Source organism: Streptomyces wedmorensis (assembly GCF_000716445.1).
Lineage (GTDB): Bacteria > Actinomycetota > Actinomycetes > Streptomycetales > Streptomycetaceae > Streptomyces > Streptomyces wedmorensis.
Map to the genome: position 1 here is coordinate 1 of NZ_JNWK01000055.1, position 45731 is coordinate 45731.

Annotated in this window: 38 protein-coding genes, 1 tRNA gene and 2 pseudogenes; 30 read left to right on the forward strand and 11 right to left on the reverse strand. The window is 72.1% G+C overall.

Annotated elements, in window-relative coordinates:
- Positions 1–10: 10 nt before the first annotated feature.
- The 4 genes from OO54_RS32355 (at position 11) to OO54_RS32370 (ending at position 5462) form a co-directional block, all read left to right on the forward strand.
- The gene (locus OO54_RS32355; protein WP_033209518.1) at positions 11–559 is read left to right on the forward strand and encodes a GNAT family N-acetyltransferase; all 549 of its coding nucleotides are present in this window, start codon (positions 11–13) and stop codon (positions 557–559) included.
- A 63-nt stretch (positions 560–622) separates the two neighbouring features.
- On the forward strand, positions 623–2953 hold the full coding sequence (locus OO54_RS32360) for a HelD family protein (protein WP_033209521.1): 2331 nt from the start codon (positions 623–625) through the stop codon (positions 2951–2953).
- A 474-nt stretch (positions 2954–3427) separates the two neighbouring features.
- Positions 3428–4858, forward strand: coding sequence for an NAD-dependent malic enzyme (locus tag OO54_RS32365; RefSeq protein ID WP_033209522.1), 1431 nt, complete (start codon positions 3428–3430; stop codon positions 4856–4858).
- Between the two features lie 322 nt (positions 4859–5180).
- On the forward strand, positions 5181–5462 hold the full coding sequence (locus OO54_RS32370) for an HU family DNA-binding protein (RefSeq protein ID WP_017237029.1): 282 nt from the start codon (positions 5181–5183) through the stop codon (positions 5460–5462).
- Between the two features lie 189 nt (positions 5463–5651).
- Here the strand turns inward: OO54_RS32370 and murA are convergent, their stop codons facing one another.
- Positions 5652–6992 carry a UDP-N-acetylglucosamine 1-carboxyvinyltransferase gene (murA, locus tag OO54_RS32375; protein WP_017237030.1) on the reverse strand — a complete coding sequence of 447 codons (1341 nt, stop codon included), beginning with the start codon at positions 6990–6992 and terminating at the stop codon, positions 5652–5654.
- Positions 6993–7282: 290 nt separating this feature from the next.
- On the opposite strand from murA, the gene OO54_RS32380 reads away from it, so the two are divergent.
- From OO54_RS32380 to OO54_RS32445, 14 genes and pseudogenes are all read left to right on the forward strand, one after another.
- Positions 7283–7843: a YqgE/AlgH family protein gene (locus OO54_RS32380; RefSeq protein ID WP_026057814.1), complete on the forward strand. Its 561-nt coding sequence runs from the start codon at positions 7283–7285 to the stop codon at positions 7841–7843.
- A 28-nt stretch (positions 7844–7871) separates the two neighbouring features.
- Positions 7872–8159: a DUF3039 domain-containing protein gene (locus OO54_RS32385; protein ID WP_015033918.1), complete on the forward strand. Its 288-nt coding sequence runs from the start codon at positions 7872–7874 to the stop codon at positions 8157–8159.
- 296 nt (positions 8160–8455) lie between these two features.
- Positions 8456–8980 (forward strand): annotated as a pseudogene (locus tag OO54_RS32390) (extracellular solute-binding protein); the annotation flags it as partial.
- 239 nt (positions 8981–9219) lie between these two features.
- Entirely contained in the window at positions 9220–10494 is a 1275-nt protein-coding gene (locus OO54_RS32395; RefSeq protein WP_234439528.1) for an RNA-guided endonuclease InsQ/TnpB family protein, read from the forward strand.
- 37 nt (positions 10495–10531) lie between these two features.
- Positions 10532–10717: pseudogene (locus OO54_RS32400) on the forward strand (sugar ABC transporter permease); the annotation flags it as partial.
- Entirely contained in the window at positions 10714–11553 is an 840-nt protein-coding gene (locus tag OO54_RS32405) for a carbohydrate ABC transporter permease (RefSeq protein WP_033209533.1), read from the forward strand. The pseudogene OO54_RS32400 and the gene OO54_RS32405, both read left to right, overlap by 4 nt.
- 4 nt (positions 11554–11557) lie before the next feature.
- Positions 11558–13204, forward strand: coding sequence for a beta-N-acetylhexosaminidase (locus tag OO54_RS32410; RefSeq protein WP_033209536.1), 1647 nt, complete (start codon positions 11558–11560; stop codon positions 13202–13204).
- A gap of 340 nt (positions 13205–13544) precedes the next feature.
- On the forward strand, positions 13545–14420 hold the full coding sequence (locus OO54_RS32415) for an FAD binding domain-containing protein (RefSeq protein WP_033209538.1): 876 nt from the start codon (positions 13545–13547) through the stop codon (positions 14418–14420).
- Positions 14417–15994, forward strand: coding sequence for a 2Fe-2S iron-sulfur cluster-binding protein (locus OO54_RS32420; protein ID WP_033209540.1), 1578 nt, complete (start codon positions 14417–14419; stop codon positions 15992–15994). Before OO54_RS32415 ends, OO54_RS32420 begins: the two co-directional genes overlap by 4 nt.
- Positions 15991–18318, forward strand: a complete 2328-nt coding sequence (locus OO54_RS32425; protein WP_033209542.1) for a xanthine dehydrogenase family protein molybdopterin-binding subunit — start codon at positions 15991–15993, stop codon at positions 18316–18318. The genes OO54_RS32420 and OO54_RS32425 overlap by 4 nt, the downstream gene beginning before the upstream one ends.
- Positions 18319–18450: 132 nt before the next feature.
- On the forward strand, positions 18451–18918 hold the full coding sequence (locus OO54_RS32430; protein ID WP_234439529.1) for a hypothetical protein: 468 nt from the start codon (positions 18451–18453) through the stop codon (positions 18916–18918).
- Between the two features lie 51 nt (positions 18919–18969).
- The gene (locus OO54_RS32435) at positions 18970–20484 is read left to right on the forward strand and encodes a hypothetical protein (protein WP_033209547.1); all 1515 of its coding nucleotides are present in this window, start codon (positions 18970–18972) and stop codon (positions 20482–20484) included.
- A gap of 17 nt (positions 20485–20501) precedes the next feature.
- Entirely contained in the window at positions 20502–21752 is a 1251-nt protein-coding gene (mycP, locus tag OO54_RS32440; RefSeq protein WP_033209550.1) for a type VII secretion-associated serine protease mycosin, read from the forward strand.
- A 24-nt stretch (positions 21753–21776) separates the two neighbouring features.
- Positions 21777–22430, forward strand: coding sequence for a hypothetical protein (locus OO54_RS32445; RefSeq protein ID WP_234439530.1), 654 nt, complete (start codon positions 21777–21779; stop codon positions 22428–22430).
- A 41-nt stretch (positions 22431–22471) separates the two neighbouring features.
- Here OO54_RS32445 and OO54_RS32450 read toward each other — a convergent pair whose 3' ends face one another.
- From OO54_RS32450 to OO54_RS32460, 3 genes are all read right to left on the reverse strand, one after another.
- Positions 22472–24571: a protein kinase domain-containing protein gene (locus OO54_RS32450; protein ID WP_033209556.1), complete on the reverse strand. Its 2100-nt coding sequence runs from the start codon at positions 24569–24571 to the stop codon at positions 22472–22474.
- A 51-nt stretch (positions 24572–24622) separates the two neighbouring features.
- Positions 24623–26812 carry a protein kinase domain-containing protein gene (locus OO54_RS32455; protein WP_033209562.1) on the reverse strand — a complete coding sequence of 730 codons (2190 nt, stop codon included), beginning with the start codon at positions 26810–26812 and terminating at the stop codon, positions 24623–24625.
- A 106-nt stretch (positions 26813–26918) separates the two neighbouring features.
- The gene (locus tag OO54_RS32460; protein WP_033209564.1) at positions 26919–27833 is read right to left on the reverse strand and encodes a protein kinase family protein; all 915 of its coding nucleotides are present in this window, start codon (positions 27831–27833) and stop codon (positions 26919–26921) included.
- Between the two features lie 409 nt (positions 27834–28242).
- On the opposite strand from OO54_RS32460, the gene OO54_RS32465 reads away from it, so the two are divergent.
- From OO54_RS32465 to OO54_RS32480, 4 genes are all read left to right on the forward strand, one after another.
- Positions 28243–28671: a hypothetical protein gene (locus OO54_RS32465; protein WP_033209567.1), complete on the forward strand. Its 429-nt coding sequence runs from the start codon at positions 28243–28245 to the stop codon at positions 28669–28671.
- A 14-nt stretch (positions 28672–28685) separates the two neighbouring features.
- A complete protein-coding gene (locus tag OO54_RS32470) occupies positions 28686–31022 on the forward strand; it encodes a hypothetical protein (RefSeq protein WP_033209570.1) in 2337 nt (778 codons plus the stop codon).
- Between the two features lie 62 nt (positions 31023–31084).
- Positions 31085–31744 (forward strand): hypothetical protein, encoded by a 660-nt coding sequence (locus OO54_RS32475; RefSeq protein WP_033209578.1) that lies wholly within the window; start codon positions 31085–31087, stop codon positions 31742–31744.
- 2 nt (positions 31745–31746) lie between these two features.
- A complete protein-coding gene (locus OO54_RS32480) occupies positions 31747–32397 on the forward strand; it encodes a hypothetical protein (RefSeq protein WP_234439531.1) in 651 nt (216 codons plus the stop codon).
- A 9-nt stretch (positions 32398–32406) separates the two neighbouring features.
- Here OO54_RS32480 and OO54_RS46065 read toward each other — a convergent pair whose 3' ends face one another.
- Positions 32407–32790 (reverse strand): phage holin family protein, encoded by a 384-nt coding sequence (locus OO54_RS46065; RefSeq protein ID WP_157856545.1) that lies wholly within the window; start codon positions 32788–32790, stop codon positions 32407–32409.
- A gap of 60 nt (positions 32791–32850) precedes the next feature.
- Positions 32851–32922, reverse strand: a tRNA-Cys gene (locus OO54_RS32490).
- Positions 32923–33102: 180 nt separating this feature from the next.
- Here OO54_RS32490 and OO54_RS32495 point away from each other — a divergent pair.
- The 5 genes from OO54_RS32495 (at position 33103) to OO54_RS32515 (ending at position 38219) form a co-directional block, all read left to right on the forward strand.
- Positions 33103–34617 carry an MFS transporter gene (locus OO54_RS32495; protein WP_033209583.1) on the forward strand — a complete coding sequence of 505 codons (1515 nt, stop codon included), beginning with the start codon at positions 33103–33105 and terminating at the stop codon, positions 34615–34617.
- A 51-nt stretch (positions 34618–34668) separates the two neighbouring features.
- On the forward strand, positions 34669–34866 hold the full coding sequence (locus OO54_RS32500; RefSeq protein ID WP_033209586.1) for an Arc family DNA-binding protein: 198 nt from the start codon (positions 34669–34671) through the stop codon (positions 34864–34866).
- Positions 34867–35250: a type II toxin-antitoxin system death-on-curing family toxin gene (locus OO54_RS32505; protein ID WP_033209589.1), complete on the forward strand. Its 384-nt coding sequence runs from the start codon at positions 34867–34869 to the stop codon at positions 35248–35250. It abuts the gene before it with no gap.
- Positions 35251–35366: 116 nt separating this feature from the next.
- Positions 35367–37160, forward strand: a complete 1794-nt coding sequence (locus OO54_RS32510; RefSeq protein ID WP_033209591.1) for a DEAD/DEAH box helicase — start codon at positions 35367–35369, stop codon at positions 37158–37160.
- A 417-nt stretch (positions 37161–37577) separates the two neighbouring features.
- Positions 37578–38219 (forward strand): IclR family transcriptional regulator, encoded by a 642-nt coding sequence (locus OO54_RS32515; protein WP_017237054.1) that lies wholly within the window; start codon positions 37578–37580, stop codon positions 38217–38219.
- 135 nt (positions 38220–38354) lie between these two features.
- On the opposite strand, the gene OO54_RS32520 is transcribed toward OO54_RS32515, so the two are convergent.
- Positions 38355–39320 (reverse strand): ArsR/SmtB family transcription factor, encoded by a 966-nt coding sequence (locus OO54_RS32520; RefSeq protein WP_033209597.1) that lies wholly within the window; start codon positions 39318–39320, stop codon positions 38355–38357.
- 76 nt (positions 39321–39396) lie between these two features.
- Here OO54_RS32520 and OO54_RS32525 point away from each other — a divergent pair, with 76 nt between their 5' ends.
- Together OO54_RS32525 and OO54_RS32530 are read left to right on the forward strand one after the other, a co-directional pair.
- Complete coding sequence (locus tag OO54_RS32525; protein ID WP_033209601.1) at positions 39397–40533, forward strand: alpha/beta hydrolase family protein; 1137 nt, start codon at positions 39397–39399, stop codon at positions 40531–40533.
- A 9-nt stretch (positions 40534–40542) separates the two neighbouring features.
- Positions 40543–41337 (forward strand): S16 family serine protease, encoded by a 795-nt coding sequence (locus tag OO54_RS32530; RefSeq protein WP_033209604.1) that lies wholly within the window; start codon positions 40543–40545, stop codon positions 41335–41337.
- On the opposite strand, the gene OO54_RS32535 is transcribed toward OO54_RS32530, so the two are convergent.
- From OO54_RS32535 to OO54_RS32550, 4 genes are all read right to left on the reverse strand, one after another.
- Positions 41270–42589 carry an MFS transporter gene (locus OO54_RS32535; RefSeq protein WP_033209607.1) on the reverse strand — a complete coding sequence of 440 codons (1320 nt, stop codon included), beginning with the start codon at positions 42587–42589 and terminating at the stop codon, positions 41270–41272. The genes OO54_RS32530 and OO54_RS32535 overlap by 68 nt on opposite strands.
- Before the next feature lie 29 nt (positions 42590–42618).
- Positions 42619–42849, reverse strand: a complete 231-nt coding sequence (locus OO54_RS32540) for a hypothetical protein (protein WP_033209610.1) — start codon at positions 42847–42849, stop codon at positions 42619–42621.
- 159 nt (positions 42850–43008) lie between these two features.
- Positions 43009–43590 (reverse strand): ArsR/SmtB family transcription factor, encoded by a 582-nt coding sequence (locus tag OO54_RS32545; RefSeq protein WP_033209613.1) that lies wholly within the window; start codon positions 43588–43590, stop codon positions 43009–43011.
- A 116-nt stretch (positions 43591–43706) separates the two neighbouring features.
- A complete protein-coding gene (locus tag OO54_RS32550) occupies positions 43707–44183 on the reverse strand; it encodes an Lrp/AsnC family transcriptional regulator (RefSeq protein ID WP_017237061.1) in 477 nt (158 codons plus the stop codon).
- Between the two features lie 121 nt (positions 44184–44304).
- Here OO54_RS32550 and hppD point away from each other — a divergent pair, with 121 nt between their 5' ends.
- Positions 44305–45450: a 4-hydroxyphenylpyruvate dioxygenase gene (gene hppD / locus OO54_RS32555; protein ID WP_017237062.1), complete on the forward strand. Its 1146-nt coding sequence runs from the start codon at positions 44305–44307 to the stop codon at positions 45448–45450.
- Positions 45451–45731: the final 281 nt, after the last annotated feature.

Here is a 45731-nt window from a genome sequence, read left to right on the forward strand (position 1 = left end):
GCGTGGGGGGATGGGTGGGGTGAGGGTTCGGGTGGCGGGGGCGGGGGACGCGGGGGAGCTCGCGGCGGCGCTGGTGAGGAACCGGCGGTACATGAGGCCGAGGGAGCCGTACCGCGCCGAGGGGTATTACACGGCGGAGGCGCAGGCGGAGCGACTGGCGGACGGCGCGGCGCGGTGGTTCGCCGTGGACGGGGAGCGGATCGTGGGGGCGGCGATCCTGTCGGGCATCGTCCTCGGGCCGCTGTGCAGCGCGTCGTTGGGCTACTGGGTGGCGGAGGCGTACACGGGCCGTGGTGTCGCGTCCGCGCTGGTCGCCGAGGTGTGCCGGGCGGCGCGCGAGGAGCTGGGGCTGCACCGGATCGAGGCGGGGACGATGCTGGACAACTTCGCCTCGCAACGGGTCCTGGAGAAGAGCGGGTTCACGCGGATCGGCACGGCGCCGAAGTTCCTGCACATCGACGGCGAGTGGCGTGACCACCACCTCTTCCAGCTGCTGCTGCACGACGACCCGCCGCCCGGCGTTCCGCGCGATCTTCCCGCGGAGGGTGACCGCGCCTGACACGGTGCCCCCTGGTGGCGTACGCTCGACGGCTGCCCAGTGCACGTGAGAAGGGGGCCTTAGGTGGCCGCGCAGGAAGCCGTGGACACGGTCAGGGACCGTGAGATCGGTGTCGAGCAGGAACATCTGGATCAGGTCTACCGCCGTCTGGAGGAGAAGATCCACGAGGCGGAGTTCCTGATGAACGACGCGGCCCAGCGGGGCCAGGTCGGCACGCCCGGCGCCCTCGCCGAGCGCGACGCGCAGGTGTTCCGCGCCGGCATCCATCTCAACCGGCTCAACAACGAGTTCGAGGACTTCCTCTTCGGCCGGATCGACCTGCTGTACGGCAAGGACGGGAAGAAGGGGCCCGACGGCGCCTACACCTCGGTCGAGCCCGCGGAGGACGCCGTGCGCCCCGACAGCACCGCCGAGATCGGGGAGACCCTCCACATCGGCCGGATCGGCGTCCTCGACTCCGACTACGCCCCCCTGGTGATCGACTGGCGCGCGCCCGCCGCCGCGCCCTTCTACCGGTCGACCCCGGTCGATCCGGGCCGGGTCGTGCGCCGCCGGGTCATCCGCTCCAAGGGCCGTCAGGTCCTCGGCGTCGAGGACGACCTGATGCGCCCGGAGCTGCGGGCCACCCTCGGCGGGAACGAACTGCCCGTCATCGGCGACGGCGCCCTGATGGCCGCCCTCGGCCAGGCCCGCAGCCACACCATGCGGGACATCGTGTCGTCCATCCAGGCGGAGCAGGACCTCGTCATCCGTGCTCCCGCCGCCTCCGTCACGTACGTCGAGGGCGGGCCGGGGACCGGGAAGACGGCGGTCGCGCTGCACCGGGCCGCGTACCTGCTCTACCAGGACCGCCGGCGGTACGCGGGCGGCATCCTGATCGTCTCGCCGACCCCGCTCCTCGTCTCGTACACGGAGGGCGTCCTGCCCTCGCTCGGCGAGGAGGGCCAGGTCGCGATCCGCGCCGTCGGGTCGCTCGTCGACGGGGCCGAGGCCACGGCGTACGACGAGCCGGCCGTCGCCCGGGTCAAGGGTTCCTCCCGCATGGTCCACGTGCTGCGGAAGGCGGCCCGCGGCGCCCTGGAGACCCCGGCGCCGAGGATCCAGCCCGAGCTGGGGGAGGACGAGGCCGCGGTGCCCGCCGGGACGCCCACGCGGCTGCGGGTCGTCGCCTTCGGCCGCCGCATCGAGCTGGAGGCCGAGGACCTGCGGCGCATCCGCCACAACGTCCTGGGCGGCACCGCCCCCGTCAACCTGCTGCGCCCGCGCGCCCGCCGCCTGCTCCTCGACGCGCTGTACGCGAAGTCCGGCGCGTCCGGCCGGCACAGCGACCCCGAGCTCGCCGCCGAACTGCGTTCCTCCTTCGACGAGGACGTCTCCACCGAGGACTCCTTCCTCGGCTTCCTCGACGCCTGGTGGCCGGAGCTCACCCCGCGCCAGGTCCTCGACGCGATGGCCGACGAGCGGCGGCTCGGCCGCTGGGCCCGGCGCATCCTCAACCCCGGCGAGGTGCGGCGGCTCGCCCGTTCGCTGCGCCGCCGGGAGCTGTCCGTGCACGACGTGGCCCTCCTCGACGAGCTGCAGACGCTCGTCGGTGCCCCGGCCCGGCCCCGCAAGAAGCGGGAGTACGACCCGCTGGACCAGCTGACGGGCCTGGAGGAGCTCATGCCCGTACGCGAGGAGACGCAGCGCGAGCGGGCCGAGCGGCTCGCGGCGGAGCGCACCGAGTACGCGCACGTGATCGTCGACGAGGCCCAGGACCTGACGCCCATGCAGTGGCGGATGGTCGGCCGGCGCGGTCGGCACGCCACCTGGACGGTCGTCGGCGACCCGGCGCAGTCCTCCTGGTCGGACCCGGACGAGGCCGCGGAGGCCCGGGACGAGGCGCTCGGTTCGCGGCCGCGGCGCCGGTTCGAGCTGACCGTGAACTACCGCAACCCGGCCGAGATCGCCGAGCTCGCCGCCAAGGTCCTCGCCCTGGCCATGCCGGGCAAGGAGTCGCCGCGCGCGGTCCGCTCGACGGGTGTCGAGCCCCGTTTCGTGGCGGTTCCGGAGAAGGCGGATCTGGCCGAAAGCGTACGGTCCGAGGCGCGGCTGCTCCTGGAGCGGGTGGAGGGCACGGTCGGCGTCGTCGTCGCCATGAACCGGCGCAAGGAGGCGGCCGGCTGGCTCGCCGAGCTGGGCGACCGGGTGGTGGCCCTCGGCTCCCTGGAGGCGAAGGGCCTGGAGTACGACGCGACGGTGGTCGTCTCGCCCGCGGAGATCGCCGACGAGTCCCCGGCCGGTCTGCGGGTCCTGTACGTGGCCCTCACCCGGTCCACGCAGGCCCTCACGGTGCTCTCGGGCGACCGCGACATGCCGGACGAGGCCGGGGTTCCGGACCTGCTGCGGGACTGACCGGGGACGGCGCCGGCCGCGGGGCCGGCGCCCGCCCGGCCCCGCGGGTCCCGCGCCCGCCGAGGCCGAGGCCCGTCCGGCCCGGCGTCCGTCAAGACCGCGGGGCTGATTCAGGTCAACCTGTGGCGCTGGAATCACCGGGCAGGGTGGTTTGTTAGCCTTGTCGTGGCACCGGCTCGATCCAAGCCCCCGGGCCCAACCTTCGTCCCTCAGAGGGACCACTTGCCGCGAGGCGAGCATGGCGGGTCGGTGCCACTCAGATGTAAGTACGAAGTCGAGGTCCCCGCCACCACTCGGTGGCGGGGACCTCTTCTGTTTCCCGAAGACTTCTCGTATGGTGGAAACTACTTTCCGAAAACAAAATGACCGCATTACCTGCTACCGGCAGGTAGGTGCGACCATCGGAGGGCGCCGCCAGGCAACCAGCCGGGGCGGCGTAGCAACGAAGCTCAGGGAAAGCAGAGGAACTCGGCCATGGCAACGGCGCCCAGCGTCTCGTATTCGATGACGGTCCGGCTGGAGGTTCCCGCCAGCGGAACCGCGGTCTCCCAGCTCACCACGGCGGTGGAGTCCCACGGCGGATCCGTCACCGGCCTCGACGTGACCGCCTCCGGCCACGAGAAGCTCCGCATCGACGTCACCATCGCCGCGACCTCCACCGCGCACGCCGACGAGATCGTCGAGCAGCTGCGCACCATCGAGGGCGTCGTCCTCGGCAAGGTCTCCGACCGTACGTTCCTGATGCACCTCGGCGGCAAGATCGAGATGGCGTCCAAGCACCCCATCCGCAACCGTGACGACCTCTCCATGATCTACACCCCTGGCGTCGCCCGCGTGTGCATGGCGATCGCCGAGAACCCCGAGGACGCCCGCCGCCTCACCATCAAGCGCAACACCGTCGCGGTCGTCACCGACGGCTCCGCCGTCCTCGGCCTCGGCAACATCGGCCCGATGGCCGCGATGCCGGTCATGGAGGGCAAGGCGGCCCTGTTCAAGCGCTTCGCCGACATCGACGCCTGGCCGCTCTGCCTGGACACCCAGGACACCGACGAGATCGTCGCGATCGTCAAGGCGATCGCCCCCGGCTTCGCGGGCATCAACCTGGAGGACATCTCCGCGCCCCGCTGCTTCGAGATCGAGGCCCGGCTGCGCGAGGCCCTCGACATCCCCGTCTTCCACGACGACCAGCACGGCACCGCCATCGTCGTCCTCGCCGCCCTCACCAACGCGCTGCGCGTGGTCGGCAAGGGCATCGGCGACGTACGGGTCGTCATGTCCGGTGCCGGCGCGGCCGGTACGGCCATCCTGAAGCTGCTGATCGCGGCGGGCGTCAAGCACGCGGTCGTCGCCGACATCCACGGCGTCGTGCACGCGGACCGCGAGGACCTGGTGGAGGCCCCGGCCGACTCGCCGCTGCGCTGGATCGCCGACAACACGAACCCCGAGGGCGTCACCGGCACCCTCAAGGAGGCCGTCGTCGGCGCGGACGTCTTCATCGGCGTCTCGGCCCCGAACCTGCTCGGTGCGGCGGACGTCGCCGCCATGGCGGAGGGCGCCATCGTGTTCGCGCTCGCGAACCCCGACCCGGAGGTCGACCCGGCCGCCGCGCGCCAGACGGCCGCCGTCGTCGCCACCGGCCGCTCGGACTTCCCGAACCAGATCAACAACGTGCTGGTCTTCCCCGGTGTCTTCCGCGGTCTGCTGGACGCCCAGTCCCGCACGGTCAACACCGAGATGATGCTGGCGGCCGCCTCGGCCCTCGCCGACGTAGTCTCCGAGGACGAGCTCAACCCGAACTACATCATCCCGTCGGTCTTCAACGACAAGGTCGCGGGTGCGGTCGCCGGCGCGGTGCGCAACGCGGCGAAGGCGGCGACCTCCGGCGGTGCGCCGAGCGGGCGCTGACGGCGCGTCGCGATTCGCGGAGCCGTAAACCCGCCTTTAGGGTTGCTTTTCGGCTCCGCGTTCCTTTCGCGGAGTCGGCGGGAGTCGACAGAACGTCACCACGACGGGGCGCTGGCGCTTTTCGTGTGACCCCAGGGGGTGCCGGATTGGCGTTCCCGCCGCTGGTGGGGGCAGGATGCGTGTTTGGGCGCGAGGGTCTGTCATTAGACCCGGGTCCGGGGACTGTCCGAGGGCCCTGGCAGCATCGGCTTCGCTGTACCCAATCGCGCGGCTTCCGCCGCGTGGCACGCCTCACAGGCAAGAAGAACACGGGAGTAACAACATGAACCGCAGTGAGCTGGTGGCCGCCCTGGCCGACCGCGCCGAGGTGACCCGCAAGGACGCCGACGCCGTGCTGGCCGCTCTCGCCGAGACCGTCGGTGAGGTCGTCGCCAAGGGTGACGAGAAGGTCACCATCCCCGGCTTCCTGACCTTCGAGCGCACCCACCGTGCCGCTCGCACCGCTCGTAACCCGCAGACCGGCGACCCGATCAACATCCCGGCCGGCTACAGCGTGAAGGTCTCCGCGGGCTCGAAGCTCAAGGAAGCCGCCAAGGGCAAGTAAGGCAGCCTAGAGGCGCCGAAAGGGCGGCCACCCTGTCAGGGGGTGGCCGCCCTTTCGTTTGCCCTTGTACGGCCCCGTGAGGCCCCTTGACGCCTTACAGCGCCTGCCGGCGAGGCCCGGAGACGCCGCACGGGGCCTCGTGGAGAGGCCCCGTGGCGTCGTACGGGCCCCGCGGGGCCCCGTGAAGGCTCAGACCAGCGCGCTGCCCGGGAGCTCGACCTTGGCGCCGAGCTCGACGAGCTTCTCCATGAAGTTCTCGTAGCCGCGGTTGATGAGGTCGATGCCGTGGACACGCGAGGTGCCCTGGGCGGCGAGGGCCGCGATGAGGTACGAGAAGCCGCCGCGGAGGTCGGGGATGACCAGGTCGGAGCCCTGGAGCCGGGTCGGTCCCGACACGACCGCCGAGTGCAGGAAGTTCCGCTGGCCGAAGCGGCAGTCGGAGCCGCCGAGGCACTCGCGGTACAGCTGGATGTGCGCGCCCATCTGGTTCAGCGCGGAGGTGAAGCCGAGCCGGGACTCGTAGACCGTCTCGTGGACGATGGAGAGGCCCGAGGCCTGGGTCAGGGCCACGACCAGCGGCTGCTGCCAGTCCGTCTGGAAGCCGGGGTGCACGTCCGTCTCCAGGTGGATCGCGTTGAGCGAGCCGCCGGGGTGCCAGAAGCGGATGCCCTCGTCGTCGATCTCGAAGGCGCCGCCGACCTTCCGGTACGTGTTGAGGAAGGTCATCATCGAGCGCTGCTGGGCGCCGCGCACGTAGATGTTGCCCTCGGTCGCGAGCGCGGCCGACGCCCAGGAGGCCGCCTCCAGGCGGTCCGAGAGCGCCCGGTGGGTGTAACCGTCGAGGCGGTCGACACCGGTGATCCGGATGGTCCGGTCGGTGTCCATGGAGATGATCGCGCCCATTTTCTGCAGGACGCAGATCAGGTCCTCGATCTCGGGCTCCACGGCCGCGTTCGACAGCTCGGTGACGCCCTCGGCGAGCACCGCCGTCAGCAGCACCTGCTCGGTCGAGCCGACCGACGGGTACGGCAGCCGGATCTTGCAACCGCGAAGACGCTGCGGCGCCTCCAGGTACTGGCCGCCCTCGCGCTTCTCGATGGTGGCGCCGAACTGGCGCAGCACGTCGAAGTGGAAGTCGATGGGCCGGCCGCCGATGTCGCAGCCGCCCAGACCCGGGATGAAGGCGTGGCCGAGGCGGTGCAGCAGCGGGCCGCAGAAGAGGATCGGGATGCGGGACGAACCGGCGTGGGCGTCGATGTCGGCGACGTTCGCGGACTCGACGTGCGTCGGGTCGAGGACGAGCTCGCCGGGCTCCTCGCCCGGGCGGACCGTCACGCCGTGCAGCTGGAGCAGCCCGCGGACGACGCGGACGTCACGGATGTCGGGCACGTTGCGCAGGCGGCTGGGGCCGCTGCCGAGCAGTGCGGCGACCATCGCCTTGGGCACGAGGTTCTTCGCGCCGCGGACGCGGATCTCGCCCTCCAGCGGGGTTCCGCCGTGGACAAGCAGGACATCGTCTGTGCCGGTCATGAATCTCGCGTTCCGGAGTGAGGTCGGTCGGGTGGCCAGTGAAAAGGGTAAGGGGCCATGAGACCCCGTTCGGGTGCCTCGGGGGGTCTGTCAGATGTAATGAATTCGGCACAACACCCTCTGTCCCCGTGATCTTGCGGAGTGTCACCGTCCGCTTGGCTCGGCGGGGCGGTCCGGAGGCTCCGCCCCCTCCCCTCCCACCTGCGGCGGGGACCGCGACGGTCGCCGCCTTCCCCGCATCCCGTCCGACAACCCCACGCGAAGGCCGAACATGCGGGATCATGTGTCGCATGACCGAGGTGTCCTCGCTCACAGGACGGCTACTCGTGGCCACACCCGCGCTGGCGGACCCGAACTTCGACCGCGCGGTGGTCCTGCTGCTCGACCACGACGACGAGGGCTCGCTCGGCGTGGTCCTCAACCGGCCGACACCGATAACCGTCTCCGACATCCTCGCCCCCTGGGCCGGGCTCGCCGGCGAACCCGGCGTCGTCTTCCAGGGCGGGCCCGTCTCCCTCGACGCGGCGCTCGGCGTCGCCGTCATCCCCGGCGACGAGGGTCCCCTCGGCTGGCGGCGGGTGTACGGGGCGATCGGCCTGGTCGACCTGGAGACCCCGCCCGAACTGCTCGGTCCCGCGCTCGGCTCGCTCCGGATCTTCGCGGGATACGCGGGCTGGGGCCCCGGTCAACTGGAGTCCGAGCTCGACGACGGCGCCTGGTACGTGGTCGAGTCCGAACCCGGCGACGTGTCCTCGCCGCACCCCGAGACCCTCTGGCGCCAGGTGCTGCGCCGCCAGCGGGGCGAGCTCGCGATGATCGCGACGTACCCGGACGACCCGTCCCTCAACTGAGCCCCGGCTTTCAGTACCCTTGGCCTTTATGAGCACTCTCGAGCCCGAGCGCGGGGCAGGTACGGGGACCCTCGTCGAGCCGACGCCGCAGGTGTCCCACGGTGACGGCGACCACGAGCGCTACGCCCATTACGTCCAGAAGGACAAGATCATGGCGAGCGCCCTCGACGGCACCCCCGTCGTGGCGCTGTGCGGCAAGGTCTGGGTACCGGGGCGCGACCCCAAGAAGTACCCGGTCTGTCCCATGTGCAAGGAGATCTACGACTCCATGGGTGCCGGCGGCGGCGACAAGGACAAGGGCGGCAAGGACAAGTAAGCGGGTCCTGACGTCGGGGACGGCCCCCGTCGTGCGTACTTCGGTGCGCACGACGGGGGCCGTCCCGTTTCTCCGGGTCCCGGCGGCCGCGCCGGGGCCGTGCGGCCGCCGAGACCCGGAGACCGCGCCGGGGCCGTGCGGCCGTTGCGCAGGGTGCTTCCGCCGGTCACGGAGTGGTTGAGGTGGTCGAGACCTCTTGTCGGGTCGCCGGGGTCGCACCTAGCCTCACACGTGTTGTGCAGAGCGAAACATCCATTGCACATGTTGCAACGCGCACTTCCGGAGGGGATTCCGACATGAAGCTGCCCGCCCGCCTCGCCACCCCGGCCGCCCTGCTCCTGCTGGCCGCACTCACCGCCACCGCCTGCGCCCCCCAGACGTCCGACGGCACGTCCACGGCGGACGAGAAGACCGGCACCCTGCGCGTCTGGCTCTTCCAGGAGGTGAGCAACAAGCCCAAGGAACAGGTCGTCGAGCAGGCCGTCGCCGCCTTCGAGGAGCGGCACCAGGGCACCGAGGTCGAGGTCGAGTACATCCCCGTCGAGACCCGCGCCCAGCGCGTCAAAGCCGCCTTCAACGACCCCGCGTCGGCCCCCGACCTCATCGAGTACGGCAACACCGACACCGCCGGCTACGTGAAGGACGGCGGACTCGCCGACATCAGCGCCGAGTTCGCCGCCTGGGACGAGACCAAGGACACCGACCCCACCGCGAAGCGGTCCGTCACCGTCGCCGGCAAGGTCTACGGCGCCCCGCTCTTCGTCGGCGTCCGCGCCCTCTACTACCGCACCGACGTCTTCGCGGGCCGCTGGCCGCCCCAAGTCTCCAGGGGGCCGCCATCAATGGCGGGGTCGCGCGCAAGGGTGTGGGCCGGGGTGTCGGTGATCAATCGGCGTCGGAACTGATGGCAGGGACTCGCGTGAACGTGCGAATTATGGCCAGTATACGAGGATTCCTGTCATTTGAGGCCCGGTGTCCGAGGTGACCGCATAGCGTTGTTGTTGTCGGTGACCCGGGTGTTCCCGGCTGTCGCCTCATCGGCAGGGGTCAACGGGCGGGGATGGGGGCGGTGTTGAAGCGTCAGCGCAGTCACAGGGCCCGGATCTGTCTCACGCCTGTTCAGGCGTGGGCGGCTGAGGGGCAGGGGCATGCTGCCCGCGCGTTGTGGAATCTCGTTCATGACTGGTGGACGATGCTCCCCAAGGACAAGCGGACCCTCGGCGCGGCGGACGAGGCGATCCGGCAGGGCCGTAAGGATCTTCCCTGGCTCGGCGTTCTGCCCGCGCAGGCGGCGCAGGCGGTACTGAAGACGTACTTCCAGGCGTGGCGCAACTGCTGGGACGGCCGCGCCCAGGCCCCGGCCTTCAAGGGCCGCTTCCGCTCGCGCATGACCGTCGACATCCCGCAGGGTCGCGATCTCCAGATCGTCAGGTTGAACCGGCGGTGGGGGCGTATGCGGGTGCCGAAGATCGGGCACGTCCGCTTCCGCTGGACGAAGGGTCTCCCAGTCGGTGAGCGCGCCGACAAGGGAAACCGGGTCACGGGGGCGCGGCTGGTGAAGGAAGCGGACGGTTGGCATGTCGTCTTCCGAGTCCAGAGCGAGGTGCCCGAGCCGGCTCCGCACGCCGGGCCGACCGTGGGTATCGACCGGGGTATTGCCAAGCCGCTCGCCCTGTCCGACGGCACATTCCGTGACCACGGCCCCTGGCTCACCAGGGGTGAGGCCGAACGGCTGCGTCGGCTGGAGAAGACCAAGGACCGCAGGTGTCGCGCCCGCAAGCCCGGTGAGAGGAACTCGCGTCGTCTGACCCGTACGTATGGCCAGATCGCCCAGCTCCGCGCGACAGCCAAGCGCCGAGTGGTCGACTGGCAGCACAAGACCACCACTGACATCGCCGAGACGTTCTCGCGCATCGGGTTGGAAGACCTGGCCATCACCCACATGGTCAAGTCCGTCAGAGGGACTGTGGAAGCCCCCGGGCGGAATGTCCGCCAGAAGGCCGGACTGAACCGGGCGATCTCCGGCGAGGCGTGGGGTCGCACGGTGACCATGCTGGAGTACAAGACCGCCGACCGCGGCGGAATCGTGGTCAAGGTCCCCGCCCCGAACACCTCCCGACGCTGCTCCGCCTGCGGCGTCATCGTCCTCGGAAGCCGGGAAACCCAAGCCCGTTTCGTCTGCAAGAACCCCGGCTGCGGGTTCGAGGGCAACGCGGACACCAACGCGGGGCGCAACATCGATCACGCCGCCGGGCAGGCGGTGTCAGGACGTGGAGACCTCGGGGGCACCCGGTCTGCGAAGCGTCAACCACCCACCAGGCCGCACACGGCCTGAGAAGGGACCTCGCCCTGTTCAGGGCGGAGGATGTCAAGTGATGACCAACGGCGGCGGCATCGCCGGCCAGAACCTCGTCCTCAACGTCTACGCCTACCAGAAGGCCTTCGCCTCCTCCCAGTACGGCCTGGGCTCGGCGATCGGCGTCGTCATGCTCCTCATGCTGCTGGCCGTGACCCTCGTCTACCTGCGGCTGCTCCGACGCCAGGGAGAAGAACTGTGAACGCCCTCCGGATCCGGCGTCCCGGGCGGCTCGCCGCCGAGGCCGCCACCCTCCTCGTGGCGGCCGCCGTCGCCTTCCCGCTGTACTGGATGGTCCTCTCGGCGTTCAAACCGGCGGGCGAGATCCAGTCGACGGACCCCAGGCCGTGGACGCTCGCGCCGTCGCTCGACTCGTTCCGAAGGGTCTTCGAACAACAGGAGTTCGGCCGCTACTTCGTCAACTCGCTGATCGTGGCGGGCACGGTCGTCCTCGCCTCCGCGCTGATCGCCTTCCTCGCGGCGACGGCCGTCACCCGGTTCCGCTTCCGGTTCCGGACGACACTCCTGGTCATGTTCCTCGTCGCCCAGATGGTGCCGGTCGAGGCACTGACCATCCCGCTCTTCTTCCTCATGCGGGACCTCGGACAGCTGAACACCCTCGGCTCGCTGATCCTGCCGCACATCGCGTTCTCCCTGCCGTTCGCGATCTGGATGCTCCGCGGCTTCGTCAGGGCCGTCCCCGAAGCCCTGGAGGAACAGGCGCAGATCGACGGCGCGAGCCGCACCCGGTTCCTGTGGCAGATCCTCTTCCCGCTGGTCCTCCCCGGCCTCGTGGCGACCAGCGTCTTCTCGTTCATCTCGACCTGGAACGACTTCCTCTTCGCGAAGTCGTTCCTCATCAGCGACACCTCGCAGTCGACCCTCCCCATGGCGCTGCTCGTCTTCTTCAAACCCGACGAGAACGACTGGGGAGGCATCATGGCCGGCTCGACCGTGATGACGGTTCCGGTGCTCGTCTTCTTCGTACTCGTACAGCGCCGCCTGGTCTCCGGACTGGGCGGGGCGGTGAAGGACTGACGCGATGACCTCCGAAACGGACCTGATCCCGGCACCCCTGACGGTCGAGCACCGGGGCGGCGCCCCCGGCTCCCTCACGCTCGACGAACGGACCACGATCGACGCCGGACCCGGCACCGCATCCACCGCCCGCTGGCTGCGGTCCGCCCTGGGACCCGCCACCGGACTTCCGCTCGCCGACGGCACGGGACCGCACGCGATCCGGCTGCGGATCGGCGAGGAGGTGGAGCGCCGGTACGGCTCCGAGGGCTACCGCCTCACCACCGGGACCCCCGACACGGCCGTCGTCATCGAGGGCGGCGGCCCCGCGGGCGTCTTCTGGGGCGCCCAGACCCTCCGCCAGCTCCTCGGCCCCGACGCGTACCGCAAGGCGCCCGTACGGAAGGACGGGGGCCGGTCCCTCCCGTGCACGACCGTCGAGGACGCCCCCCGCTTCGGCTGGCGCGGCCTCCTCCTCGACGTCTCCCGGCACTTCACGCCCAAGGACGACGTCCTGCGGTACCTCGACCTGCTCGCCGCCCACAAGCTGAACGTCTTCCACTTCCACCTCACCGACGACCAGGGCTGGCGCATCGAGATCAAGCGCCACCCCCGGCTCACCGAGGCCGGCTCCTGGCGCTCCCGCACCAAATGGGGCCACCGGGCCTCGCCGCTCTGGACCGAGACCCCCCACGGCGGCTCCTACACCCAGGACGACATCCGCGAGATCGTCGCGTACGCCGCCGAACGGCACATCACCGTCGTCCCCGAGATCGACCTCCCCGGCCACTCGCAGGCCGCGATCTCCGCGTACCCCGAACTCGGCAACACCGACGTCGTCGACACCGCCGCCCTCACCGTCTGGGACACCTGGGGCGTCAACCCGAACACCCTCGCCCCGACCGACGCCGTCCTGCGCTTCTACGAGGGCGTCTTCGAGGAGGTCCTCGACCTCTTCCCGTCCACCTTCGTCCACGTCGGCGGCGACGAGTGCCCCAAGGACCAGTGGAAGGCCTCCCCGGCCGCCCAGGCCCGCATCAAGGAACTCGGCCTCGCCGACGAGGACGAGCTCCAGTCCTGGTTCATCCGCCACTTCGACCGCTGGCTCGCCGACCGCGGACGCCGCCTCATCGGCTGGGACGAGATCCTGGAGGGCGGCCTCGCGGAAGGCGCGGCCGTGTCCTCCTGGCGGGGCTACGGCGGCGGGATCGCCGCCGCCACCGCCGGGCACGACGTCGTCATGTGCCCCGAACAGCACGTGTACCTGGACCACCGCCAGGCGGCCGGCGAGGACGAGCCGGTGCCCATCGGCTTCGTCCGCACCCTGGAGGACGTCTACCGCTTCGAACCCGTCCCGCCCGGCCTCCCACCGGAGGCCGCCGCCCACATCCTGGGAACCCAGGCCAACGTCTGGACGGAGGTCATGGAGAACCGCGCCCGCGTCGACTACCAGGTCTTCCCCCGCCTCGCCGCGTTCGCCGAGGTCGCCTGGTCCGCGCTGCCCGCGCCGGACGCGCGCGACTACGCCGGATTCGAGCGCCGCATGACCGCCCACTACCGGCGTCTCGACGCCCTCGGCGTCGACTACCGGCCACCCGCGGGCCCCCACCCCCGGCAGCGGCGCCCCGGCATCCTCGGCCGCCCGATCGAGGGGGCGCCCCCGAACGTGTGAGAGACCCGACGGCGACGCCCGAAAGCCCCGACGCCGATCGTGTGAGAGCCGCGCCGTCGACGTCGGGGACCCCCCGGCGCCGACGGTGTGAGGGACCCGACGTCCTCGTGTCACCCAAGAGCGGCGAAAGGGAAGTTACCGTCACTCCCAGGGCGTCCCGGACGGAACAGTCCTTCGCGGACCCTCGCGCCGGACGGCTCGGAAGATGTGCCAGAGTTGCCACGTCCGGCGTGTGAGCACGTACGGTACGCCCACACGCAGGCGCGACAGCAGACGTGACAGCAGGCGCGACGGCCGGGCACAGTCGGGGACCACCGGGACACCGGGAAGGGGCAGCGGGTTGACCACGCACGCACCACAGACGGCGCAGTCCGTGACGCTGCCCGCCTCGCTCGACGAGGCCGTGGCGGCACTCACGGCCATGCCGGCCGCCGTGCCCGTCGCCGGTGGCACCGACCTGATGGCCGCCGTCAACAGAGGTCAGCTCCGCCCCGCCGGACTCGTCGGCCTGAGCCGCATCAACGAGATCCGCGGCTGGCAGTACCAGGACGGCCACGCCCTCCTCGGCGCCGGCCTCACGCACGCCCGCATGGGCCGCCCCGACTTCGCCGCGCTCATCCCGGCCCTCGCCGCTGCCTCCCGCGCCGCCGGACCGCCCCAGATCCGCAACGCCGGCACCCTCGGCGGCAACGTCGTCACCGCGGCGCCCACCGGCGACTCGCTGCCCGTCCTCGCCGCCCTGGAGGCCGACCTCGTCGTCCTCGGGCCGCTCGGCAGCCGCGAGATCCCCGTCTCCCACCTCCTCGCGGGCCGCGACCTCCTCGCCCCCGGCGAGCTCGTCGCCTTCGTCCGCGTACCCCTGCTCCACGCCCCCCAGGTCTTCGTCAAGGCCACCGGCCGCACCGGCCCGGCCCGCGCCACCGCCTCCGTCGCCGTCGTCCTCGACCCGGCCCGCCGCGGCGTGCGCTGCGCGGTCGGCGCCGTCGCGCCGATGCCGCTGCGCCCGCTGGAGGCCGAGCGCTGGATCGCCTCCCTCGTCGACTGGGACAACGACCGCGGCCTCGCCCCCGAGGCGCTCGCCGCCTTCGGCGAGTACGTCGCCGCCGCCTGCATCCCGGACCCGCCGGGCGACGAACAGCTGTCGCCCGGCGTACTGCACCTGCGGCGCACCGTCGCCGCACTCGCCCGACGCGCTCTGGGGAGGGCACTGTCGTGAGCACCGACGACCGGACCACCGGCCAGGGCGGCTACCCGGGCGGCTGGGAGCCGATCCCGCAGAGCGAGGGGTACGACGGCGACGCCACCGCGTTCGTCCAGCTGCCCCCCGACTTCATGCTCGACGGCGTCCCCCTCGAAGCACCCGGCCACGGCTACGTACCGCCGATGATCACCCCGCTCCAGCCGCTCGACCGCGCCGCCACGGACCCCGCGGCGACCGGCTCCTGGACGGTCCACGTCCCGACCGAGGCCGAGCAGACCCAGTACTTCGAGCAGCCGGAGTACCCCGGACACCCGCAGTACGAGGGTCAGCCGGAGTACCCGGGCGCGGACGGCTACGCGGGCCGGCCCGCGTACCCGTCCGAGTACGACGGACAGCCCGGGTACGACGACGGGGTCGGGCAGTCCCCCTACGAGGGGCGGATCGGGCACGCCGACTACGTCCCGCGCGCCGACTACGCCGACCAGGACCCGCACGCGACCGCCGAGTGGCGCTTCGACGAGGCGGCGACGCCCGCCTCCGGCACCACCGGCCAGTGGGAGATCCCGGTCGTGGCGGCGACGCCCGACGCGGCCGGGGAGGACTCCGGCGAGTTCGCCCCGTCGACCGCGGCCTCGTACGCCGAGGCCCCGGCGACCCTGCCCGGCGGCGCTCCGGCGCCCTGGGCGCTCCCGGAGGAGCCGGCGGCGGAGGCCGTGCCCGAGGACGGCGGGGACGCCGAGGACGGCCAGGACGGCCAGGACGGCGACGAGGCCACGGCGGCCCCGGACGCCGACGAGGCCCCCGCCACCTCGGACACGACCTCCGAGCAGGCTCCGGACGGCGGTCCCGACGGCCCGGACGCCCTCGACGAGCCCCACGAGACGAGCGGCCCCGCCGAGTCCGGCGAGCAGCCCGTACGCGACGACGAGCAGTCCGCACCGGACGAGCACGACGGCGACCCGGTGGCCCCCGCGGCCACCGGCGCCACCCCCGCTCCGAACCCGTACGCCTCCACCGACAGCGACGAACACCCCCACACCTCGTACACCCTCCGGGTCAACGGGGCCGACCGGCCCGTCACCGGCTCGTGGATCGGGGAGTCCCTGCTCTACGTGCTGCGCGAGCGGCTCGGCCTCGCCGGGGCGAAGGACGGCTGCTCGCAGGGCGAGTGCGGCGCCTGCAACGTGCAGGTCGACGGCCGGCTCGTCGCCTCGTGCCTGGTCCCGGCGGCGACCGCCGCCGGGAGCGAGGTCCGGACGGTCGAGGGCCTCGCCGCCGACGGCGAGCCGTCCGACGTCCAGCGGGCGATGTCCAAGTGCGGCACGGTCCAGTGCGGCTTCTGCATCCCCGGCATGTGCATGACGGTGCACGACCTCCTGGAGGGCAACCACGCCCCCACGGACCTGGAGACGCGGCAGGCACTCGCCGGCAACCTGTGCCGCTGCTCCGGCTACCGGGGCGTGCTCGAAGCCGTACGGGACGTCGTCGCCGAACGCGAGGCGAGCGCCGCGGCCACCGCGGCCGAGGCCTCCGACGAGATCCGTGTCCCGCACCAGATCCCCCACCCGCACGACGGAGGCATGGCGTGAGCAGCGACGCGACCACCGCCATTCCCACGATCCCGCTCCCGGACGCCCCGGCGGCCCTGGGCCAGGAGCCGGCCGCGCACGGCCTCGGCACCTCGCTCCCGCAGGCCGAGGCACGGGCGAAGACCGAGGGCACGTTCCCGTACGCCTCCGACCTGTGGGCCGAAGGCCTGCTCTGGGCGGCGATCCTGCGCTCCCCGCACCCGCACGCGCGGATCGTCTCCGTCGACACGTCGGCCGCGACCGCCATGCCGGGCGTACGGGCCGTGGTGACGGCCGCCGACGTGCCGGGCGCGGCGACGTACGGCCGACGGGTCGCCGACCGGCCCGTCTTCGCCTCCGACCTGGTCCGCCACCACGGCGAGGCCATCGCCGCCGTCGCCGCCGACCACCCCGACACCGCCCGGCTCGCGGCCGCCGCGATCACCGTCGACTACGAGATCCTCGACCCGGTGACCGACCCCGAGAAGGCCTTCGCGGCGGACGCGCTGCACCCCGACGGCAACCTGATCCGCCACATTCCGCTGCGCTTCGGCGACCCGGACGCGACGGGCGAGATCGTCGTCGAGGGCCTGTACCGGATCGGCCGCCAGGACCCGGCACCGATCGGCGCCGAGGCCGGACTCGCCGTGCCCCGCCCCGACGGAGGCGTCGAGCTCTACACGGCCTCGACCGACCCGCACACCGACCGCGACCTGGCCGCCGCCTGCTTCGGCCTGCCGCCCGAGCAGGTCAGACTGGTCGTCACCGGCGTCCCCGGCGCCACCGGCGACCGCGAGGACCCCGGCTTCCAGATCCCGCTGGGCCTGCTCGCCCTGCGCACCGGCTGCCCCGTCAAGCTCACCGCCACGCGCGAGGAGTCCTTCCTCGGCCACGCCCACCGCCACCCCACCCTGCTGCGCTACCGGCACCACGCGGACGCCGAGGGACGCCTGGTGAAGGTCGAGGCGCAGATCCTGCTCGACGCGGGCGCGTACGCCGACTCGTCGTCCGAGTCGCTCGCGGCGGCCGTCGCCTTCGCCTGCGGCCCGTACGTCGTGCCGCACGCCTTCGTCGAAGGCTGGGCCGTCCGCACCAACAACCCGCCGTCCGGCCACGTCCGGGGCGAGGGCGCGATGCAGGTGTGCGCCGCCTACGAGGCCCAGATGGACAAGCTGGCGGCCAAGCTGGGCGTGGACCCGGCCGAGCTGCGCATGCGGAACGTCATGGCCACCGGCGACATCCTGCCCACCGGCCAGACGGTCACCTGCCCGGCTCCCGTGGCCGAACTCCTCGCCGCCGTACGCGACTTCCCGCTCCCCGCGCTCCCCAAGGACACGCCCGAGGACGACTGGCTGCTGCCCGGCGGCCCCGAGGGCGCCGGCGAACCCGGCGCGGTACGACGCGGCGTGGGCTACGCCCTCGGCATGGTGCACATGCTGGGCGCTGAAGGCACCGACGAGGTCTCCACGGCGACCGTGCGGGTCATGGACGGCGTCGCCACCGTCATCTGCTCGGCCGTCGACACGGGTTCGGGCTTCTCCACCCTCGCCCGCCAGATCGTCCAGGAGACCCTCGGCATCGACGAGGTCCACGTCGCCCCCGTCGACACCGACCAGCCCCCCGCCGGCCCGGCCGCCCACGGCCGCCACACCTGGGTCTCGGGCGGCGCCGTGGAACGGGCCGCCAAGATGGTCCGCACCCAGCTCCTCCAGCCGCTGGCCCACAAGTTCGGCATGTCGACCGAACTCCTCCAGATCACCGACGGCAAGATCACCTCGTACGACGGCGTCCTCTCCACGACGGTCACCGAGGCCATGGACGGCAAGGAACTCTGGGCCACCGCCCAGTGCCGCCCCCACCCCACCGAGCCCCTCGACGACGCCGGCCAGGGCGACGCCTTCGTCGGCCTGGCCTTCTGCGCCATCCGCGCCGTCGTCGACGTCGACATCGAACTCGGCGCCGTACGCGTCGTGGAGATGGCCGTCGCCCAGGACGTCGGCCGCATCCTCAACCCCGCCCAACTCGCCGTCCGCATCGAAGCCGGCGTCACCCAGGGCGTCGGCGCGGCCCTCACCGAGAACCTCCGCACCGCCCGAGGCGTCGTCCGCCACCCCGACTTCACCGGCTACGCACTCCCGACATCCCTGGACGCCCCGGACATTCGCATCGTGAAACTCGTCGAAGAACGCGACGTCGTCGCCCCCTTCGGCGCCAAAGCCGCCAGCGCCGTCCCCGTCGTCACCTCACCCGCCGCAGTCGCCTCAGCCGTACGCGCCGCCACCGGCCGCCCGGTCAACCGCCTCCCCATCCGCCCCCAAGCCGCCGTCGCCGTGCCCAATTCGTAACCATGTGATGTCCGTTGCTTGTGCAACCGAGAGATGCGCACTGTCGTCGTTCCTGACTACAGTGAACTTCTAGACTTGTGCGGTACACAGCATGGTGGTTCACGGGGGAGGGACGCGGGCATGCAAGCTCCGATGGATGGACTGGCGGCCGGGATGCGGACGCAGGCCGTCAAATACAGCGCCGACTCCATCAGCGAATTCAAGACCGAGGTCGACAAGCTCATCGACTCGCTCGACGGCACGATGAAGGTGGCGGCCGATCCGAACGGCACCGTCTCCGCCGTCGACCGGAGCAAGTTCGGCGGCGGTGGCGCCGCTTGGGCCGAGGCGCAGAGCGCCTACGCCTCGTACTCCAAGGTGCGCCAGAGCCTGGTGGACCTGTCCAAGCTCCTCAAGGACTGCCTGGAAGGACTCGGCATCGCCGTCCTCGCCTCCCAGGAAGGCATCGAGACGATGGACGAGGACATCAAGCTGAAGATGCGCGGCATCTACGAACGCACGAAGGACGCGCACGACAAGTCCGAGCAGCAGAAGACGGAACAGGGCAACCCGCCTGCCACCGGCAGCGAGGGCACCTCGGGCGGCGGAACCTTCCAGTAGGCGCGGCCGACACATCGGGACACACGGGGACACGGGGAAGAGGCGAAAGAGATGATTCCGTCAGACGGCGGTGACGGCGGCGGAGGCGTCGGCGGAACCGACTTCCGCGGCATGAGCCACCAGCAGATGCTGACGTGGCTCAACGAGGCCAGCAGCTTCTACGTCGGCGACGCGGCCGGCGTGCTGAGCTCGACCGGTAGGAAGCTCACCGAGATCGCCGATCGACTCGTCGACCGCATGAAGGACATGGACTGGGAGGGCGAGGCGGAGAAGGCGTTCTCCGAGTGGACCCTCGCGGTGGCCAAGTCCACCTCGGACCTCGGCACTTACAGCAGCGACGGCGCGTACTGGATGGAGGGCAACGCCTCGGCCATCGCCGCGGCCGCCAGCGCCATCCCCCGGTACGTCTCCTACGAGAGCGCCAAGGCCAACCTGGAAGCCGCGCTCAAGTACCGCAACGACCCGGACTCGCAGACCATCGCCCGCGAGGCGCGGACGGCCAGCGAGGAACTCGCCACCATCGAAGGCAAGGAGCGCGCCAACCAGCAGGCCGCCGCCGCTGAGATGGAACGCCTCTCCGCCACCTACCAGTGGTCCAGCACCCAGATGTCCGGCATGCAGCCGCCGACGTTCCCGCCTCCGCCGGGGACGTTCGTGCCGAAGGGTGACGACAGCCGAGACGACAGCCAGTACATCGGTTCCTACCCTCAAAGCAGCGATCGCTACAGGGGCTCGGACTCGGGCACGACGCAGAACAACCGGTCGCAGCCCGACACCCGCACCACCCCCGACACCAACGTCGTCCCGCCGTCCGGTGACCCGACCGGGCCGACGCACGTCATCCGGCCGGAGGTGCGGCCCGAGGTCCCGGTGGACCTCGGCATCGACAGCGTGGGGACCCTGCCGCCGCCGACCACGACCGGGCCGCAGACGCCTAACCCGGGCGGCCCGCCGCCGATCACCAGGCCGGACGGCGGTACGCCGCCGATCGTTCCACCCCTCGGCGCACCCCCGATCACGGGGAAGGGCGGCCCGGGGCCGTTGGGTCCCACCGGTCCCGTCACCGGCGGCACGCGCAACCAGCTGCCCAACAGCCTGCGTGGTATGCCCGGTCCGCTGGGTGGCACCCGCGAGGGCATCAGCGGCGGCAAGCCCGTACCCCACACGCAGGGACGCCCCCAGACGGGCATTCCGCGCAGCACCGTCATCGGCAACGAGCCCGGCGGGCGCAACGGAACCGGCATGGGCCGCGGCCCCATGGGCGGCGGTCACGGCATGGGCGGCCCGATGGGCGGCGCGGCCGGCCAGAACGGCATCAGCGGCGGACGTCGCCTCGCCGGCGAGACCGGCGGCGTCGTCGGCGGCAAGGCCCAGCGAGCCGGTACGGCCGGTGGCGCCGGTGCCGCGCGTCCCTTCACGCCCGGCGGCTCCGGCCTCGTCCGCGGAGGCACCCCGCAGTCGCGTGAGCGCGAGGAGCAGAACGGAGAGCGTCCCGACTACCTGGTCGAGGACGAAGAGACCTGGCAGCAGGGCAACCGCCGCGTGGCCCCGCCCGTCATCGACTGATCAGCGCGAGGAAGCAGATGCGTACCAGCAGTATTCGTCGGAGCCGTGCCCGAGTCACCGCCTCGGCCGCCTTGGGGATGCTGCTGGTGGGCATCGCATCCGTGCCCGCTCACGCGGAGGGCATCCGGTCCCAGCAGTGGCACCTGGATGCCTTCGGCGCCGAGGAGATCTGGCAGCACAGCACGGGCGAGGGTGTCACTGTCGCGGTGATCGACTCCGGAGTGGACAAGAACAACCCGGATCTCCGCGGCCGGGTGCTCCAGGGCAAGGACTTCGCCCCCGATGAGTCGGGCGATCAGTTCACCGACTACGACGGCCACGGCACGGGGATGGCCGGACTGATCGCCGGCACCGGGGCGAGGGACGGCGGGAACGGGGCTTTCGGCCTGGCGCCGGACGCCAAGATCCTGCCGCTCCGAGTTCCCGGGCTTGAAGCGGGCGACGGCAGCGTGGCCGAGGGCGACGAGAGGTTCAACCGCATCGTTCCTCAGGCCATCAGGTACGCAGCCGATTCCGGCGCCCAGATCATCAACATCTCTCTGGGATCCGAAGCGGGCTCGCAGGCACTCACCGACTCGGTGAAGTACGCGTTGGGCAAGGGTTCCCTCGTCTTCGCCTCCGTCGGGAACAGCGGTGACAAGAGCAATCCGATCGAGTACCCGGGCGCGACCCCCGGTGTAGTCGGTGTCGGCGCCGTCGACAACAAGGGCAAGCGCATCCCCATGTCCCAGCACGGCGACCAGGTCGACGTCGTCGCCCCCGGCAAGGACACCGTCCACGCCTGCGGTGGCGGCACCGGTCTCTGCAAGTCGAGCGGTACCAGTGACGCCACCGCCCTCGCCTCCGCGTCCGCCGCGCTCCTCTGGTCGAAGCACCCCGACTGGACCAACAACCAGGTCCTGAAGGTCATGCTCAACACCATCGCCGCGCCCTCCGGCGGCGAGAAGCGCAGCGACTACGTCGGCTACGGCGCCCTGCGCCCCCTCCGTACGCTGAAGACGCCCGGCGATCCCGGCCCGGCCGATGTCCGGCCGATCGACGACCTGACCGAGGCGGCGCCGACGGCGACGGCCACGCCGTCCAGTGGCGACGACCTGCCGTCGGCGGACCCGGCGCCCGAGGAGTCGTCGGCGACCCCGGCCCCCGCGGCGCAGGCGTCCGCGGCCGAGGGGGGGAACACCGCTCTGTGGATCGGCCTCGGGATCGGCGCGGCCGTGCTGGTCGGTGCCGCCGTCGCCGTACCGGTTCTCCGTTCACGGCGGGGCTGAGCGGACTCGTCTGCCGTGACGGACATGCGCTCAGCGCCGGCACGCATCGGTGCGGCCATCGCCGTCGCCGTGGTTCTCACGGGCTGCGGTGGTGGCGACGGCGGGGACGGTGCGAAGGAGCCGGAGGGTCTGCGGGCGGCCGAGGTCTGCGGGGGTTTCGCCAAGGACGCCGACGCCACGGCGGCGCTCAAGGCCGTCCTGGGCGGCGCGCGTTTCGAGGACGACCTGTCGAAGCGCGACAGGGCTCTCGCCAGGCTGCGTGACGACGCCGCCGCGCCCTGGGCCGACTCGTACCGGCCGCAGCCGGTGAAGTACTGCGGCCTGCGGCCCGCCGAGGGCGGTCAGAAGGACCTCAAGGTGGAGGTGGGCGCGGTGGGCAAGGGGCCTTACCTGGGCCCGGAGCTCGCCGAGTCGGTGACCTCCTACGCCTCGGGGCTCGAAGCCTTCTCCTCCGCCGGCATCGGCCGCGTCTACTTCTCCTGCCGTCCCGAGGCGACCGCCCACACCATCGTCGTCGGGACGACCGCCTGGGGCCCGGCGGGCGTTCCGGACACGGACCTGGACCAGCGGACGCGGCTGGTCACCCTCGCCAACGCGGCGGCCCGGGACGTCGCCGCCGAGCTGGGGTGCACCGACACGGGGCTCGTCGAGGGCGTGCCCGCGAAGACGCGGCCGTGAGTACGCCGTGCCGCCGGCCGTGAGGTCGCCGTGCCGGTGGACTACACCCCGAACACCGGCATCGCGGCGATCCGGCCGCCCCGGGCGATGAAGACGCGGTTGCCGCCGCTCGCCAGCTGGTAGGTGCCCTCGCGTTTCATCGACGCGGTGAAGAGGTGGTCGTGGGTCGCCTTGTGGACCACGACGACGGAGCTGTTGTCGGGGGAGTGGAGCCAGACCGTCGCGCCGGCGACGGCCGGGGGGTTGACGGTGCCGGGGCCCGTGCCGTCCATGACCTGGTACCAGTCGGAGACGGGGAAGCGGACGTCGCGCATGGTCTTGTAGCGGTAGGCGTTGTAGCTGTTCATCGCGAAGACGAGGTCGCCGGAGGCGACGGGCGTGCCCCAGGGCACCGTGTCGCTGTTGGCGTCCTCCTCCCACAGGAAGTCGCCGCGGTCGAGGCGGCGGGCCGTCAGCTTGCGGCCGCCGAAGTAGGCGGCGTTGTTGGGGCCGAGGGCCGGGGCCTGGCCGTCCGTGCCCTGGTTGTCGAACTCCCAGTCCGTCTCGCCCGTCTCGGTGTAGAGGGCGGCGACGTGGCCGTCCCTGCCGTGGATCACGAGCCGCTTCCGGCCCACGGCCGCCTTGGCGGCGCCGTTGTGGGAGCGCGGGGAGGTCATCGGGCGGGTCCAGGTGGTGGCGAGCGTCCAGGCGTCGAGGGCCCGCAGCTCGTTGTCCTTCGTGACCAGGTAGACGTGGGTGTCGTCGGCCGCGAGGACGTCGTCGACGTCGGACTGGGACTGCCAGACGGGCTTGCCGGTGGAGGCGACGAAGGCGTTGAGGACGCCGTTCTCGTCGACGGCGACGACGAGCCGGTCGGCGACGGAGACGTAACCGGCGTCGGCGTCGATGTCCTTGGCCCGCCACCGCTCCTTGCCGTTCGTGACGGAAAGGGCGAGCAGGCCGCCCGTCTTCGCCTGGGTGATCAGCACGTCCCGTACCGGCAGCGGAAGTTCGCCCTCGGCCGCAACCACGTCGAGCGGGCCCCACAGGGGCTTCGGGACCTCGCCCGGCTTCGTGTCGACGGCCGAGACGAACGCGGCCTCCGGGGTCGCGACGGCGGGCGGCACGTCGGCCGTCGGCGACTTCGCCTCGCCGCGGCTCATCCACCAGGCACCCGTGCCGCCGCCGACGCCGAGGACGGCCACGCCCGCCGCGGCGCCGGTGAGGAACCGGCGGCGGGTCGGCGACGAGGAGGGCACGGCGGTGTCCTCGGGCGCCGCCAGGCGCTTCGTGGCCGTCTCACGCCGCTTGATGTCGTCGGCGAGCGGGCCCTTGCGCCAGGCACGGTCGGCGCCCTTCGGCGGGGCGAAGGCCTCCGCGATCCGCGGCGGAGCCGGACGGAACGCCGGGTCCTTCGTCAGACACGGGCCGATCAGCTCGCGGAGCTCCGCCGGCACCAGGCTCAGGTCCGGCGTCCCGTGCACCACCTCGTACTGCACCGCCGCCACGTGCCCGCCGTCGAAGGTGCGCCGGCCGCTCGCCGCGTACGCGAGGACCGCGCCGAGCGAGAAGACGTCCGAGGCCGGTCCGACGCGCTGCCCGAGGACCTGCTCGGGGGCGCCGTAGCCGGGGGTGACCGGGATCTGGCCCGTGGTCGTCAGGGTCAGGCCGTGCTCGGGGCGCGCGATGCCGAAGTCGATGATCCGCGGGCCGGTCGAGGTCAGCACGATGTTCGCCGGCTTCAGGTCACGGTGGACCAGACCCGCGGCGTGGATGTCGTGCAGGGTGCGGGCCAGCTGGGCGGCGAGCGCCCGGACCGCCGGCACCTCCATCGGCCCGTACGCGCGCACGGCCTCGTCGAGCGTCGGACCGGCCAGGAACTCCGCGGCGATCCAGGGCCTGCCGCCCTCGGTCTGCGCGCCCAGGACCCGCGCCACGCCCTTGCTCGTGACGGCCCGCGCCATGTCGGCCTCGCGGACGAACCGCTGCGCGAGATGCTGGTCATGGGCGAGCTCGGGGCGCAGGACCTTGACGGCGGCGGGCGCTCCCGCGCCGTCCCGGCCGACGTACACCTTGCCCATGCCGCCCTCGCCGAGGACGCCGAGCAGGCGGTACGGGCCGAGCCGGAGCGGGTCGCCGGTGGCGAGGGGCTGAGTGGTCACGGGGCTGCTTTCCGTTGGGTGGGGGGGGCGGAGGGCCGGGGACGAAGGTGCTCAGGCGAAGGGGATCGCGACGACGGACGTCTTGCCGGCGCCGACGATGCGGCTCCGTTCCTTGTCGACGACGAACCTGCTCGCCTCCGTCGGGAACACCCAGGCCGAGCGGTTGGTGACCAGATCGATCGCGCTCAGCCCGCCCTTCACGGGGGCGTACACGTACTTCTCGCCGACCACGGGAGCGGTGAAGAACTCGGGCGTCAGCGAGCGGCCGGAGTCCAACTCCGTCCAGCGCCTGACGCCGTAGTCGGCCGCCACGGCCACGAACCCGGGCGTGCTCCTGTTCTCCTGGGCGTAGACGAACCCGCCCGACACGGCCGGCACGCCGTAGGAGGTGGTGGCGGAGCCGGAGCCGAACTCCCAGGCGATCGAGCCGTCGGTGAGGCGGAGCGCCCGGAGACGGTCGCCGCCGAAGTAGGCGTGCCGCTCGTCGATCGCGAGCTGGCCGGGGATGAACGCCTCCGAGTCCTTCAGGGGAAGGCGTCGCTGCCACAGCTGGCGTCCGGTCTGCACCTCGCGCGCCTGGACGAGGAAGGTCTCCCGGTCACCGCTGTTCTTGCCGAGGATCAGCCGGCCCTCGGCCACCTGGGCGAGCCACGGGCGGACGCCGTCCCACGCGTACGCGTGGCGCCATGCTTCCTTGCCCGTGCGGAGGTTGACGGCGATCAGGTGCCAGCCCCGCTCGTTGGCATCCGAGTCGATCTCCTTCTTGCCCCGGCGCGAGGCGGCGAAGAGCATGCCGCCGGAGGCGGTGAGGAGTTCGGTGCCGGAGTTCGTGCCGTCGAAGCCCTTGAGGACGATCTTCGGGGCGGCTTCCTTGCCGGTACGGGGGTCGAGCGTACGGATGTTCAGCGTGCCTGGGCCGTCGTAGGCGCCGTCCGACGCGTAGAAGTACGTGCCGTCGGTGGTGACCTGGTACGGGTCCAGCGACTCGGACCACAGTTTCCGGCCGTCCTTCGGGTCCAGGACCCGGAAGTCGACGGTCTCCGCGAAGCCGACGACATCGCCGGCGAGCAGCTGCGTGGTCCGCTGCTCGCGGTCGAGGGACTCTCCCTGCCACAGCGCCACCGGCGATCCGTCGGAGGCCGTCTTGGCGGGTACGGCCGTCGGGCCCGTGGCGGCCGGGGCGCCCCCGGTGGCCTGCGAGGTGTCCCGCGAGCCCAGCCACGCCCACAGCCCGCCGCCCGCCGCCGCGAGGCCGAGCAGGGACCCGCCGCCCAGGCCGAGGGCGCGGCGGCGGGAGAACGGAGGGCTGGGGACGGTGTCGGCCACGGCCGAGGCGGCCGGCGCGGGCAGGCGGTGCGGGGTGTGCAGCCAGACGTCGGTGGCGCGGCGGGCGATGTCGGCGAGGACGAGTGGGGGGAGGTGGTCGGCGAAGTCGCCGCGGCCGTCGTGGAGATGGGCGGCGAGGGTGGCGGTGGTGGGCCGGGCGGCGGGGTCCTTGGAGAGGCAGGCGGTGAGGAGGGGGAGGAGGGGGTCGGGGACGCCGGTGAGGTCGGGGTCGGCGTAGCGGACGCGGTAGAGGAGGTCGGCGGGGGAGCCGGTGCCGAAGGGGCCGTGGCCGGTGGCGGCGAAGACGAGGACGCCCGCGAGCGCGAACACGTCGCCGGCCGGGGGGTGTTCCTCGCCGCTCGCCTGCTCGGGGGACATGAAGGCCGGGGTGCCGGCCGCCGCTCCCGTACGGGTCAGGTGGTCGTCGCCGGCGGCGCGGGCGATGCCGAAGTCGATGATCTTCGGGCCGTAGGCGGTGACCAGGACGTTCGAGGGCTTCAGGTCGCGGTGGACGACGTCCGACGAGTGCAGCTGCGCGAGTGCCCCGGCGAGTGCGGCGCCCAGGGCGCGGACGGTCGGCTCGGGAAGCGGGCCGCCGAGCGCGACGGCGTCGTCCAGCGGCGGCCCGAGGACGTACTCGGTGGCCAGCCACGGCGTCTCCGCCAGCGGATCGGCGTCGACGACCGCCGCGCCGTGTCGTGCCCCGATGATCCGCGCCGCGTCCGTCTCCAACCGGAACCTGGCCCGGAACGCGGGGTCGGTGGCGAGCCGCGCGTGCACGGTCTTGAGCGCGACCGTACGGCCGCCGGGGGTGCGCGCCAGATAGACCGTCCCCATGCCGCCGGAGCCGAGGCGGGCGAGGAGACGGTACGTGGCGACGGTGGCCGGGTCGTCGTGGGTCAGGGGCGACAGCATGAGGTGAGGTCCGTGTGATCCAGAGCGAGGGCGGGCGAGGGGCGGGCCGGGGTGGCGCGCCCCTCGTTTTCGGGGTGGAGGTCAGGGGTGTCGGGCACCCCGGCCGTCAGGTTCGTACGGTGGCGGGTTCGGGCGGTGCGGGCAGCGGGGGGAGTTCCGCGGCGAGGAGTTCGGCGGACTGGCGGGCGAGGGCGGCGATGACGCGGCCGGGGAGCCAGCCGGGCGTGAGGAGGGTGCCGGCCGAGTCGAGCACGGTCCGGTGGGTGGTCGGCGGGGCGAGCGCGGCCGTGAGGGCGGCGGCGGTGGGCCGATCGGCCGGGTCGCGGGCGAGGCAGGAGGAGATCACCGGGCGGAGCGCGGGCGGGAGTTCGTCGCGTTCGGGCACGGTGTGGCCGGTGGCGGCGTACGCGAGGACGGCGCCGAGCGCGAACACGTCACCCGGCGGGCGCGGGCGGCCGCCCGAGGCCTGTTCGGGGGCGAGCGCGCCCGGGTCGAGGCCGGGCAGGCCGGTGCGGGACTCGCCGTCGGGCCCCGCGGCCCGTACCGCGCCGAAGCAGCTCAGGCGGGGCCCGTCGGAGGTGAGCAGCACGGCGGCGGGCGAGACGCCGGCGTGCGTGAGGCCCTGGGCGTGCGCGCCGGCCAGCGCCTCGGCGAGGGTCGCGCCCACGGCCCGTACGGTCGCCTCGGGCAGCGGACCCCCGTGGACGGCGAGGGCGACCGGCAGCGGGAGGGCGGGGACGTACGGCGTCGCGTACCAGGGGGCCTCGCCGGCGCCGGCGAGGTCCGTCACCGGCGCCGTCCAGGGGCCGAGGAGGCGGCGGGCCGCGTCGGCCTCCGTGGCGAAGCGGGCGGGGTCCGCGCCGGGCAGCGGTGCGCTCAGCAGGACCGTGCGCTCGCCGTCCGTCGTACGGGCGACGAACCGGCGGCAGGGGACGGCCGAACCGGGCGCGTCGAGGCGGGTGATCAGCCGGTACGGGCCGATCCGGCGCGCCGATTCCTCGCGTGCGCGTGCCTGTTCCACGTGTGCGTCCCCCCGTCGTTCCGGCGCCCCGTGGCGACGGGGGCGGGTCGAGCCTATCGAGGCGGGGGCGCGGGGCCGTGGCCGGGAGTCGTGGGCGGCGGGTGGCCGGTGGCCGGTTCGGGGCGGGCCCCGGTGTCGCTCCGGTTGCGGCTGGGGTCGGTTTCGGGGCCGGTCACGGGCCGGTCGTGGGCGCCTGCGGTGGCGAGAACGCCCGGGCTGTCCGAGTTGCGAAGGTGAAGCGGGCCCGTGTGTGCGGTGTGGACGCCGGACTTGAGGACATTTCCCGGCGGGGAATGCTCGAACGGGCCTTCGGGGACTACGATCGCGATGTTTCCCTGGGCGTGGAACTTGCTGGGGCGAAGCAGGAACGAACACGATCAGACGGGTCACGGGAGCAGCGGGGGCGAGCATGTCGTTCGAAGAGGAGTGGGCGTCCGTACGTTCCACGTCCACGGCCAGCGTGAGCATGAGGCTGAATCAGGTCGCCCCCGAACCCGGCGGTGGTGGCGGTGGGAACGCCGACCTGAGCGTCGACCAGGACAAGCTCGGCGCCATCGGCGGCGCCGCGTACGCGCTGCACGGCCGGCTGGTCAAGGACGGCAACCACGCGCGTACGAGCACCACGGAAGCGGCGACGGGCCTGTCCAGCAACGGCTTCCTCACCGGGTCCGCCATGACGACCGTCCAGGAGACGTGGGGCTCGCAGCTGAACACGCTGCTCGACGCCTGCGCCAACATCTCCAACCACCTCGACTACAGCGCGGCCTCGCACGCCAAGGAAGAGGCGGACATCACGGCGGCCCTCTCGGCCTCCAAGATCAACGAGTACCTCAAGTAGGCGGGGGACCTGCTGTGCTGACCTTTGACAACGTGTACCACGCCCCGCTGGACCGGATGAAGGCCTCGGCCGACGACTGGGCCGCGATGAAGGGCAAGCTCGACACCCTCGCCCAGGACGCGCAGTCGACCATGGCCGCGAAGGCCAGGGACGACTACTGGCGCGGGGTGAACGCCGAGGTCACCAAGCCCTTCGTGGACAAGACGGCGAAGGAGTTCGCCGACGCCGCCAAGGCCGCCGACGGCATCCACAAGGTCCTGGAGGACGGCTACAACGCCTTCAAGAAGGCCAAGGACGACCTGAAGAAGATCGTCGACACGGAGGCCCCCGCGAAGGGCTTCGTGGTGAAGTCCGGCAAGGTCGAGGCCGTCGAGCCGCTGTCCCGGACGAAGGACCAGGGGATGCGCCACGACCCCGACTTCCAGGACATGGTCCGCAAGGAGCGCGCCGACATCGAGGCGATGCAGCGGCGCATCGACGCCATCGTCGAGACCTGCGACGACGCCGACGTCTCCTGCTCCAACGCCCTCAAGGCCAACATCACCGGCGACCAGCACAACTTCAGCGCCCCGAAGTACACCAGCCTCGACGCCGAGGAGGCCCAGCGGGCCGTCGACCTCGCCAAGAAGGGCCGCGACATCTCCCACGAGGAGCTGATGCGCCTCAACGAGCTGCTCAAGGACAACAGCGGTTCCAAGGAGTTCTCCCGCACCTTCTACGACGGCATGGGCCCCAAGGGCGCCCTGGAGTTCTTCGGCCAGCTGTCCACGGACACGTACGACTACACCAAGGTCGACAAGCAGCGCCTCGCCGACGTCCAGGACCTCCAGAAGAACCTCGGCCTCAACCTCGCGACCGCCACGCAGGGCGGCGACGCGTGGACCGAGAAGTGGTCCGCCGACATGCGCAAGCTCGGCACGGAGCGCATCCCCCTCGTCAAGTACGACAACAACCCCGCCTTCGGTTACCAGTTGCTCGGCGGCATCATGCGCTACGGCGACTACGACAAGAAGTTCCTCGTCCCGATCGCCGAGCACGTCACCCAGCTCCACGCGAAGGACCCGTACCTCTTCGCCAACAGCAAGCCCATGATCGGCGGCGGGCTCCAGAACCAGTACAACCCCTCCGGCGTCAACGGCTCCGGCTTCGACCCGATGATCTCCATGCTGGAGGCCCTCGGCCACAGCCCGGAGGCGTCGAAGGAGTTCTTCTCGAAGGAGCCTCTGACCTCGTACAAGGAGGACGGAAGCGTCGGCGGCGAGCTGAACCTCGGCAAGGACAAGGACGGCAAGGCGATCACCAACTACCTCGACTTCTTCGGCAACGAGAAGTACGAGCTCTTCCCCGACATCGACGGCCACGACCCCGACGCCGCCAAGAAGTCCGCCGACTACATGCCCGACGCCCTCGGCCACGCCCTGGAATCGGCGACCCTCGGCCACGCCTGGGACGACCCGACGCCGGAGCTGAAGCGCGACGAGGACACGGCCAAGATCATGTCGGACGTGGTGGCGAAGTACGGTGGCGACGCCGAGCTGCTCAAGAAGTGGCAGTCCCCGTTGGCGGACAGCCTCGGCAACATGGGCGCCGGCTACATCGACGACCTCAACTGGGCTCTGGACAAGAACACTCCGGAAAGTCCGTTCATGCCGTCGAAGGACGGGGCGGCTCATCCCGAATTCGGACGGGATGGCGCGGTCGCGTTCCTGAGTACCCTCGGCCAGCACCCGGACGCCTACGCCACGGTCTCCACTGCCGAGCGCCTCTACACCACGAGTGTTCTGGAGGCGCAGGTCGGCCCGGACGGCAAGATCGACGAAGGCAACGCGCGGGCCACCGTGTACACGGGCGCCACGCTTCAGGGCGTGCTCGACGAGTCCCGCGGCGCACAGGTCGAGGCCGAGGGCATGAAGAAGCACGAGGAGTACGAGAAGGCGCAGGCCGCCAAGGCCGGCTGGGTGGAGCTCGGTGCCACGGTGGGCATCGCCGCCGGTGTCGCCTTCCTTCCGGCCACTGCGGCCGTCGGCGCGGCGGCCGTCCTCGTACCGCTTGCCGTCGACACCGGCTCGGGGGTCATGGAGCAGCTTGCCGGGCAGGTCATCGGCGACTGGTCGGACAAGTCGGTAGAGGATCACAAGGACAAGACCGAGGACGAGATCCACGAGAACAACAAGGCCATGTACACGGCCGGCCGGTACAGCGCCGAGTCCCCGATGGAGCGGTTCCTGGCCGAACACCGCTCCCAGGTGAGCAGCGACTTCCGGCAGGACATGATCCAGTCCGTGAGTACCGGCTACGGGATGGGCAACGACCACGCGAGGCAGATCGGCAACGCCCCCGAGACCGGCTGAACCATCCGCCCCGACCTTCCGAGGAATCCCGAGGTACCCCGATGAGAAGAGCGTCCGCCTCCGTGTCGACCGTGCTTGCCCTCGGTCTGCTCCTTACCGCGTGTGGGAGCGAGGAGGAGCCGCCACGGGTCACCGCCGCCCAGCAGTGCGACGGCACCCTCTCGCCGTCGGCGGCCGCGGCCCTCGAGTCGGTGCTCGGCACGAAGACGTTCTCGGCGGCCGGGAGCGGTGGGCTGGAGCGGACCGTGAACGCGCTGATCGAGGATCAGGCGGGGGAGGGCAGGCCGCCGGGCCGTCCCCCTTTGTGCGAGGTCACTGCCGCCGCCACCCCGCAGCACGAGATCCGCATCAACTTCACGCTGCACGACCGTGGCGCCCTGTACGACGACGGCACCGCCAAGTGGTGGGATCACGGCCGGTACCTCTACGGCATGGGCCGGGAGGCGAGCGCGGACAACGAATCGGCTGCCCTCTTCGTCCAGTGCACCAGCCCGCGCCTGAAGGGGTCGGACAAGCAGCCGGCCCCCCTCGGGAGCGAGCTCAGGTTCGACAAGTCCTTGAAGGGTTCCTACCCCGCCAACACCCCCGCCACCCGCGAGGCCTACCTCACCGTCCTCCACTCCGTCACCCTGGCGGTCGTGAAGGAACTCGGCTGCGAGAACAACGCCGGACTTCCCGAGAAGCCTGTCTTCGAGGTCAAGAAGTGGCGCGGGGAGCAGTAGCGGTGGCGGCGGCCGCCTTGCTCCTGACCGGGTGCTCCGGCGGCGGCGGGGACGGCGAGGGCGACGGCGAGCGGGAGCCGCGTGCGGCCGCCGTGTCCGTGGCTGCCCTGAAGAACTGCGGGCGGGTGTTCGGGGAGCGGAACGTCGAGGCGCTCCGGACCGACCTCGGGGAGGGCTTCCGGCCGCATGACCGCTCGCTCACCGAGATGAAGGAGCGGATGCTCGCGGAGGCGCAGGTCTGGAATCCCGACACGGACAAGCTGTCGCGGACGACGTTCCGTCCCTGTCAGATCGAGGGCCGGGTCGACGGGAAGGAAGCCTGGGTCAACGCCACGGTCGGCTGGTCTATGTACGACGTGACCTTCATGACCGAAGGGAAGCACGCGCGCGACTTCCGTGAGGTGGCGAAGGGGGCCTATCTCGATCTCCGAGAGGTGTTCGGCGGCCGCCTGCTCGTCATGCCGTGCACGGTCCCCGGCACCCGGGCCGGACAGGGCGAGGAGTTGCCGCTCCAGGTTTCCGTGACCGACGCGGACCGCACGGACCGATCCGTGTCCACGGACCGGCTTCTGAAGGCGCTCGCGGAGAGCACCCGTGAGCTGCTCGGGTGTGCCGAGAAGGTCACCGTGCCGGAGCGGTTGCCGCCCCGCTGACCTCGCGGCTCAGTCCTCGGCCGTCTCCACGGCCGGGGACAGCTGGGACAGGAGCAGGAGCGTCGAGCGGGTGATGAGGGCGGCGAGGAGGATCGTGGTGAGGCCCTCGACGCGGAGTTCGGAGACCTTGGGGCCGAGCCAGGAGAGGAGCCACCAGATGAGGGCGTCCTGGACGAAGCCGGCGAGGCCGAAGGCGGCGAGGGCGGGGAGGGGGACGCGGCCGGAGGGGCCGATGTGGACGACCTGGGTGAGGACGACCGTCACGAGGGTGGCGGCGAGGACGGAGAGGATCACGTCCACGGTCTCGGTGCCCAGGGTGATGCCGGGGAGGAGGCCTCCGGCGAGGCCCACACCGGCGATGATGCCCAGCTTGCGTCTGCCTTGATCGTCCATGGGGGGACTGTGGCATAGCCGATGGGCGGATGTGAAGGTTCCGTAAGGAAGATCAATCAGAGACCGTGATCGGAATCGAACCGACGTAACTCGCTTTGCAGGCGAGTCCCTGAACCACTCGGGCACACGGTCGTGTTGTGCAGTGGTACGACCGTACGGGGCGGTCCGGAAGGGGCTCAAGGGTTCCGGGGGGCGTGCCATGTGACTGCCACACGGCCGCAACACTGCGTTCGTGGTCGTACGTCGAAGGGCCGAGGACGGTCGGGACTCCTGACAGGGGCCATCGGGTGCTTCACCTCTTACTCTGGGGGGATGAGCGCCCTTGAACCCCGCGATGCGGAGGCCGACGTCGACGTCGCGAGAAGAGCCGGCGGTGCGGCCGACGGGGACGTCGCCGCAAGTCCCGGAGCGGGTGTGCCGCAGGACGGCCCGCGGGGATCCGTGCTCGACGCGGCCCACCGGGCGCTCAGCATCGGCATCGTCTCCGTCGTCCTGCTGATCGCCTTCGAGGCGACGGCCGTGGGCACCGCCATGCCCGTCGCGGCCCGCGAGCTGAACGGCGTCTCCGTCTACGCCTTCGCCTTCTCCGCGTACTTCACGACCAGCCTCTTCGCCATGGTCCTGGCCGGTCAGTGGTCCGACCGCGGCGGGCCGCTGGGCTCGCTCACGGCCGGGATCACCGCGTTCTCCGCCGGGCTGCTCCTCTCGGGGACGGCCGGCGCCATGTGGCTGTTCATCCTCGGCCGGGCCGTGCAGGGACTGGGCGGCGGCCTCGTGATCGTCGCGCTGTACGTGGTCATCGGCCGGGCCTACGACGAGCACCTCAGGCCCGCGATCATGGCGGCCTTCGCCGCGTGCTGGGTCGTCCCCTCCGTCGTCGGACCGCTCGCCGCCGGAACGGTCACCGAGCACCTGGGCTGGCGCTGGGTCTTCGTCGGCATCCCCGTCCTCGTCGTCTTCCCGCTGGCCCTCGCGCTCCCCGCGATACGCCGCACCGCCTCCGGCCCCGCCGACCCGCAGGCGCCCGTGACCCCCTGGGACCGGCGGCGGATCCTGCTGGCCCTGGGCATCTCGGCCGGGGCGGGACTCCTGCAGTACGCGGGCCAGGAACTGCGCTGGCTCTCCCTCGTGCCGGCCGCCGCGGGCGCCGCGCTCCTCGTGCCCGCCGTCCGCGGCCTCCTGCCGCACGGCACCTGGCGCGCGGCGCGCGGCCTGCCCTCCGTCGTCCTGCTGCGGGGCATCGCCGCCGGGTCCTTCATCGCCGCCGAGTCCTTCGTTCCGCTGATGCTCGTCACCCAGCGCGGCCTGAGCCCCACCCTGGCCGGCTTCTCGCTCGCGGCGGGCGGCCTCACCTGGGCGCTCGGCTCCTGGATCCAGTCGCGGCCGTGGACGGAGCCGTACCGGGAGCGGCTCGTCACCCTCGGCATGATCCTCGTGGCCGTCTCGATCGCCGCCGCGCCGAGCGTCCTGATCGCCTCGGTGCCGGTCTGGACGCTCGCGGTCGTCTGGGCCTTCGGCTGCCTCGGCATGGGCGCCGTCATCGCCTCCACGAGCGTGCTCCTCATGAAGCTCTCCGCCCCCGAGGAGGTCGGCGCGAACTCCGCCGCCCTCCAGATCTCCGACGGCCTCTCCAACGTCCTCCTCCTCGCGGCCGGCGGTGCCGCCTTCGCCGCCCTCGGCGGCGGTGCCGTCGGCCACGCCGTGGCCGCCACCTCGACCGCCGGCTCCCATCCGGCCGCCTTCGCCGCCGTCTTCCTGCCGATGGCGGTGGTTGCGGCGGCGGGGGCGTGGGTGGCTACGCGGTTGCGGGCGGGCGGGCGCGGGTGAATCCATTCGGTATCAAAGTGACCCCATCTGCGGTACCGTCGAGGTATGGCAATGAACCTGCGTCTCCGCGACGACCAGCAAGAGGCCCTCAAGCTCCGCGCTGAGGAGGAGGGCCGCAGCATGCACGCCGTAGTGCTTCAGGCGATCGACCGCTACTTGGAGCAGGAGGCCGACCGGGGAGTCGTCCGCAAGCTCGGCGCCAAGTACGCCCTGCACCACGCCGACCTGCTGAAGCGCTTGGGGGAGTAGGTGAAGTACCTGACGGTCCAGGAGGTCCTGGAACTGGCGGAGTTCGCCTGCGCCGGTCAGCGGATCGCCGTCCGGGACCTCGGGCTCCTGAGCTCGGCGGCGCACCGCCCGCAGTCCCAGATGTTCGGTGTCGAGGCATACGGCGATCTCTTCGAGAAGGCCGCCGCGCTCCTGCAGTCACTCGCGGTGAACCATCCGCTGGTCGACGGCAACAAACGCATGGCGTGGATGTGCACCGTGGTCTTCCTCGACTTCAACGGCACCGAGATGGTCGGCGTGGACCAGGACGAGGCGTACAAGTTGGTCATCGACGTGGCCACCGGCGACCTGGAGGACGTCGCCCTGATCGCGCGACGTCTGCGGGGGCTGCACGAGGCCGCGTAAGCCGACGTGAGGTGAATCGCAACCGCCTCCTCCCCGACCCGTTTCATACGAGGTTCCGACCGGGCCGCCGGTAAGGTGGCCCGGTTGTCATATCTGGACGAGCGTCGAACCCGGAGATCGTGACTACTACCACCACCTCCTCGCATCATCTTTCTCCCGCCTTCCCCGGACGGGCCCCGTGGGGTACCGCCGGCAAGCTGCGTGCCTGGCAGCAGGGGGCGATGGACAGGTACATCCAGGAGCAGCCCCGTGACTTCCTCGCGGTCGCCACGCCCGGCGCCGGCAAGACGACCTTCGCGCTGACGCTGGCGTCGTGGCTGCTGCACCACCACGTGGTGCAGCAGATCACGGTCGTCGCGCCCACCGAGCACCTGAAGAAGCAGTGGGCGGCGGCCGCCGCCCGGATAGGGATCAAGCTCGACCCCGACTACAGCGCCGGGCCACTCAGCAAGGAGTACGACGGGGTCGCCATCACCTACGCCGGCGTCGGGGTCCGCCCGATGCTGCACCGCAACCGGTCCGAGCAGCGCAAGACCCTCGTCATCCTCGACGAGATCCACCACGCCGGTGACTCCAAGTCGTGGGGCGAGGCCTGCCTGGAGGCCTTCGAGCCCGCCACCAGGCGCCTCGCGCTGACCGGTACGCCGTTCCGGTCGGACACGAACCCGATCCCGTTCGTGACGTACGAGGAGGGGAACGACGGCATCCGGCGCTCCTCCGCGGACTACACGTACGGCTACGGCAACGCCCTCGGGGACGGCGTCGTCCGGCCGGTCATCTTCCTCTCCTACAGCGGCAACATGCGCTGGCGCACCAAGGCCGGCGACGAGATCGCCGCCCGCCTCGGCGAGCCGATGACCAAGGACGCGATCTCGCAGGCCTGGCGGACCGCGCTCGACGCCAAGGGCGACTGGATGCCGAACGTCCTGCGCGCCGCCGACCAGCGGCTCACCGAGGTCCGGAAGTCCATCCCCGACGCCGGCGGCCTCGTCATCGCGTCCGACCAGGACTCGGCCCGCTCGTACGCCAAGCTGATCCGCGAGATCACCGGCACCAAGGCCACCGTCGTCCTCTCCGACGACACCGGCGCGTCGAACCGCATCGACGAGTTCAGCGAGAACACCGACCGGTGGATGGTCGCCGTCCGCATGGTGTCCGAAGGCGTCGACGTACCCCGCCTCGCGGTCGGCGTGTACGCGACGACCATCTCGACGCCGCTGTTCTTCGCGCAGGCCGTCGGACGTTTCGTGCGTTCCCGCAGGCGCGGCGAGACCGCGTCCGTGTTCCTTCCCACGATCCCCAGCCTCCTCGGCTTCGCCAACGAGATGGAGGTCGAGCGCGACCACGTCCTCGACAAGCCCAAGAAGGCGGGCGAGGACGACCCCTACGCCGAGTCCGAGAAGGAACTCGCCGAGGCCGAGCGCCAGCAGGACGAGGACACCGGCGAGCAGGACATGCTGCCCTTCGAGGCCCTGGAGTCCGACGCCGTCTTCGACCGCGTGCTCTACAACAGCGCCGAGTTCGGCATGCAGGCCCACCCCGGCAGCGCCGAGGAGCAGGACTACCTCGGCATCCCCGGCCTCCTCGAACCCGACCAGGTGCAGCTGCTCCTCCAGAAGCGGCAGGCCCGGCAGATCGCGCACAGCCGCAAGAAGCCGGACACCGAGGCCGACCTCCTGGAGCTCCCGGCGGAACGGCGGCCCGTCGTTTCCCACAAGGAGCTCCTCGAGCTGCGGAAACAGCTCAACACGATGGTGGGCGCGTACGTCCACCAGACCGGCAAGCCGCACGGCGTGATCCACACCGAGCTCCGCCGGGTGTGCGGCGGCCCGCCGAGCGCCGAGGCCACCGCCGGGCAGATCCGGGAACGGATCAAGAAGGTGCAGGAGTGGGCCACCCGGATGCGGTGACCCCGGCAGGTCCCCGGAACGCGGCTGAGGCCCGTACGACGTCGTCCGTACGGGCCTCACTCGTCCCGCGGCGGCGGGACGGGACCGGGGACCGGCCCCCACGGTCGGTCTCCGGGCGGCTTCCACGCTACGTGCACGACAAAGCCGATCTTGTCCGCCAAAGTCCCCAGTCCGACCGACGAAGGTCCCGAACCGTCTCTATCCGGTCGGTGGCGCCCGGATTCTGGACGAGGTCTTCCGCTGAGCGGAGCGGGTCGCTACTGTCCCGGCTCAAAAGCAATCGCCCCGTGGCAGCGCCGCCGCGGAGCGCAGCCGGTGTACCCCTTCCTGCCGGCGGCCTCTGACGTGCGTCGCCGACGGGACCGGCGTCGTAATCCCGTGAGAGCCGTCGCCACTCACTCCGAAGGAGAGGGCGTCGTGACCGCGGAGACCTCCCAGACGCTCGACCGGGGACTCAGAGTCCTCAAACTGCTCGCCGACACCGACCACGGCCTGACCGTCACCGAGTTGTCCAACAAACTCGGCGTCAACCGGACCGTGGTCTACCGTCTGCTGGCCACCCTCGAACAGCACGCCCTCGTCCGCCGCGACCTCGGCGGGCGCGCCCGCGTCGGCCTCGGCGTGCTGCGGCTCGGCCGCCAGGTCCACCCCCTGGTGCGCGAGGCCGCCCTGCCCGCGCTGCGCTCGCTCGCCGAGGACATAGGGGCCACGGCCCACCTGACCCTGGTCGACGGGGCCGAGGCGCTCGCCGTCGCGGTCGTCGAACCGACCTGGACCGACTACCACGTCGCCTACCGGGCCGGCTTCCGCCACCCGCTCGACCGGGGCGCCGCCGGGCGCGCGATCCTCGCCGCCCGTCAGGGCTCCCTGATCGAACCCGGCTTCACCCTCACCCACGGCGAGCTCGAAGCCGGTGCCAGCGGCGCCGCGGCCCCGCTCGTCGGCGTCACCGGCGTCGAAGGCAGCGTCGGCGTCGTCATGCTCGCCGACGCGGTGCCCGAGCGCGTCGGCCCCCGCGTCGTCGACGCGGCCCGAGAGGTCGCCGACGCGCTGCGCTAGAAGACAGCCCCAGGCCGCCCTGTCCGGAAAGCAGAGCCAGGCGGGCGGGACGGCCCTCCAAGGCCTGCCCGCCCCCGTGGGGCCTTGCCCGGCCCCCCAAGGCCTGCCCCGCCCCCGTGGGGCCGGATCGGCGCCTCAGGAGGGGTCGCCGGCGACGAGAGTGCCCAAGGGCGTGCGCTCGTGGTGGACCGACCTGCCGGTCCTGGTCGTCGTGATCAGGCCCGCCGCGCGGAGGGCCTGGGCGTGTGCCGAGGCCGTCGCGTTGCTGACGCCGAGGCGGCGGGCCAGGCCCGTCGTCGTCAGCGCCTCGTCCAGGGCGTGAAGCAGCGAGGCCCGGGTCCTGCCGAGGACCCCCGTGAGGGCCTCCTCACGGGTGCCGCCGCCGTCCGGGGCGAGCGGCAGCCCCGGGCCCGCCGGGTAGGCCAGGACCACGGGGCGCCCCGGCAGGTCCTGCACGAGCGGCCCGCCACGCCAGTGGAAGGTGGGCAGCAGCACGAGCCCTCGGCCGTCGAGCCGCAGGTCCCGGACGGCCGGGACGCCGGGCCACTCCCAGACCCCGTCCCGCAGCCGTGAGCCCGGGGCCGAGGCCGTCAGCGCGGCGCCGAGACCCCGTTCCGCGAGGATCAGCGCGTGCCGGGTGAACTCCGCCCGGTGCAGGTCCTGGACCAGCGGCCACACCGGCGCCAGGACGGTCTCGTACGCCGCCCGCTGCGCGTGGTCGAGGGTGCGCCACGCCCCGGCCTCCCCGCCGTGCAGGGCGCGGATCCACGGCGGCACCGGGCCCCCGCCCGCGTACACCCGCTCCAGCTCGGACCGGACGAACTCCGGCCGGCTCGCGCGGATCAGCGCGAAGCCCTCCTCCCGCGTCCCGCCGAGGACGTCGAGGAAGTACGGGGCCGCGCCGCCCGGCACCAGGTCCGCGAGCGGCCCGGCCGCCGCCGGCAGGGCGCGCGACAGCCTGCCCCGCCAGCGCCCGAAGAACAGCTCCTCGTGCGGTGCGCCGAGCATCATGAGGGCGGCGTGGAGTTCGGGGACGGGGGAGGGCCGGGGAGCGAACCGTACGCGGGTGAGGTCGTCCGGGGTGAAGTGGATGCGCAGCACTCGTGGCCTCCCGCCGGCCTTTCGGGTGGGGCCTGAACCTTCGCGTGCGGGCCCGCCGCGACCAAGGATGCCGTGCATGACACGACACCCCGCACCCAGCCGCCGTACCGTCGCCAAGGGCGCCCTGCTCACGGCCGCCGCCACCCTGTTCGCCGCCGCCCCGGCGCGGGCGGCCGCGGGACCGGCCGCGCTCCGGCTGCCCGCGCCGACCGGGCCCCATCCGGTGGGCGTACGGACCTTCGCCCTGACGGACACCTCGCGCGACGACCCCTGGGAGCCCGGCGCGGGGGTACGGGAAGTGATGATCAGCGTCCTGTACCCGGCCCGTACCGTCCGCGGTCGCTCCCGCGCCCCGCAGCTGACGGCGGCCGAGGCGAAGGAGTTCGCGGGCCTGGCGCCCATGGTGCGCCCGGGGCTGCCGGCGGCAGGCGTCGACTGGGGCGCGGTGCTCACGCACGGGCACGTGGACGCGCCCCCGCTGCCGGGACGGCGTCCGGTGCTGCTGTACAGCCCGGGGGGCGGCGACTGCCGCACGCTGGGCTCGACCCTGGCCGAGGACCTGGCGAGCCACGGCCGGGTCGTCGTCCTCGTCGACCATCCCGGGGACGCGAGCCAGGTGGAGCTGCCCAGCGGGATGCGGTGGACGGTGCTGCGCGGGGAACCGGACCCGCAGACCTTCCGCACCATGATCGACACGCGGGTCGCGGACCTCCGCTTCGTCCTGGACCGGCTCGGGGACCTGCTCCTCGCCCCGGTCATGGACCCGGGCCGGATCGGGGTCTACGGGCACTCGGCGGGCGGCACCGCGGCCGTGCACGCGCTGGCCTCCGACGGCCGGATCGCCGCGGGCGTGAACCTGGAGGGCCACCTCGACCTGGACCCGGCGCTGGTGGCGGGCCTCGACCGGCCGCTGCTCATGTTCCGCACGGACGGGTTCGAGGGCGCCGCCCGCCTCGAACGCTCGTGGGCCGGGCTGCCGGCCCGCCGCGTCCTGCTGCCCGACAGCGCCCACTGGGTCCTCAGCGACTACGCCTTCCTCGTCCCGCAGCTCCAGGCGGCCGGCCTCGTCACCGCCGGAACCAGGGCCGCGCTCGTGGGAGCCGGCGACCCGTACGCCGCGACGGCGGTCGTACGGCGAGGGGTGGGGGCCTTCTTCGCCCGGCGGCTGCCGGTGGCCGCGCCCCCGGCCCGGTGGTGTGGCGCGTCCCAGTAGATTGGGGGCGTGCTCTCCAGTCTGTCTCGTCCTCGTGCCCTCGCGCTGTGCGCGCTGCCCGTCGCCGCGCTGTTCGCCGTCGTCGGGCTCGCGCCGCTGCCGTACGCGATCGCGCAGCCCGGGACGACCGTCGACGTGCTCGGGAAGGACGACGGGCAGGAGATCATCGCGATCACCGGCGCGCCCGTGCGGCCGACGACCGGGCAGCTGCGGATGACGACGATCGTGGCGACGGGACCGTCGACGGACGTCGACCTCGGGGACGTCACCGACGCCTGGTTCCGGACCGACCGGGCCGTGCTGCCGCACGACTCCGTCTACCCGTCGGGGAAGTCCGACGCCGAGATCGAGAAGCACAACCTCGGGCAGATGAAGGAGTCGCAGGACGCGGCGACCCTCGCCGCCCTCGGCTATCTGAAGATGGACCCCGCGAAGGTGAAGGTGACCCTGCACCTCTCCGACATCGGCGGGCCCAGCGCCGGTCTGCTCTTCTCCCTCGGCATCGTCGAGAAGCTCGACGGCGACGGCGACGGCGGCGACCTCACCGGCGGGAACTCCGTCGCCGGTACGGGCACGATCGAGGCGGACGGCACCGTCGGCGCGGTCGGCGGGGTCTCCCTCAAGACGCAGGCCGCCGCGCGGGACGGGTCCACCGTCTTCCTCGTACCGAAGGCGGAGTGCTCGGACGCCGAGGCCGAGCTGCCCGAGGGCATGCGGCTCGTCCCCGTCACCGCGCTCAGCGACGCGGTGGCGTCCCTGCGGGCCCTGGAGCAGGGGCAGGAGAAGCAGGTTCCGTCCTGCTGAGCCCCGGCCCGCCGGACCCCTTCGCGGGGCGCGGCGCGTCCATGCCGCGCCAGGAGGGGAAGACCACCGGGCAGAGCGCGGCGAGGAAGTACAGGCCGCCGACGGTGAGCAGCGCCGTGGTGATGCCGGTCCGTTCGACCAGGAAGCCGGCGGCGAGCCCGCCGAGCGGGGTGGTCAGCAGCACGCTCGCGGTACTGGCGCTGCCGGCGCGGCTGCGCAGTTCCTCGGGCACCGTTTCGTAGAAGACCGCGCCGAGGATCGGGTTGAGCACCCCGGCGCCGAGCCCGCCGAGAGCCATCGCCACGAGCAGGGGCGTGGTGGTGTCGGTGAGGGCCGCCGTCACGTACACGGGCGCTCCGGCGAGCAGGAAGCCGACCGTGACGACCGGGCGGCGCGGGAAGCGGTGGCCGACCGCCGCGTAGAGCAGGGCGCCGGCGAGGGCGCAGCCGCCGAAGACGGCGACGAGCAGGCCGAGCGCCGTCGATCCGCCGAGCTCCTCGCGGGCGTGCACCGGCAGGAGGACCGTGCTCCAGCTCTGGGCCAGGCCGTTGGTGACCATCACCATGAGGTTGACGCCGAGGATCAGCGGGGTGCGCAGCAGGAACGCGTAGCCCTCGCGCAGGTCGGCCCGGTAGACGGCGACGGACAACGGCGGTGCCCCGCGCGCGGGTTCGGCGGACGGGATGCCGCGCAGGCCCACGAGGGCGAGGGCGGCGGAGACGGTGAAGGTGGCCGCGTCGACGTACAGCACGGTGTCGGCGCCCATGAGGGCGACCAGGAGGCCCGCCAGGGCGGCTCCGGTCATCCGGGCGCCGCGTGAGACGGCGTCGTAGAAGCTGGTGGCGCGGGAGAGCGGCATGCCGGCCCGCTCGGCCAGGTCGGGCGTGAGGACGTTGCGCGCGGTCTCGCCGGGTGCGTGGAAGAAGCCGGTGACGGCCATCAGCGCGCACAGCATCCAGAACCGGAGCACCCCGGCGTGGTTGAGCAGGGGGATGGCGGCGAGCGCGAGGGCGCAGACGAGGTCGGAGGCGACGGAGACCCGGCGGCGGCCGATCCGGTCGATGACGGGGCCTCCGACGATGGCGGAGGCGATGACGGGCAGCGCGGCGCAGAAGGCGACGACGCCCGCCTTGCCGGGGCTGCCGGTGGTCTCCAGGGCGAACCATGGGACCGCGATGAGGGTGAGCGAGTTGCCGCTGATGGAGATGGCGTTGGCGGCCAGTACGGTCGCCAGCGGTGTGCGCGGGTGCACGGTGTTTCCCCCCGGTCTGGTCGGCTCCCTCAGGCTGCCGTCGTGAAGTGGTCGGCGGCGGGGCGGTTCGTGGCGAGTCTGAGCCCGAACTCGACGAGCTTCCAACCGATTTGAACGCGCAGGGCGGGCGCGGGGGCGTGCGTTCCCCGGGTGGCGGCGGCGGTGGTGGCCGTGGCCGTGGCCGTGGCGGTGGCGGTGGCCTCGCGGTGGAGTTCGGTGGCGTGGAGGCGGTGCAGCTGGAGGTGGATGTCGGCGTGCATGGCTCCGGGATTTCCTTCCGTCGGTGGTCGTGCCGCGGGGGTGGTGCGGGAGAGCGCGGTGCGTCGTGCCGCGGGGTGGTGCGGCAGGGCGTGGTGCGTCGTGCCGCGGGACGGCGCGGCACGGCGAGGTGTGTGCGGGAGGGTGCTGCGGGAGGCGTGTCAGCTCTCGCGCTGCGGGAACGCGTGGAGGTGGATGCGTACGCGCTCGGCGCCCGGGGCGTCCGCCTCCTCGATGTCGCGGTACGACTCGATGAGGGCGTGCATCCTCTCGTCGAGCTCGCGGAGCTTGTCGGCGGGCAGGCGCAGGGTGAAGTCGCTCATGTCGGAGGCGCCGAGCCAGCTCTCGTCCCAGTCGTTCCGGGTGCCGAGGTAGGTGCCCAGCTCCTGGGTGTGGATGGTCGCGATCTCGTGGGAGTAGATGTCGAGGGCGCCCTGGACCTCGGGGTCCGGGTTCTTGTAGAGCTCCTCGTCGACCCTCGTGCCCTGCTGGCCGGCCTTCCACCACCGCTCGCGTCCCTTGCCGCGCGTCGGGTCGTCCTCCACGAAGCCGTGGGCCGCGAGCTGGCGCAGGTGGTAGCTGGTGGCGCCGCTGGACTCGCCTAGCAGCTCGGCCAGTTGGGAGGCGGTGGCGGGTCCGTGGCGGCGCAGGGCCCGCAGCAGCTGGATGCGGAGCGGGTGGGCGAGTCCGCGCAGGGAGCGCGGGTCCAGCTGGCGGTTCTGGTGTTCCTCGGGCTCGGGCATGCCCTGAGCGTAGACATGCAAAGAACCAGTTGCAAGGGATTCTTTGCAACTGGTTCTTTGGAACTCGCTCCGCCCTGAACGGCGCGTCACCCGCCGGCCCGGCGAGGGGCCTCGCCCTACAGCGGCGCGTCGCCCGCCGCCTGCTCCACCAACGGGATGATCCGCAGCGGCACCGGGTTCTCCATCACGATCGCCGTGGACGCCCGGACGATCCCCTCGAAGCCGACGACGCGGTCGATCACCCGCTGGAGGTCCGCGTTGGAACGGGCCACGAGGCGGCACAGCATGTCCCCGTGACCCGTCGTGGTGTGCAGTTCGAGGACCTCGGGAACCGTCGCCAGATGGTTGCGCACGTCCGCGCCCTGGCCCTGCTTGATCTCCAGCGTCGCGAAGGCCGTCACCGGGTAGCCCAGCGCCGCCGGGTCCACCTGCGGCCCGAAGCCCCTGATCACGCCGCTGTCCTGCAGGCGGTCGAGGCGCGCCTGCACCGTGCCGCGCGCCACGCCGAGGCGCCGGGACGCCTCCAGGACCCCGATGCGCGGCTCGCGCGCGAGAAGCGCGATCAGCCGGCCGTCCAAATGATCGATCGCCACAGCGGTCCCCTCATGGTCAGGATGTACAAGTCGCACGGCCATACTCGCCGGTCGCTGTACAACTTGACCAGCAGATCAACGAACTCTTGCGCACCTTGCCGAACGGCGGGACATTGCTGCCATGACTGAGACCATCGATCACACCCCTTCCACCGCGCGCAAGGCCGATCCCTTCCCGGTCAAGGGAATGGACGCGGTCGTCTTCGCCGTCGGCAACGCCAAGCAGGCCGCGCACTACTACTCCACGGCCTTCGGCATGAAGCTGGTCGCCTACTCCGGACCGGAGAACGGCAGCCGCGAGACCGCCAGTTACGTCCTCACCAACGGCGCCGCCCGCTTCGTGTTCACCTCCGTCATCAAGGTCTCCACCGACCGGGGCCGCTTCCTCGCCGACCACGTCGCCGAGCACGGCGACGGCGTCGTCGACCTGGCGATCGAGGTGCCCGACGCGCGAGCCGCGTACGCCTACGCCGTCGAACACGGCGCCACCGGCCTCACCGAGCCGCACGAGGTGAAGGACGAGAACGGCACCGTCGTCCTCGCCGCCATCGCCACCTACGGCAAGACCCGCCACACCCTCGTCGAGCGCTCCGGCTACGACGGCCCCTACCTGCCGGGCTTCGTCCCCGCCAACCCCATCGTCGAGCCGCCGGCCAAGCGCACCTTCCAGGCCATCGACCACTGCGTCGGCAACGTCGAACTCGGCAAGATGAACGACTGGGTCGGCTTCTACAACAAGGTCATGGGCTTCACGAACATGAAGGAGTTCGTGGGCGACGACATCGCGACCGAATACTCGGCGCTGATGTCGAAGGTCGTCGCGGACGGCACCCTCAAGGTCAAGTTCCCGATCAACGAGCCGGCGATCGCGAAGAAGAAGTCGCAGATCGACGAGTACCTGGAGTTCTACGGCGGCGCCGGCGTCCAGCACATCGCCCTCGCCACCAACGACATCGTCGCCACGGTCCGCTCGATGCGGGCGGCGGGCGTCTCCTTCCTCGACACCCCCGACTCGTACTACGACACCCTCGGCGAGTGGGCGGGTGAGACCCGCGTGCCCGTCGAGACCCTGCGCGAGCTGAAGATCCTCGTCGACCGCGACGAGGACGGCTACCTGCTGCAGATCTTCACCAAGCCGGTCCAGGACCGCCCGACCGTCTTCTTCGAGATGATCGAGCGCCACGGGTCCATGGGCTTCGGAAAGGGCAACTTCAAGGCCCTCTTCGAGGCGATCGAGCGCGAGCAGGAAAAGCGCGGCAACCTCTGACCCCACCCCAAGGGGGCCCGGCACCCCCGGGCCCCCTTGGCCTGCGCCCCCGCCCCTCCGTCGTGGGCATTCGTTCCGCTGCGGCGGTGCCGACCCGCAACCCCCGGCCCCGCCCGTTGTGGGCATTCGTTCCGCTGGGTCGGTGCCCACCCGCGACCCCCGGCCCCGCCCGTTGTGGGCATTCGTTCCGCTGGGGCGGTGCCCACCCGCAACCCCGCCCACCCCGTTGTGGGCAATCGTTCCGCTGGGGCGGAACGGGTGGGCACAACGGACGGCGCCCC

Bases quoted from the DNA above. Each gene is read 5' to 3' on its own strand.
- mycP (WP_033209550.1), top strand. From the start codon at position 20,502: ATGCGTACCAGCAGTATTCGTCGGAGCCGTGCCCGAGTCACCGCCTCG.
- OO54_RS32430 (WP_234439529.1), top strand. From the start codon at position 18,451: ATGGATGGACTGGCGGCCGGGATGCGGACGCAGGCCGTCAAATACAGC.
- OO54_RS32355 (WP_033209518.1), top strand. From the start codon at position 11: ATGGGTGGGGTGAGGGTTCGGGTGGCGGGGGCGGGGGACGCGGGGGAG.
- OO54_RS32445 (WP_234439530.1), top strand. From the start codon at position 21,777: ATGCGCTCAGCGCCGGCACGCATCGGTGCGGCCATCGCCGTCGCCGTG.
- OO54_RS32370 (WP_017237029.1), top strand. From the start codon at position 5,181: ATGAACCGCAGTGAGCTGGTGGCCGCCCTGGCCGACCGCGCCGAGGTG.
- OO54_RS32410 (WP_033209536.1), top strand. From the start codon at position 11,558: ATGACCTCCGAAACGGACCTGATCCCGGCACCCCTGACGGTCGAGCAC.
- murA (WP_017237030.1), bottom strand. From the start codon at position 6,992: ATGACCGGCACAGACGATGTCCTGCTTGTCCACGGCGGAACCCCGCTG.
- hppD (WP_017237062.1), top strand. From the start codon at position 44,305: ATGACTGAGACCATCGATCACACCCCTTCCACCGCGCGCAAGGCCGAT.
- OO54_RS32385 (WP_015033918.1), top strand. From the start codon at position 7,872: ATGAGCACTCTCGAGCCCGAGCGCGGGGCAGGTACGGGGACCCTCGTC.
- OO54_RS32435 (WP_033209547.1), top strand. From the start codon at position 18,970: ATGATTCCGTCAGACGGCGGTGACGGCGGCGGAGGCGTCGGCGGAACC.
- OO54_RS32465 (WP_033209567.1), top strand. From the start codon at position 28,243: ATGTCGTTCGAAGAGGAGTGGGCGTCCGTACGTTCCACGTCCACGGCC.
- OO54_RS46065 (WP_157856545.1), bottom strand. From the start codon at position 32,790: ATGGACGATCAAGGCAGACGCAAGCTGGGCATCATCGCCGGTGTGGGC.
- OO54_RS32545 (WP_033209613.1), bottom strand. From the start codon at position 43,590: ATGCCCGAGCCCGAGGAACACCAGAACCGCCAGCTGGACCCGCGCTCC.
- OO54_RS32455 (WP_033209562.1), bottom strand. From the start codon at position 26,812: ATGCTGTCGCCCCTGACCCACGACGACCCGGCCACCGTCGCCACGTAC.
- OO54_RS32495 (WP_033209583.1), top strand. From the start codon at position 33,103: ATGAGCGCCCTTGAACCCCGCGATGCGGAGGCCGACGTCGACGTCGCG.
- OO54_RS32365 (WP_033209522.1), top strand. From the start codon at position 3,428: ATGGCAACGGCGCCCAGCGTCTCGTATTCGATGACGGTCCGGCTGGAG.
- OO54_RS32525 (WP_033209601.1), top strand. From the start codon at position 39,397: ATGACACGACACCCCGCACCCAGCCGCCGTACCGTCGCCAAGGGCGCC.
- OO54_RS32395 (WP_234439528.1), top strand. From the start codon at position 9,220: ATGGGGGCGGTGTTGAAGCGTCAGCGCAGTCACAGGGCCCGGATCTGT.
- OO54_RS32380 (WP_026057814.1), top strand. From the start codon at position 7,283: ATGACCGAGGTGTCCTCGCTCACAGGACGGCTACTCGTGGCCACACCC.
- OO54_RS32500 (WP_033209586.1), top strand. From the start codon at position 34,669: ATGAACCTGCGTCTCCGCGACGACCAGCAAGAGGCCCTCAAGCTCCGC.
- OO54_RS32540 (WP_033209610.1), bottom strand. From the start codon at position 42,849: ATGCACGCCGACATCCACCTCCAGCTGCACCGCCTCCACGCCACCGAA.